The sequence below is a fragment of the Halorubrum aidingense JCM 13560 genome, assembly GCF_000336995.1.
Taxonomy (GTDB): Archaea; Halobacteriota; Halobacteria; order Halobacteriales; family Haloferacaceae; genus Halorubrum; species Halorubrum aidingense.
In genome coordinates, this window is sequence record NZ_AOJI01000017.1 from 275794 (window position 1) to 333464 (window position 57671).

General features: G+C 67.2%; 48 protein-coding genes and 1 tRNA gene (2 of these 49 only partly in view). 33 read left to right on the forward strand and 16 right to left on the reverse strand.

Going from position 1 to position 57671, the window contains the following annotated elements:
* The 5 genes from C461_RS04650 to C461_RS04670 all read left to right on the forward strand — a co-directional run.
* Positions 1–1563 carry the 3' portion of a hypothetical protein gene (locus C461_RS04650; RefSeq protein WP_007999076.1) on the forward strand. Its footprint begins 300 nt before the window's first position, so 1563 of the gene's 1863 nt are visible here — the last part of the coding sequence; the start codon falls outside the window, past its left edge; its stop codon occupies positions 1561–1563.
* The gene (locus C461_RS04655) at positions 1556–2347 is read left to right on the forward strand and encodes a hypothetical protein (RefSeq protein WP_007999078.1); all 792 of its coding nucleotides are present in this window, start codon (positions 1556–1558) and stop codon (positions 2345–2347) included. The genes C461_RS04650 and C461_RS04655 overlap by 8 nt, the downstream gene beginning before the upstream one ends.
* Positions 2344–3714: a hypothetical protein gene (locus tag C461_RS04660; protein ID WP_007999080.1), complete on the forward strand. Its 1371-nt coding sequence runs from the start codon at positions 2344–2346 to the stop codon at positions 3712–3714. Before C461_RS04655 ends, C461_RS04660 begins: the two co-directional genes overlap by 4 nt.
* 171 nt (positions 3715–3885) lie before the next feature.
* Entirely contained in the window at positions 3886–7221 is a 3336-nt protein-coding gene (locus C461_RS15405) for a hypothetical protein (protein WP_152418332.1), read from the forward strand.
* Entirely contained in the window at positions 7214–7546 is a 333-nt protein-coding gene (locus C461_RS04670) for a hypothetical protein (protein WP_007999086.1), read from the forward strand. Before C461_RS15405 ends, C461_RS04670 begins: the two co-directional genes overlap by 8 nt.
* 470 nt (positions 7547–8016) lie before the next feature.
* Here the strand turns inward: C461_RS04670 and C461_RS04675 are convergent, their stop codons facing one another.
* From C461_RS04675 to C461_RS04690, 5 genes are all read right to left on the reverse strand, one after another.
* Complete coding sequence (locus C461_RS04675; RefSeq protein WP_007999087.1) at positions 8017–9666, reverse strand: winged helix-turn-helix domain-containing protein; 1650 nt, start codon at positions 9664–9666, stop codon at positions 8017–8019.
* A 210-nt stretch (positions 9667–9876) separates the two neighbouring features.
* On the reverse strand, positions 9877–10017 hold the full coding sequence (locus tag C461_RS15795; protein WP_169316532.1) for a hypothetical protein: 141 nt from the start codon (positions 10015–10017) through the stop codon (positions 9877–9879).
* Positions 10018–10310: 293 nt separating this feature from the next.
* Positions 10311–10485: transfer RNA gene (locus tag C461_RS04680), tRNA-Trp, on the reverse strand.
* 100 nt (positions 10486–10585) lie between these two features.
* Positions 10586–10807 carry a DUF5795 family protein gene (locus C461_RS04685; RefSeq protein ID WP_049906308.1) on the reverse strand — a complete coding sequence of 74 codons (222 nt, stop codon included), beginning with the start codon at positions 10805–10807 and terminating at the stop codon, positions 10586–10588.
* Between the two features lie 71 nt (positions 10808–10878).
* Positions 10879–11910, reverse strand: coding sequence for a DUF5794 domain-containing protein (locus C461_RS04690; RefSeq protein WP_007999090.1), 1032 nt, complete (start codon positions 11908–11910; stop codon positions 10879–10881).
* A gap of 601 nt (positions 11911–12511) precedes the next feature.
* Here C461_RS04690 and guaB point away from each other — a divergent pair.
* The 3 genes from guaB to C461_RS04705 all read left to right on the forward strand — a co-directional run bounded on the left by guaB (position 12512) and on the right by C461_RS04705 (position 16791).
* On the forward strand, positions 12512–13999 hold the full coding sequence (gene guaB / locus C461_RS04695; RefSeq protein ID WP_007999092.1) for an IMP dehydrogenase: 1488 nt from the start codon (positions 12512–12514) through the stop codon (positions 13997–13999).
* 124 nt (positions 14000–14123) lie between these two features.
* Entirely contained in the window at positions 14124–14708 is a 585-nt protein-coding gene (locus C461_RS04700) for a HalX domain-containing protein (protein WP_007999095.1), read from the forward strand.
* A gap of 94 nt (positions 14709–14802) precedes the next feature.
* Entirely contained in the window at positions 14803–16791 is a 1989-nt protein-coding gene (locus C461_RS04705; RefSeq protein ID WP_007999098.1) for a DEAD/DEAH box helicase, read from the forward strand.
* A 100-nt stretch (positions 16792–16891) separates the two neighbouring features.
* Here the strand turns inward: C461_RS04705 and C461_RS04710 are convergent, their stop codons facing one another.
* Positions 16892–17959, reverse strand: coding sequence for a phytoene/squalene synthase family protein (locus C461_RS04710; protein ID WP_007999099.1), 1068 nt, complete (start codon positions 17957–17959; stop codon positions 16892–16894).
* Positions 17960–18116: 157 nt separating this feature from the next.
* Here C461_RS04710 and C461_RS04715 point away from each other — a divergent pair, with 157 nt between their 5' ends.
* On the forward strand, positions 18117–19307 hold the full coding sequence (locus C461_RS04715; protein WP_007999101.1) for an acyl-CoA dehydrogenase family protein: 1191 nt from the start codon (positions 18117–18119) through the stop codon (positions 19305–19307).
* Positions 19308–19363: 56 nt separating this feature from the next.
* Here C461_RS04715 and C461_RS04720 read toward each other — a convergent pair whose 3' ends face one another.
* Complete coding sequence (locus tag C461_RS04720) at positions 19364–21295, reverse strand: PH domain-containing protein (protein WP_007999103.1); 1932 nt, start codon at positions 21293–21295, stop codon at positions 19364–19366.
* Positions 21292–21786, reverse strand: a complete 495-nt coding sequence (locus C461_RS04725) for a PH domain-containing protein (RefSeq protein ID WP_049906309.1) — start codon at positions 21784–21786, stop codon at positions 21292–21294. Before C461_RS04725 ends, C461_RS04720 begins: the two co-directional genes overlap by 4 nt.
* A gap of 197 nt (positions 21787–21983) precedes the next feature.
* Between C461_RS04725 and C461_RS04730 the strand changes: the two genes are divergently transcribed.
* Positions 21984–23297, forward strand: a complete 1314-nt coding sequence (locus C461_RS04730) for a Glu/Leu/Phe/Val family dehydrogenase (RefSeq protein ID WP_007999107.1) — start codon at positions 21984–21986, stop codon at positions 23295–23297.
* Positions 23298–23346: 49 nt separating this feature from the next.
* Here the strand turns inward: C461_RS04730 and C461_RS04735 are convergent, their stop codons facing one another.
* A complete protein-coding gene (locus tag C461_RS04735; protein WP_007999109.1) occupies positions 23347–24051 on the reverse strand; it encodes a YqjF family protein in 705 nt (234 codons plus the stop codon).
* Between the two features lie 61 nt (positions 24052–24112).
* Positions 24113–25117, reverse strand: coding sequence for a cation diffusion facilitator family transporter (locus tag C461_RS04740; RefSeq protein ID WP_007999111.1), 1005 nt, complete (start codon positions 25115–25117; stop codon positions 24113–24115).
* 230 nt (positions 25118–25347) lie between these two features.
* On the opposite strand from C461_RS04740, the gene C461_RS04745 reads away from it, so the two are divergent.
* Positions 25348–26052: an HD domain-containing protein gene (locus tag C461_RS04745; RefSeq protein WP_007999113.1), complete on the forward strand. Its 705-nt coding sequence runs from the start codon at positions 25348–25350 to the stop codon at positions 26050–26052.
* Between the two features lie 67 nt (positions 26053–26119).
* On the opposite strand, the gene C461_RS04750 is transcribed toward C461_RS04745, so the two are convergent.
* On the reverse strand, positions 26120–26791 hold the full coding sequence (locus C461_RS04750; protein ID WP_007999115.1) for a TetR/AcrR family transcriptional regulator: 672 nt from the start codon (positions 26789–26791) through the stop codon (positions 26120–26122).
* 169 nt (positions 26792–26960) lie between these two features.
* Here C461_RS04750 and C461_RS04755 point away from each other — a divergent pair, with 169 nt between their 5' ends.
* Both C461_RS04755 and C461_RS04760 read left to right on the forward strand, forming a co-directional pair.
* Positions 26961–28655, forward strand: a complete 1695-nt coding sequence (locus C461_RS04755) for a COG1361 S-layer family protein (protein ID WP_049906311.1) — start codon at positions 26961–26963, stop codon at positions 28653–28655.
* A 93-nt stretch (positions 28656–28748) separates the two neighbouring features.
* A complete protein-coding gene (locus C461_RS04760; RefSeq protein WP_007999119.1) occupies positions 28749–31247 on the forward strand; it encodes an efflux RND transporter permease subunit in 2499 nt (832 codons plus the stop codon).
* Positions 31248–31289: 42 nt separating this feature from the next.
* Here the strand turns inward: C461_RS04760 and C461_RS04765 are convergent, their stop codons facing one another.
* Genes C461_RS04765 through C461_RS04775 form a run of 3 tightly spaced genes read right to left on the reverse strand, consistent with a single transcriptional unit; the run spans position 31290 to position 34116 of the window.
* Positions 31290–32303 (reverse strand): metal ABC transporter permease, encoded by a 1014-nt coding sequence (locus tag C461_RS04765; RefSeq protein WP_007999122.1) that lies wholly within the window; start codon positions 32301–32303, stop codon positions 31290–31292.
* A complete protein-coding gene (locus tag C461_RS04770) occupies positions 32300–33079 on the reverse strand; it encodes a metal ABC transporter ATP-binding protein (RefSeq protein ID WP_007999124.1) in 780 nt (259 codons plus the stop codon). The genes C461_RS04765 and C461_RS04770 overlap by 4 nt, the downstream gene beginning before the upstream one ends.
* Positions 33076–34116 (reverse strand): metal ABC transporter substrate-binding protein, encoded by a 1041-nt coding sequence (locus C461_RS04775; protein WP_007999127.1) that lies wholly within the window; start codon positions 34114–34116, stop codon positions 33076–33078. The genes C461_RS04770 and C461_RS04775 overlap by 4 nt, the downstream gene beginning before the upstream one ends.
* A gap of 148 nt (positions 34117–34264) precedes the next feature.
* Between C461_RS04775 and C461_RS04780 the strand changes: the two genes are divergently transcribed.
* From C461_RS04780 to C461_RS04830, 11 genes are all read left to right on the forward strand, one after another.
* Positions 34265–34753 carry an SHOCT domain-containing protein gene (locus tag C461_RS04780; protein WP_007999128.1) on the forward strand — a complete coding sequence of 163 codons (489 nt, stop codon included), beginning with the start codon at positions 34265–34267 and terminating at the stop codon, positions 34751–34753.
* A gap of 78 nt (positions 34754–34831) precedes the next feature.
* A complete protein-coding gene (locus tag C461_RS04785; protein WP_007999129.1) occupies positions 34832–35077 on the forward strand; it encodes a YhbY family RNA-binding protein in 246 nt (81 codons plus the stop codon).
* A complete protein-coding gene (locus C461_RS04790) occupies positions 35077–35970 on the forward strand; it encodes a mechanosensitive ion channel family protein (RefSeq protein WP_007999130.1) in 894 nt (297 codons plus the stop codon). Before C461_RS04785 ends, C461_RS04790 begins: the two co-directional genes overlap by 1 nt.
* An 81-nt stretch (positions 35971–36051) precedes the next feature.
* Positions 36052–37389: a Trk system potassium transporter TrkA gene (gene trkA / locus C461_RS04795; RefSeq protein ID WP_007999131.1), complete on the forward strand. Its 1338-nt coding sequence runs from the start codon at positions 36052–36054 to the stop codon at positions 37387–37389.
* A gap of 7 nt (positions 37390–37396) precedes the next feature.
* Positions 37397–38899, forward strand: a complete 1503-nt coding sequence (locus C461_RS04800) for a TrkH family potassium uptake protein (RefSeq protein ID WP_007999132.1) — start codon at positions 37397–37399, stop codon at positions 38897–38899.
* 79 nt (positions 38900–38978) lie between these two features.
* Complete coding sequence (locus C461_RS04805; RefSeq protein WP_007999133.1) at positions 38979–40547, forward strand: TrkH family potassium uptake protein; 1569 nt, start codon at positions 38979–38981, stop codon at positions 40545–40547.
* A 147-nt stretch (positions 40548–40694) separates the two neighbouring features.
* Complete coding sequence (locus C461_RS04810) at positions 40695–41132, forward strand: universal stress protein (protein ID WP_007999134.1); 438 nt, start codon at positions 40695–40697, stop codon at positions 41130–41132.
* Positions 41129–43501 carry an amino acid permease gene (locus tag C461_RS04815; RefSeq protein ID WP_007999135.1) on the forward strand — a complete coding sequence of 791 codons (2373 nt, stop codon included), beginning with the start codon at positions 41129–41131 and terminating at the stop codon, positions 43499–43501. Before C461_RS04810 ends, C461_RS04815 begins: the two co-directional genes overlap by 4 nt.
* A complete protein-coding gene (locus C461_RS04820; RefSeq protein WP_007999136.1) occupies positions 43498–45780 on the forward strand; it encodes an amino acid permease in 2283 nt (760 codons plus the stop codon). Before C461_RS04815 ends, C461_RS04820 begins: the two co-directional genes overlap by 4 nt.
* Positions 45781–45901: 121 nt before the next feature.
* Positions 45902–46585 carry a potassium channel family protein gene (locus tag C461_RS04825; RefSeq protein ID WP_007999138.1) on the forward strand — a complete coding sequence of 228 codons (684 nt, stop codon included), beginning with the start codon at positions 45902–45904 and terminating at the stop codon, positions 46583–46585.
* Between the two features lies 1 nt (position 46586).
* Positions 46587–48281: a potassium transporter TrkG gene (locus tag C461_RS04830; protein WP_007999140.1), complete on the forward strand. Its 1695-nt coding sequence runs from the start codon at positions 46587–46589 to the stop codon at positions 48279–48281.
* Positions 48282–48326: 45 nt separating this feature from the next.
* Here the strand turns inward: C461_RS04830 and C461_RS04835 are convergent, their stop codons facing one another.
* Positions 48327–48680, reverse strand: a complete 354-nt coding sequence (locus tag C461_RS04835; protein ID WP_007999142.1) for a hypothetical protein — start codon at positions 48678–48680, stop codon at positions 48327–48329.
* 125 nt (positions 48681–48805) lie between these two features.
* Here C461_RS04835 and C461_RS04840 point away from each other — a divergent pair, with 125 nt between their 5' ends.
* Positions 48806–50506, forward strand: a complete 1701-nt coding sequence (locus C461_RS04840; RefSeq protein WP_007999145.1) for an acyl-CoA mutase large subunit family protein — start codon at positions 48806–48808, stop codon at positions 50504–50506.
* Positions 50507–50604: 98 nt separating this feature from the next.
* On the opposite strand, the gene C461_RS04845 is transcribed toward C461_RS04840, so the two are convergent.
* Positions 50605–50841 (reverse strand): hypothetical protein, encoded by a 237-nt coding sequence (locus C461_RS04845; RefSeq protein ID WP_007999147.1) that lies wholly within the window; start codon positions 50839–50841, stop codon positions 50605–50607.
* A 135-nt stretch (positions 50842–50976) separates the two neighbouring features.
* On the opposite strand from C461_RS04845, the gene C461_RS04850 reads away from it, so the two are divergent.
* From C461_RS04850 to C461_RS04885, 8 genes are all read left to right on the forward strand, one after another.
* Entirely contained in the window at positions 50977–51744 is a 768-nt protein-coding gene (locus C461_RS04850) for a 4-phosphopantoate--beta-alanine ligase (RefSeq protein ID WP_007999149.1), read from the forward strand.
* 150 nt (positions 51745–51894) lie between these two features.
* Positions 51895–52344, forward strand: a complete 450-nt coding sequence (locus C461_RS04855) for an Lrp/AsnC family transcriptional regulator (protein WP_007999150.1) — start codon at positions 51895–51897, stop codon at positions 52342–52344.
* Positions 52345–52486: 142 nt separating this feature from the next.
* A complete protein-coding gene (locus tag C461_RS04860; protein WP_007999151.1) occupies positions 52487–53638 on the forward strand; it encodes a DUF63 family protein in 1152 nt (383 codons plus the stop codon).
* Positions 53639–54062: 424 nt separating this feature from the next.
* A complete protein-coding gene (gene coaBC, locus C461_RS04865; protein WP_007999153.1) occupies positions 54063–55232 on the forward strand; it encodes a bifunctional phosphopantothenoylcysteine decarboxylase/phosphopantothenate--cysteine ligase CoaBC in 1170 nt (389 codons plus the stop codon).
* A gap of 173 nt (positions 55233–55405) precedes the next feature.
* Positions 55406–56584, forward strand: coding sequence for a monovalent cation/H+ antiporter subunit E (locus tag C461_RS04870; RefSeq protein WP_080506255.1), 1179 nt, complete (start codon positions 55406–55408; stop codon positions 56582–56584).
* Positions 56581–56886 (forward strand): cation:proton antiporter, encoded by a 306-nt coding sequence (locus tag C461_RS04875; RefSeq protein WP_007999156.1) that lies wholly within the window; start codon positions 56581–56583, stop codon positions 56884–56886. The genes C461_RS04870 and C461_RS04875 overlap by 4 nt, the downstream gene beginning before the upstream one ends.
* Entirely contained in the window at positions 56886–57212 is a 327-nt protein-coding gene (gene mnhG, locus C461_RS04880) for a monovalent cation/H(+) antiporter subunit G (RefSeq protein ID WP_007999157.1), read from the forward strand. Before C461_RS04875 ends, mnhG begins: the two co-directional genes overlap by 1 nt.
* Positions 57209–57671, forward strand: partial view of a DUF4040 domain-containing protein gene (locus C461_RS04885; protein WP_007999158.1) — the 5' portion only. 104 nt of this gene lie beyond the right edge of the window; the window shows 463 of its 567 coding nt (coding positions 1–463); its start codon is at positions 57209–57211; its stop codon lies off the right edge, out of view. Before mnhG ends, C461_RS04885 begins: the two co-directional genes overlap by 4 nt.

Consider the following 57671-nt stretch of genomic DNA (forward strand, 5'->3'; position numbering starts at 1 on the left):
GGCGGACAGACGCTCAACACCGACGAGATCGAGATCTACTCGACGGTGTTCGGCGAGAGCACGGGCGAGTACGAGCTGGTGGTCACGTATTGGACGCCGGAGACCGAGCGGGTCAACGGGACGGCCGTGGAGTACGCGGCGAATCAGGAGGTGCAGCGGGCGGGTGTCACCGTCGAAGACGGATACGCGACCGCTCCCGTCGAACTGAACAGCCACTACGACACGAACGTTGAGGCGACCGCGTGGCTCGAGCGGAACGGTGAGCCGGTTGAGGGTGCCCGCTGGCGGTTCGACCACGCGTCGGCGCCGGCGAGCCAGCAGGTGCAGATAGAGACGCAGGCGGACGCGTGGTGGTACGCGTTCACGACGGCGATCCTCCCGGGCGTCGCCTCGATCATCGGCGGGCTCTCACTGGCGCGAGCGACGCTCAAACGGGTCGGTCGCGGCCCGGGATACTCGCTCGCGACGTGGGGTGTCGTGTCCGTGTTCGGCATCGTCATGGCGCTCGCGGGGCTCTACTACGAGGTTGCGACCGTCGTCGCGAACCTCGATATTCTGATGGGGCTTTCGTTGTTCCCGATCGCGTACGGCGGCGGCCTCCGAATGAGCCCGCCGACGGAACGGATCGCGTTCGAGCGCAAGGAGCTCACAGAAGCGATCTCTCTCCGTCGCGGAGAGACGGACAAAGAGAACCCGGACGCGGTCGCAGACGGCGGCGAGACGGCGGCGGAGGTAACGGACTCGGTGGAGCTGGGTCGCGACGGCTACTACGACGAACTCTACGAGCAGCTCGTCATCCTGACGACGGTCCGAGCTCCCGACGGTGGCCGACTCCTGCCGAAGACGGGGATCCGACCGTTCTTCGCCCGGCTGTTCGCGAAGGCGGCGCGTCTCGATCTCTCGCAGCTACGGACGCGCGTGCGGGTCGAAGGTAGCGCGTCGCAGAAGGTGTACGTCGACCCCGACGAGGATGAAGCGGTCGTCCACCGGCCGGCGCACCTACGGCGCCGGATGCCCGTCTGGCATCGTTTGCCCGACCCGGTCGACGGCGAGAGCCTGTCCCCGGTCACTCGGGGACTCTACGGGCTCCTCACGCTCGCGACGCTCGGGCTTCCGGTCATCGGCTACTACGCCGGCGGCATGGTCTCGAACACGCCGACGGTCGGGTTTGTGATCGGTCTCGTGCTGCTCGCGATCGAGGGCTACGAGGCGGTGGACGGCTCGATCGACTTCGAGCCGGCGCCGCGCCACGACGTGACTGCCGATGCCTCGCTGACGGTCATGCAGTCGGAGCACGCCGACGCGAAACTCCTCGAAGACTACGAGGAGGTCGCGTGGACCGAGCGCATCAAGACGGCGCTTGAGGCTCGTGATATCGACTCGCGACGCGACCGCTCGATGATCCAGTCGTTCCTCGAAAAGGAGATCGGCGTCGGCCTCGACGCGCTTGGACTCGACGACAACGCCGCGACCGACCTCGAGAGCGACGACCGCGACGAGACCGAGTTCGCGTTCGACGAGACCACGCCGGCGACGCGGCCGGCGGAGGGCGACGATGACTGAGCCGGTACCCGAGGGGGTAACGACGGAGTCGGAGAGCCAACCGCGAACGACGCGGCCAGCGCTCGACGTCCTCGATCGAGACCAAGACCGGTTGCTCTACGACGGTGACCTGCGCCGGGAGCCGCCGATCCAGCCGTTGGGTGACGGGTTCGACAACGCGTTTCTCGCACTCTCGTGGTATCAGGCGGCCGGCGTGCGGACGCTCGGTCACGTTGAGCGCGTGATCGAGCCGCCGGATATGATGCCGATGTCGGGGCTCCTCGAGAAACTGCTGACCGTCGACGACGATCGGCAGTCGGTGTACGTCCGACGCCGACTCGTTGAGCAACTTGACGACGCGTGCGACCTCGCGTATCGGCAGTTCCGCGAGCGGGCCGGAGAGCGCGTGGAGGATGCCGAGGGCGAGACGTGGAGCGATGTCGACCCTGATGAGGAGTCGAACCCGTTGATGCGGCCGGCGTTCCGGCAGCTCGACAGCGGGCAGGCGGCGGCGCTGATCGACCTGTGGAGCGGCTTCGAGGATCGAGAAGCGCTCGGACGGTGGGTTCGGAAACTCTCGGCCCCGACGAACGGCGAGAAGCCGGAGGGGCTACTCGACGAGATCGTCGGCTCACCGCCGCTCTTGGAGGCGCTACTCAACCAGCGCGATCAGGAGGCGAAGGTGACGCGGTATCGGTTTGCCGTGGCGGTCGTGATGCCGTCGTTCCTGACGGCAGCGCGGACGTTGAACGGTGGAGAGCGAACGGACAGCAGCGGTGCGACACACGGAGCGTGGAATTCATGAGCAAATCGTTTTCGAGCCGGGAGAAGAGTCGACGAAAGAAGCAGGAGGTGCTCCAGCGTCTCCACGAGGACTTCGAGCCGTGGGAGAAGTCGCGGCAGGCACGGTACCACGCCGGTTCGAAGTCGTGGAGCCGGCTGTCGAACGTCCATAACGACGGCGAGGTCATTTTCCGTCAGTTCGAGAACAACGACGGGAACGGACTGAAGCCGTTTCACAAGAAACTGAAAAGTCTCTCGCGGACGGCGCGGATCAGCGGTAAAGAGGAGGCACACCCGGTATACCGGTACCCGAGCGCGTACCTCGACGCAATCATCCATCTCGATGACGCGGAGAAGTGGGCGCTGGAGGAGCGGCGTCTCGATGACGATATCATCGCGGAGCAGCCGGCCCCGCGTCGGAAGGTGCTGGAGTGGCTGGCGCGCCCGGAGAACGAAGACGTACTCATGGCGATGGGCGACGGCGGGACCGACCTGTGGGCACACTCAGAGCCGGGTGAGGGGAAGACGTCGTTCGCGAACGTCATCGGCGGCGTTCGGATGCCGGAGATCAACAACGAGACGCTGCTCTGGATGCTCACGCTCGACGAGCTGGAGTGTCTTCCGTTGGCGCCGTTCATGACGATCGCGGTGCCGGAGGGTGTCGAGTACGAGGTTCACGCGAAGCCGCGAAACCCGACGCTCCCGACGGTCGAGATTGAGCTGACCGACGTCTTCCGCGACACGGTCGAGTACAGCGACCCGCGGGACCTCATGACGAAGATCGTCCCGGGCGGGCTCTACGCCGTGCTTCCGGATCCGCTGTTCCGTGGCTGCGAGCAGTTGACGCGAGCGACGTACACGCCGGCACGGTACGCCGAGGAGCCGGCGGAGGTGACGCCGCTTCGAGACGTGAATTTCGCGTTCCTCGAAACGCGGGCGAAGGACGACGAGTTCCTCCACCCGACGACGATGATCAACGACGAGTTCTCCGACCTGGTGCCGCTCAACCCAGAGGCTGACGAGAACGACACGAACCGGAAGGTGAAGGGCTGGCCGGTCGCACAGGGGAAAGCTCGGAAAAAGAACCTCTCGATGATCAACCTCTCGCACTCGATCGCCAGGTGCGACGAGGGGCCTCGAGAGAAGAACCGGTGGTTCGTGACGATGCCGAACACGCCGCCGCCGGCGAGCTCGCTGTCGGGCATCGGCAACGTCCCGATCAACATGTCGTACATCAACAAATTCGCAGACCGGAAAGGCCGGGCAGTGATCTGGCGCAACGACAACTTCGCGCCGATCCAGTGGCCGAATCCGTACCGTCGCTACCGGTTCCGCGGCGAGATCTCGGTGAGCTATCCGCGCCGAGAGGAGGCCCTCGATGCCCTATGACGTCACCCGATTCCGAGAGGAGCGACGTCGCCAGCGACTCACGCGATTATTTCCCAAATCGGCGAATATGGTGCCCGACGAGATCGGCCGTCTCCGGTCTTCTCGCTCCCGGCGAGATCGCGGCTACACGCGCGGGCGTGTATACAGAACCGAACGGGGGAGGCGATAACGATGACTGACGAGAACACAGGAACCCACAGCGAAGACGACGACGGAGATGAATCGCCAGCCGGCCTCAAACAGCGTGCAAAAGCGTACGTTTTCGCCGCCTACGCGTGGCTCCGAGCGCAACTCGCGCAGTCGGCCCAAGAGATAGCGCCGCAGTTGCGCGGCGCAGTCAACGGCGTGTCGATCCCGAAGCGCGCGTACAAGCCGCTCGGGCTCGCAGCCGTGCTCCTGATCGCGGCCGTGGCACTACCGGCGGCGCCGATCGGCGACGACCCGAGCTCGGACGTCGAGACCGAAGAGCCGGTCGTCGGCGAGACGTATGCGCCCCCGGAGGACGGAGAGTACCGGCGTGTCGTGGAGTCGGCTGTGTCAGCGAGTGCACCGAGTGAGACCGCCGACCCACCCGATCCGCCAAGCGAGGTTCGAACCTCAGCTGGCAGCCAGACGATGAACGTGGAGACGACAGTCATCGACGGCGAGCCCGCGATCGTGCTTGACGACGACCGAACGCACTCGGGACGTTGGGTGTCGATCGAGACTGCGTGGTTTGAGGACGCTGTCGGAGAGGTGCCGGACGCGGCGTATATCGAGCACGAGGAGAACGGCCAGTACGCGGCGCCGATCGAAGTGCGCGGCGGCCAGGCGGCGTTCTTCGTCCGCGAGTTCTCGACGAACACGGTCACGTTCGACGGCGAGGTGGCGCTGTCCGGCGCCGAGGCTGGCGACGGAACCGAATATCAGTACGAGCTCGGCTCGACCGAGGGCGTGGAAGACCCGTCCATCAATATAACGGGCGTCAAAAACACGGAGTCGAGTTCATACACCGCAACTGCCAACCGGTCGGTAACTCAGACGCTCACGGTCGGTGGTAACACTGAACCGCGAGAGTCGAATGTTGCGATCACCGGGATTGAGGAAACTGAGCAAAGAAATGTAGATAGTACGGGCTCTGACACGGTGAATATCGGAGGTAATATGGATACAGACGCCACGTTTTCCGTACCTGAGTATGCCTTTACTGGGAGCGGGAAGGACTCAAACGATGGCGGCGAGTCATCCGTTAGCGGGACCACTTCAAAGTCATACGAAGGCTATGAATCTGACACATTAGAGTGGGATGTAAGGGCATACGGAAATGAGGATGCTGATTTCGACCGAGAGCAATATACAGAAGCCAGTTATGACCTCTACATCGGCGAAACATCCGGGAGTACCTCGCTTATTGACAGCAAATCTGCTACAGGGAGCGGCGGGAGCACGGTAAGCGCAGATGGTTCCGGGACGGTGGACACCTCTGGGTGGAATTCATTATATGTCGAAGTAGAATGGTCGGCGACCGCCGATTCAAGAACTTTCGAAGATCCGGGCGACGCATATGGCGAGTTTAACGTTAATAGTGCTGAAAAGGCCGATCTCACGGTCACACAAGATACAAGCCAAACAGTTACCGACGGTGATACGGTTACGCTCTCGCCTGGATCCGCGTCGATCGACGCAAATACTGATTGGTCAACTGAATGGACCGAAACGACGGCGACGGAGGATCCGTCGCTCACGATCGACGGTGATTCTGTAGTCTCACATTCCGGTGTCTTAGCGGCCGGTGAGACGGTTTCTAAAAACACGACCGCGTTGAGCACGGGTGATAATACCGTCGAGGTATCCTCAACCAATTCCAAAGCAGATTGGAAGGTAAATTGGGTCGAGGTGACAGAATCATCCGATCCCGTCGTGGAAGTAAACGGCGAGACCGTCGGTCACTCTGGAATCCTCGCGGACGGTGAGGAAGTCGCACTCGACGCGAACGCCACATGGCTCCAGGAGGGAACGAACCGCGTTAACGTCTCAACGGACTCGCCGGCGAGCGGGCCAGTGTCGTTGGTTGGGCTCGATTACTCGCACGGCGCCGAGACAACGACCTCGGCGACGGTGCAAGAGACGACGTGGAGCCAGACGACGAACGTCTCGAACACCTGGCCGTCTGCACGCTCGAACGCGACGGCGACGCTCCCGATGAACGACCGCGTCGTCGACGTGCGGAACGTCGAGATCCGCGAGAACGGCACGACGTGGGAGCCGGTCGCCGAGAGCGACTACACACTCAACGGGACCGACCTGACGATCGAACTCGGCGACGTGGCCGAAGGCTCGACGACGGAGGTCCGAGCGACCGGCTCGAAGGTCCGCGTCGAGGACGGGGCGATCACCGTGCTCGAACCGACGACATCGTCGGATACGCTTGACACCCGTGTCCGTGTCGACGATGCCGGCCCCGACTTCGCGCTCTCAGTGGACGAGACGATATTCGGCGATCGGGTCCACTACGCGGAGAACGCGACGTGGGGCGAGACGACGGGAGAGGCGACGATCACCGCGGACGGCGGGCAGACGCTGACGCTGCCGGACGCGACCGCGGGAGCTGAGACGAGCGTGCAGACGTGGCCGATCGCGGTCGCGCCGACCGCGGGCGAGGTGACCGTCACCGGACGCGACGGCGACCGGAGCGAGCCGGGGATCGCGGTGACCGGCGACGGTAACTCGGAAGTCGAGTACACGTTCGTCGACGCGGCGGACAACACACCGTACGTCCTCTACTCGAAGACTAAGGAGATCGTCCGCGACTCGGGCATGGCGTCGTCGCCGATCACGCTCGTCGACGACAACTCCGAGGAGACGCTCGTCTTCCAGCTAGATGACGGAGTCGCATCGGGCTCGGGCTCCGGATCGAACGCGGGCGGCGGTCCCGGACTCATGCCGTCCGGTTCGGCCGGTGGCGGGTTCACGGCGCTGCAGGCGTTGATCCCGGACGCGAGCATGTTGCTGCTCGGGCTCGGCGGACTCGCAGCGGGACTCGTCGCAGTGCGCCGGAGCGGGCTCGTCGACGAGGGCACGCGCGGCGCGGCAGCCGTCGACACCGGCCAGGACGTAGCAACCACGGCGGGCCGACTTGTTGAGCGCGTGCTGGAGAACGAGATCGTGCTCGGGGTGGTGCTGCTCGCCGGCGGCGGGTGGCTGCTCACGTCGGGTATACTACCGGAGCAGACGACGCTGATCGTGTCGCTGTCGGCGGTACCGGTGGCGATGTTCCTCGTACTCCAGCAGTTCGATCGGTTCGATTTCCGGATCTGGGCCGGGTCGACCGCGCTCGTCGGCGTGCTCGGGCTGCAGACGCTCGCACCCGAGCTCGGTGAGGCGATCGCCGAGGAGGCCGGCGTGATCATCGTGGTCGGTGCGCTCCTGCTCGGCTGGCGAGCGGTGTCGGCGTGGCGCGCCGAGGCGAACACGCCGGACAATGTGACGCGGCTCGAAATCAACGCCGAGGAGGACGACGATGCCTGATCCGTTGATCATCGGGGTGCTCGGGGACTACTTTCGTGAGTCGGTGGTCATCGGGCTCCTCGGCGTCATCGTCGTACTCCGATTCCGGCGCTACCGAGCTGCTGGCGCGGCAGCAGTCGGTGCGCTTTCGTCGGCGGCGACCGTGGCCGTAGCGGTCGTCGTGACGCTATTCGGGCTCGTCGCGCTCGGCTACTGGGACCCGCCGGTCTCCGAGATCGTTGGCGACGTGCTCGGGGCCGGGCGGACCGTTTACGATACAGTCGGCGAGTGGCTGATCGAGAAGCTCGTCGGGTGGCTCGAGAGTGTGGCTGGAAACACGTCGTAAGGCTATCTGACAAGGTTCTTTCTCGGGGTCCCGTCCACGCCAATACCGCATTCATACCGTCAAGAGGGCGTCCTACGACCGTCTTGTAGGTTCCACGCGCGGAGTGGTGCGGTGCGGTAGGCCGGAGCCGTTCTGGCTCCGGCCGTTATTGTCTCCCCCCTTAGGGGCTACACCCGTAGGGATCCCTGCTAACCTACCCACGCACCGCAAACCCTCTAACGGCCGATCTCGCGACGCCCTGACTGCTAAAAAGCGCGATCCGCGACAAGGTGTTTAGAATCATTATGTTTTAAAATACAGCCGAAAGTAGCACAAAATTCAGTTGTCGGCCCGATCGACGCGCGATCGCCGCCCTCGACGAGTCGGATTAACCAACATCGGGGCTGTCGAGGCGAGAAGCGTTGGTTAAGATCGGTGAAAAAAGAGAGCCGAAGCTATCGACCGACGCGAGTCCGTGGCGCCGAGCGCCGTTACTCGACCCAGTCTCGCCGATCGGTCCGTACGCGGACCTCGTCGCCGTCCAGGTACTCGCGGTCGAGCGCGGTCGCGAGCTGGTGCGGCTTGAGCGCGAGGTCCTCGAAGTACGCCCACTGGGAGCGACCTCGATCTCCGACGCCGGCGTCGTCGTCCTGGCCGTCGCTCTCCTCCTGGTCGCCGACGGAGCTCGGATCGTCGCGCTGTTCGCGACGCTCGCGACGCTCCTCGGCGCGGTCCTTCATGTCGTAGACCTGGTCGTCCGGGTAGATGCGGCGCAGGATCTCTTCCGCCTCCTCAAGGACTGCAAGGCTCGGGAAGACCACGAGTACCGGGTTTCCGACCTTCTCCGCGATCCCAACCTCGACGAGCCGGGAGACGTGGTAGCGGATCGTCGAGCGAGCGAGTCCAGTCCGCTCCTCCAGGGTGTCGTACGACGCGCCGCTCTCGGTTGCGACGACGCGGAGGATATCATACACGGCCTGCGTGTTAGTCTTGAGAGCTTCTCTGTGTATCTCCGTCCCAACCGCCTCGTATCGCTCGCGGAGTTGCTCGCGACGCCCACCCGGGTGCGAGTACCGGTACTCCGGACTCGCCGGACCGGGCTGATAGTCGTCGGCGATCAGCTCCTCGCGACCGACGCCCGCCCACTCCAGGTGCGCGGAGACGATCGACCGGAGTACCGACATGACCTCGTCCCACTCCTCGACGTGCGGGAGGGCGCCGTCGCCGTCGACGCCGGCGAACGACGCCTCGAGTTTCGGGTGATGAGCGGGATCCTCCCGCGGAATCTCTGCCCACCCGGCAGCCTGGTAGCACTTGAGTTCGATGTCGTACGTCGTCCGCTCGAATCCGAGAAGGTGCCACCGATCGGCGTCGAGAAGAGCCTCAAGGTACCCCTCGCGCTGCCGGAGTTGGTGCGCCTCGATCTCCGACATCCCACCGTAGGCGATCAACTCGCGGGTCTGGTCGATCGTCTCGACGACCTGCCGCTTCCATCCGATGTCGAAGCGGTGGTGCGCCTCCGCTTTGGTGAGGCGTCGCGAGTCGGAGTCGCGATCTGAAAGAAGACGGCCGCGATCGACGTCCAGGACGAGTTCGAGCACGTCGAGCATGCGCCCCTCGACCTCGTCGGCGGTGTCGGCCCACGTGGTCGAGCACCGTACGAGCGAGCCCTCACCGTACTGTAGCGTGAGCGGACTCCCGTCCTTGTAGTTGAGATCGGCGAACTGCGGGATCACGCGAAGCGAACACGCCTGTCCGGTCTTGTAGAGATCGCCGTCATCGTCACGCTCGCGGAGCGTGAGGTCGTACTTGTAGTACGCTGAGTAGTCGTCCCCCGTTCCGGTTCCAGCCTTCCATCGTGACGAGGTGAGCTTCACGACCCACTCGCGGCCGGAGGTCGGTGCTTCGAGCCACGCGAGATTGTCGTGGTCGATCTCTGCGACTATGCCGGGCTCCTGGTCACGGTCGCCGACGACCTCGTACCACAGCTGGTGCACCGCGGAGTAGAGCGCAAGATCACGATCTGTGTCGTTGAACATGGCTTGTACGGCAGCGCCGTGGGCAGCGGGTTCGGGAGCGAAACGGTCCTCGAGGCGCGGGTCGGGGAGCGTCCCGATCGTAGCGTCCGGCGTCGAGGGCATGTCGATGCTCACGCCGAATCACGCTCCTCGAGGATAGCAAGAACATTCCACCAGGTGACGCCCCGACACGAGTGACAGACGTGTTCGAAGGAACCGCTCGATCGGTCACCGACAATCTCGGTGGTGCGCTTCTCCGAGGTCTTCCCGCAGCCCGTGCACCGAGCCGAGAGAAGTGGGCCAGCGTGACCGACGCCAGGGGCGGAGCGCGACTTACTCGCCATCGTTCTCCTCCTCGTCGGACTCCTCGCCGTCGCACTCGTCCGCGAGTTCGTCCGCGAGGTTGCCGTTTTTCTCGGCGAGTCGGAGCTGTTCCGCGACTGAGCTCGCGTGTCCGAGATCTTCGTCGCTCACGCGGACGCACCTCCGTCGACGTCGTCGGGCTTGTAGCGGCGTGGACCGTCCGAGGTACCTTTCGAGAAGGAGTCGGGGCGGTTCGGGCATCCGACAAGGTGGCCGTACTCTAGGTCACCGTTGATACTCCGTGTGCAACGTGCACCGCAGGTGTCACACCAGAACTCGCGTGATTTCGAGGCGGTGAAGGAGCCGGAATGACCGAGGCTCACGCCGGAACACCTCCGGTCACGGACCTGTTTTTCGTTAAATAGCTATTACTAAGAAGTGATACGTTAGACTGAAGACTGCTATGGGGCCGGAGGGATTTGAACCCCCGATCGACTGATATCTCCGGTGCGCCTCGGAACTCCAGAGGGTCGTCAACACGACCGATGATCAGTCGGCCGCTCGGTATATCAGTCTGGAGTGTCGTCCCGGGCGCGAGCCTCTGGAGTCAGTCGCCATGCCTGGCTTGGCCACAGCCCCGCGTGATCGTGCAATCCTTCGTTGCCGAAACGCGGATAAAGGGGTTTCGATCGCGAGCGTTCAGGGGACGAGACGGCGACGCGTCACACCGGCGCCGACCTCACCGGTCGTCGTCGCTCCAGTCGCACTCCTGGCATTTGTACCCGGTGACGAACTCCGTCACGCTCGGCATGTAGCCGACCTGAATGACGTCGCCGCCGCACTCCGGGCAGTCGCGGTCGGCGTCCGTGATCGACTCCGCTTCCAGGATCGATTCGCCCTCGACGAGCTCAGCCAGCGTCTCGGGGGTGACCATCCGTCCCTGCACGACGCGATTGGACATACCCGGCCTATGCGGTGGAGTACCTAAACCCCCGCGACCCGCTGTTCGTCGCCCCTCGCAGCCGGAGCGTCTTACAGCCAGGGGGCCCGCGAGTCGTCGTCGGAGAACGGGTCGGGGGCGTCGTCGTCGGTCGAGGACTCCGGTTCGCCACCGTTGGCTAACACGGCGACGTCGTCATCGACGATCTGCCCCGGTGCGGTCGGCGGCGTATCGAGCGGCGGATCGGTCGGATCGAGCGTCTCGTCGTCGGTCTCGCTCTCCTCGCTGTCGACGCCGTCATCGGCGTCGTCGGACGCGGCGTCCTCGGGCGCGTCGGAATCGTCGGGATCGTCGCCGGTCCCGTCGTCGCTCGAGTCGGCGTCCGGCCCCGCGTTCGGGTCGTACGCGAACAGCGTCGTCACGGCGAGCACCGCCAGCGCGATGGGCGCCTCGGTCTGCATCAGGTCGAACGGACCGAGCAGGATCGGGAGCGCGAGCACGCCGAGCGCGACCGCCGAGCCGAAGCGGAACCGGTCGATATCGACGCGGCCGCGGAGGTGCGGCGACAACAGGGCGACCGACAGCGCGAACGCGACGCCGACCCCGGCCGCGGCGGCGCCGTGAAGCACGTACTCCGGCGACGTCTCGATCTTGAAGCCGGCCGGTTGGAAGCTCGCGACGAGGCCGAGACCGATGATGACGCCGGGACTGGGCAGGTGCTCACCGATCTCCGAACTCGCGGTCTTGGCGGCGATCGTGAGGATCACGAGCCCGGCGAACCGCTCGAAGACGGGGAGGTTGAGGAACCCTCTGAAGGTGGGTGCGAACGCCGCCTCGATCGCGGCGAGCGGGATGATGACGGCCCCGATGAGCAACACCGAGATGACCATCTGCTTGCGGTTGCCGTCCATCTCCGCGAGGATCACCGCGGCGGTCGCCGACCCGCCGAAGATCAGGATCCCGGTTTCGACGACGCCGGTGGCGGTCGATAACACGCCAGCGACGACTAACGCGGGGAAGATACCGTCGACGAGCGGCAGCACCATCACGGTCGCGAGCAGCTTCGTGGCGCTGCCGACTTGCCGCTCCAACCGGAGGGCGATGGGGTGTCGTGAGACGCTCATTCAGGGGTGATAACCCTGACCGACGGGTACACGGTGGGAAGCGGGCGACCCGCGATAGCCGAGGGACCGGCGTACGGAGTCGGATCCGAGAGCGGCCCGACGAGTCCATGTAAAGCGTTTGCGCGTATTGCCGGCTGTAAAGCGGGCGCCGAGATCACAGATCGGCTGGCCGGCGATGCGCGCGTTCACGGGACTGTCGGAGTCCATACATCATATACGTGTTTCGGTTGCGTTAAAGGTTGTGTGAGATCTGTCCGCACGACTCGGTGGGTCTTTCGGCCGAGTTTTTATATGTGCCATCGAACCGTCGTTCATGTGGGCGAATACGGTGACGATACGTCAGCCCAATTCGAATGTGGTGGCCGATCAGTCGTCGGTCGATCCGCGTGCGGCCGATCCGTGAGCCGTCGATTCCCTCGGATGACGCCCGCCTCGTGTCTCTCTCCACCGGAATGACGAGCGGCGCGAGCGGTCGAGATCGACGCCGCACTGTCCGCCGGGATGATCCATAATTTTGCATAGTACGTGAATTTGGATGAGAACGACGTGCACGTCTGTGCTGACTCGCAACGTTTTTTATCGGTGACTGACGACGGTTTATATGGCGAGGAACTCCGGCCGATTTTCTGCAAAGCTCGACGTCCCGGAAGCGTTGACCTTCGACGACGTGCTGCTCCGACCCAAAGAGAGCCGGGTCGAGCCCGACGACGCCGACCTCTCGACGCGCGTCTCGAAGAACGTCGAACTCACCGTGCCCGTCCTCTCGGCGGCGATGGACACCGTCACCGAGAGCGACCTCGCGATCGCGATGGCCCGCGAGGGCGGGCTCGGCGTCCTCCACCGCAACATGACCGTCGAGGAGACGGCCGCCGAGGTCGAGCGCGTCAAGCGCGCCCACGAGCTCGTCATCCGTCGCGAGAACGTCGTGACCGTCTCCCCGGACGACACGGTACGGGAGGCCGACGCGCTGATGGAGCGAGAGGGCGTCTCAGGCGCCCCCGTAGTCGACGAGGACGACGCCGTCCTCGGGATCATCTCCGGGACCGATATCCGTCCGTACCTGGAGGTCGGTGAGGACGACGCCGTCCGCGAAGCGATGACCGACGAGGTCGTCACGGCGCCGGAAGACGTCGACGCCCGCGAGGCGCTCGAACTGATGTACGACCACAAGATCGAGCGCGTCCCGATCGTCGACGAGGGCAACGGACTGGTCGGACTCGTCACGATGGGCGGGATCCTCCAGCGGCGCGAACACGAGGAGGCGGCCCGCGACGAGGACGGCCGCCTGCTCGCCGGCGTCGCCGTCGGCCCGTTCGAGGAGGAGCGGGCCGTCGCGGCCGACGAGGCCGACGTCGACGTCATCTTCATCGACTGCGCCCACGCGCACAACCTCAACGTGCTCGACTCCGCGGAGGCGATCAAAAAGACCGTCGACGCCGACGTCGTCGTCGGGAACGTCGGGACGCGCGAGGCCGCCGAGGCCGCGGTCGACTTCGCGGACGGGCTGAAAGTCGGCATCGGCCCCGGATCGATCTGCACCACCCGCGTCGTGAGCGGTGCGGGGATGCCGCAGATGACCGCCGTGAGCGAGGTCGCCGACGTGGCCGCCGAACACGGCGTTCCGGTGATCGCCGACGGCGGGATCCGCTACTCCGGCGACGCGATCAAGGCGCTCGCGGCGGGCGCCGACGCCGTGATGCTCGGCTCCTACTTCGCCGGCACCGACGAGGCGCCGGGCCGCGTCATCACGATGCAGGGGAAAAAGTACAAGCAGTACCGAGGGATGGGCTCCGTCGGCGCGATGAAGTCCGGCGGCGGCGATCGGTACCTCAAAGAGGAGGACGAAGACGAGGAGTTCGTCCCCGAGGGCGTCGAGGCCGCGACTCCCTACAAAGGGAGTCTCGCCTCCGAGCTGCACCAGCTCACGGGCGGGATGTGCTCCGGGATGGGCTACGTCGGCGCCGAGACGGTCCCCGAACTCCACGAGCGCGCCGAGTTCGTCCGCGTCTCCAGCGCCGGGCAGACGGAGGGCCACCCGCACGACGTGATGATCACCGACGAGGCGCCGAACTACAGCCCGAACGAATAAAACCGGTCAACTGCGGCCGGAACGCGCCGCCCGGAACGCGGCGACGTGAACCCGAAGAGGTATTTTAATATAGTCCGCGAAGAGACGAAACGTGTGAGCGAACACGTCGTCGCTCCGGTCATCCATGAGTGAGCAATCGCCGCTGGTCCTCGTGGTCGAGGACGAACCCGACCTGGCCGACCTGTACGCCGCGTGGCTCGGCGACGAGTATCGCGTCCGGACCGCGTACGGCGGCCAGAAGGCCCTCGAAGAGCTCGACGAGGTCGACAACGAGGTCGACGCGATCCTCCTCGATCGGCGGATGCCCGGTCTCTCCGGCGACGAGGTGCTCGCGGCGGTACGCGAGCGCGGGATCGACTGCCGGGTCGCGATGGTCACGGCGGTCGAGCCGGACTTCGACATTCTGAAGATGGGCTTCGACGACTACCTCGTGAAACCCGTCACCAGCGACACCCTCCGCGAGACGGTCGAGGGGCTGCTTCGACGCGGTGAGTACGACACCGAGATGCAAGAGCTGTTCGCGCTGACTTCGAAGAAGGCGATGTTGGAAGCCGAAAAGAGCGCGACCGAGCTCGACGGCAACGACGAGTACCGGCGACTCACCGACCGGATCGCAGAGCTCCGCTCGAAAGCCGACGAGTCGCTAGAAGCGATGACCGAGGGCGACGACTTCGAGAAGCTGTTCCAGGAGTTCGACACCGACGAGTGACGCGGGGTGACCGGCGGTGCGCGCCGCGACGCGGTGTTGCTACCCGCCGATCCCGGCGACTTTTTAAATACGGTCCCGCCGAACCGTCGGTCGAATGCGTGTCTCCGATCTCCCGCTGGCGGCGGCGTACGTCGATCACTTCGCGGAGCGGGGGATCCGCGAGCTGTACCCGCCGCAGGCGGCCGCCGTCGACGCCGGCATCTGCGAGGGCGGGAACGTCGTCGCCGCGATCCCGACCGCGTCGGGGAAGACGTTCATCGCCGAGTTGGGGCTGCTGACGGCCGACGGTCCCGGACTGTACGTCTGTCCGCTCCGCGCGCTCGCTCGCGAGAAGTACGAGACGTTCGCGGCGCTCCCCGGCGTCGACGTGGGGATCTCAACCGGCGATTTCGACGCCACCGGGGAGTCGCTCGCCGGAAACGACGTGATCGTCGCCACCGCGGAGAAGGTCGATTCGGCGATCCGCAACGGCGCGTCGTGGGTCGACGAACTCGCCTGCGTCGTCGTCGACGAGGTCCACCTCCTCGGCGCGGAGCGGCGCGGGCCGACGCTGGAGGTCACGCTCGCGACGCTTCGGCGCCGAAACCCCGACGTGCAGGTCATCGCGCTCTCCGCGACCGTCGATAACCCGGAGGCGATAGCCGAGTGGCTAGACGCGGCGCTCGTCGAGTCCGATTGGCGACCCGTCGACCTCCGGACCGGCGTCGCCGTCGGTGACGAAGTCTCGTTCGACGACGGGACCGTGACGACGATCGACGTCCACGCGTCGGCCGGCGGGGACGACGCCGACGGTACAGACGGTGCCAGCGATACCGACTCCGACGGCCCCGACGCCACCGAGGTCACCGCCGCGCTCGTCGCCGACGCCATCGCCGACGGCGGCCAGTGTCTCGCGTTCGTCCGATCGCGGACCGAAGCCGTCGCACTGGCCGAGCGACTCGCGACGGACGAGCTGGCCGAGAAGATGGGAATCGAGGCGGCCTCGTCGGCGGCCGCCGACGAGGCCGCGGCGATCGATGGCACCCTCACCGGAAGCCAACTCGCGGACTGTCTCCGATCGGGCGTCGCGTTCCACCACGCGGGGCTCCGATCGGGCCACCGAGCGGTCGTCGAATCCTCATTCCGCGAGCGCGAGGTCGCCTGCATCTGTGCGACGCCGACGCTCGCCGCCGGTATCAACGTCCCCGCACGCCGAGTCGTCGTTCGCGATCAGAAGCGGTACGCCGGCTCGGCGATGGAGTGGCTCCCGACTCTCGAAGTTCACCAGATGTGCGGGCGAGCGGGGCGGCCGGGGCTCGATCCGCGCGGTGAGGCCGTGCTCGTCGGCGACGAAGACGTCCGCGCGGAACTCGTCGAGCGGTACGTCGAGGGCGAACCCGAGGCCGTCGAGTCGAAGCTGGCCGACCCGTCGGCGCTCCGCACGCACGTCCTCTCGGCGGTCGCGACCGGCTCAGCGGAGACCGAAGCCGAGATCCTCGGCGTCTTCGAGGGGACGTTTTACGCGCGGGCGGCGGGCGCCGGCGGGCTGGCCGACGCGGTCGCGGTCGCCGTCGACGACCTGGTCGCAGCCGGGATGATTCGCCGGGAGACCGGCGGCGTGGCGGACTACCGCCTCGTCGCGACGGCGATCGGCGAGACGACCACGAAGCAGTACGTCAGACCGGAGACCGGCGAGCGGATCGTCGCGGGGCTGCGGACCGCGGCCGAGATGGCCGACGCGACGACGCTCACCGCCTTCGAGGTGATCTGCGACACCCCGGACATGCAAGACACGTATCTCGGAAACGAGGAGCGCGCGGAGATCTATCGATTCGCGCGGGCGAACGCGGGGCGGCTGACGACGTCGATGGGGGACGCGGACGACTTCGAGGCGTGGCTGGAGTCCGTCAAGACCGCGCGGATCCTCGACGAGTGGATCGGCGGCGCCACCGTCGAGACGCTCGTTGACGCCTATCGGATCGGTCCGGGCGACCTCGACTCGCGGATCGAACGGGCGGAGTGGCTGTTGAGCGCGGCGGAGGCGCTCGCGGCGGCGATCGGCGTTGCGGTTCCGGCCGTTTCTCGGGCGCGGTCGCGGCTGTGAGCGGGATGCGGGGCGGAAGAGATGGTCGAGAAGGGGTAAGAAAAGAGAGCGAGGCGGGCGAGAGAGTGTGAGAGAGGGCGGAAGCGGGTGAGACCCGCGGTCAGTCGGCCGGTTCGACGGCGCGGTGGTACGGCGTCCGCGCGATCGTCTGCCGGAGATCGGCGAGCGAGTCGCGCCCGGCCTCTCCGGCGACGGCCATCACGGCGAACACCTCCTGTCGGGAGATCTTCACGCCGCTCTCGGTGAGCGCGTCTTCCGGGCGAGAGCTGAGTTCCCGGAGGGTACCCACCGCGAGCAGGTACGGAACGGTCCACGCCTCCATCGTGTTCCCGTTCGAGAGCGGCATCGTCTCGAGGTACGCCTGCGCGTCGTCGAGGAAGGACCGCGCGTACTCGGCGGTCCGTCCGACGACGCGAGCGGACGACTCGCGGTTCTCCGGATCGACGACGCGCTCCTGATCGACGCCCTCGTCCGCCAGCCACTCGGCCGGGAGGTAGACGTTGTTCTCCTCCGTGAAATCGTCGTACACGTCCTTCGAGACGTTCACGAGCTGGAGCAGGAGCCCGAACTCCTCCGCGGTGTCGCGGAGTCGGTTCGCCCGGTCTTCGGGCAGGTCACCGCGGGTAAGCAGGTTCGTAATGAGGTTGCCGACGGTGCCGGCCGCGTAGTAGCAGTACTGCTCTAACTCGTCGCGGTCGTCGATCCGGAGTCCGCCCTCGGTCGCGTGGCGGTCGACGAACATCGCCATCCCGTCGACCATCTCCAAGACCGGCGGGACGATCGCCGCCTGCGCCTCCGGATCGAGCTCCTCGAACGTCGCGGCGATCGTCGGCGCTTCGGCGACCACTTCCCAGTCGTCGTTGCGATCGGCCGGCTCGGGGAGCCACTCGTCCACGGCGTCGCGGAACGCGAGGATATCGGTATCGTCGTCGGGATCGATCGCGCGCCGGTACGTCCGCAACACGTCGCTTTGCGCCTGTGGAGGGATATGGCCGGCGTCCTCGACCGTGTCGGCGACTCGACAGAGGAGGTATCCAACACAGATCTGTGAGGCCATCGGCTCCTCTAACACGTCGACCGTCAGCGCGAAGGTCCGAGAAACGCCCTGAACCGCCTCGTGACACCACGGGAGGTCGGGCTCGACGGGACCGTATGTTCGTCCGCTCATTCGGTTACCCACACTTACGTCACAACGCATAAAAAGCCTCGTGGAACCGTTGCGGACGGTCGCGCTCGAACGCCGTCGCCGGAATCGCGAGACCCAACGACCGACCCGTGTACAACCGTGTGGAAACGGCTAAGTTTCCGTGCGGAAAGGAGCGGACATGGACTTTACGCTCTCGGCAGAGCAGCGTCAGATCCGCGACACGGTCGCGGAGTTCGTCGACGAGGAAGTCGTTCCCCGGGCCGCGGAGATCGACGAGACGGACGAGTTTCCGGCCGACCTCGTCGCTGAGATGGCCGATCTCGGTCTCATGGGGATGCCGTTCCCGGTCGAGTACGGCGGCGCCGGGCTCGATTACCACAGCTACGCGATCGGGCTCGCCGAGATTTCGCGCGGCTCCGGCGGGCTCGGCACCGTCGTCGCCGCCCACACCTCCCTCGCGGGCAACATGCTGTACGCCTTCGGCGACGACGACCAGAAAGAGCGGTTCCTGACCCCGCTGAACACCGGCGAGGACATCGGCGCGTTCGCGCTCTCTGAGGCGGAGGCCGGCTCGGATGTGCCCGCGATGTCGACCACCGCGAAGCGCGAGGCGGGAAGCGCCTCGGAACGGAGCGGCGTCGCCGCGGAGCGCGAGGGCGACGGCTACGTCGTCAACGGCGGGAAGCTGTGGATCTCGAACGGCTCCGTCGCCGACACCGTCACCCTGTTCGCGAAGACCGACCCCGAGGCGGGCCGCAAGGGGATATCCTCGTTCGTCGTCCGCCCCGAGGAGGACGACGGGTTCATCGTCGAAGGGACGGAGGACAAACTCGGCGACAAGGGATGTCCGACCGCCGAGCTCCGGTTCGACGACATGTGGATACCCGAGGACCGCCGGCTCGGCGAGGAGGGCGAGGGGTTCGTCCACGCGTTGAAAACGCTGAACGGCGGCCGGATCACGATCGCGGCGCGCTCGGTCGGCATCGCCCGGGCGGCGCTCGACGAGGCGAAAGCGTACGCGCAGGAGCGCGAGCAGTTCGACCGCGCCATCGCCGACTTCCAGGCGATCCAGCACAAGCTCGCGGACATGGACACGAAGGTCCGCGCCGCGGAGCTGCTGATGCACGAGGCGGCCGACCTGAAGATGCGCGACGAGGACTTCATCAAGGAGGCCGCACAGGCGAAGCTGTACGCCTCGGAGATCTCTCGAGAGGTCGCCAACGAGGGGATCCAGATCCACGGCGGCTACGGCTACACGAAGGACTTCCCCGCCGAGCGGTTCTACCGCGACGCGAAGCTCTCCGAGATCTACGAGGGGACCAGCGAAGTGCTTCGGAACACGATCGCCCAACGATTGCTCTCCGAGTGACGTCTTCCTCGACGTAAGCGCTGGGGAGGCCCGCGCCGGGGGCGCGAGGCCGGCTGCTATGTTTCGGTTCGGTCGTCGGTGTCGCTGTTTTCGTCGCGGCCGTTCTCGCCGATGCCGTTCTCGCCGGTGCCGTCACCGGCGTCGCCGTCACGGTCCGCCTCGTCGCCAGCGTCGTCGGCGTCGTCGGCGTCGCCGCCGCCATCGTCGGGCGTCCCGGAGCCGGGGTTCGCGACGTCGGCGTCCGACGGGAACCGGTCCACCGCGTACTCGCCGGTGTCGACGCGGTCCGCCGGCTCGGAGTAGTCGCGATCGCTGCCGGAGAAATCGGGTCGCACGACGCCGTCGCCGGAGGCGTCGGGTTCGGCGGCGTCCGCGGTGTTCCGGGTATCCGGGCCGGTCGACTCGAGGTCGTCCGTCGGGCGCTCCTCTCGCTCAGGGTCTCCGGCCGGCGCCGGCGTGTCGAGTTCGCTGTCGACCCACTCGAAGGCGTTTCGACTGTCTCGGTGCTCGGCGACGGCCGTCCGGAGCCGGTCTCGGAGGGTCGTCCGGAGCTCGATCGCCTCGTCGGTGGCGAAATCGACCGCGGCGGCGTCGGCGCCCACGAGCGAGCTCGTCCCGGCGGTATCGGCCACGATCGTCGCCACGCCCCATCGCCGCTGGAAGACGGTTCGGGTGTCGATGACGGTCTGGATCCGGTAGTACGGGACGACGGTGACCGTCCGGCTCCAGAACCCGTTCCGGGTGAGGAAGTGGTCCTCCCCGAGCCAGTACCCGCGGTGTTTCCACTTCAGGTGGGCGGCCGGCGGGACCGCGAGCAGCAGTCCGAACAGCCCGTACCACGGGAGTCCGACGGCGAAGAACCAGTCGACGGCGAACGCGAGCCCGACCAGCACGCCGATGACGAGCGCGTACCGGAAGGCGTAGCGCCACCGGACCCGTTTCGGCGGGCGGCTGAACGTCGGCGCTCCGAACGATTCCACCTCGTGGGCGAGCCGGTAGACGCGGTCCGTGGACGCGATCGGGACCGCGGCTTGGCTCCCCTGACCGCCGCCCTGCCCGGGCGCGTAGCCGGCGGTCTCGATCGAGAGGCTCGCGTAGCCGAGCGCCCGCTTCGCCGGGTTGTCGGATATCGAGAGCGTCTGGATCTTGTCGGTCGGGATCGACCCGCTGTACCGTCGGAAGAGGCCGCGTTCGTACCGGAGCTCGTCGCCGGCCCGCGAGAGCCGGAACCCGTAGTAGTTCGAGAACGCGATTCCGGCGCCGATGACCCACGACGCGAGGAACAGGGCGCCGACGGCGACGACGGCGGTCGCGGTGAGCGCGACCGCGGAGGCGCTCGGCAGGACGCTCGACAGGACCGGCACCGAGCCCGAACTCAAGAACGCGAGCAGGCCGATGAGTCGGCCGTCGAACGACAGCGCACCGACGAGCGCGAGTTCGCCCGAGGAGATCGCGAACAGCTCCTCTTCGGCCGGTCCCGTCGAGTCAGCGCCGGCGGTGGTCGCGGAACGGGCTCCCGAGCCGACGCCGCGCTCGGTGCCGGTTCCCGACGCCGCGCTCGACGCGGCCGACTTCCGCCGCTGCACCTCGCGTTGGATCCGCGTCGCCTCCTCGGGCGCGACGAATCGGATCGACCCCTCGGTGCTCGACCCGCCGGCGGTTTCCAGATCGACCGCCGCGACGCCCAGGGCCCGCTGGATGACGCTTCGGCTCACGTCGACGTTCTGGATCCGACGGTACGGGATCTCCCGCTCGCGCCGCGAGATGACGCCCGAGGAGATGTCGAGGGTGTCCTCGGTCAGTTCGTAGTCGAACCGGCGGTAGTACGCCACCTCGTAGCCGAACGCGACGAGCAGCACCGCGCCGGCGACGCCGACCGCGGCCGGGAGACCCCAGTCGTTGCTGTTCACGATGAAAAAGAGCAGGACGACGATGCCCGCGACCTTCTGAACCGCGCGGTACGGGATCGACTGGGGAGCGAGTTTCACACCGCGTCCTCCCCGTCGGCGCGGATCGACAGTCGCTTCAGCTCCTCGCGGAGGTCGCTCGCACCGTCTGGCGTGAGCCCCGGGATCCGGACGTCCGCGCCGCGAGAGCCGGCCGTGTAGACGACACAGGAGGCGAGTCCGGCGCCGCGCTCGACGGGGCCGCGCCGGGAGTCGACGTGTTGGATCCGGACCAGCGGGACGGTCGTCCGGACCTGCGTGACCACGCCGCGGTCGAGGTACAGCGCGTCCTCTCGGATCTCGTAGCTCCAGCGGCGGTACCGGAGCACGGCGTGTGCCACGCCGAGCGCCAAGAAGGCGGCCGCGGCGAGCACCGGCGCCCACCGGGGGAGGTACTCGAAGTAGAATCCGATGGCGAACGGCACGGACAGCACCGCCGCGACGAGGACCGCACGGAGGATCCACACGATCCGGACGCGGGGATGGAGCGACTGGGCCGTCGAAGCCGGCCCTCCGTCGCGCGTAGGTGTCATACGCCGCTGTTGTCGGCGCCGACGTATAAGTCCGGGCGAAACCGCAGCGCCCGACGACGACATCGCGAGGCCGAGTCGGTGCCCCAGATCGGGCGTTTCGACAGACGGTGAGACCCAGACCCCATCATGAGAGACATTCTCAGCCAATGGCGATAATTGCCGAAACCGATATCACCCAGGGTCAAGTCCGATCGATCATGACGGACGATCCGTTCGAGAACATGCTCGCACAGATGGACCGCGCGAAGGAGTACGCGGACGTGGACGACGGCGTCTTCGAACGGCTCAAACACCCGGAGCGCACGCTGAAGGTCACGCTGCCGGTGGAGTTGGACTCGGGTGAGGTCAAGGTGTTCGAGGGGTACCGCTGTCAGTTCGACAGCGCTCGCGGTCCGTTTAAAGGCGGCGTCCGGTATCACCCGAGCGTCACCCAGCGAGAGGTCGAGGCGCTCGCGGGCTGGATGACGTGGAAGACCGCGCTCGTCGACCTCCCGTACGGGGGCGCGAAGGGTGGCGTCATCTGCGAGCCGAAGGACCTGACACAGAACGACTTAGAGAGCCTCACGCGGCGGTACACCGAGGGGATCCGCCGGATGATCGGCCCCGAGACCGACGTTCCGGCCCCCGACATGAACACGAACTCGCAGACGATGGCGTGGATGATGGACACCTACTCGATGTACGAGGGCCACTCCGTCCCGCAGGTCGTCACCGGGAAGCCGCTGGAGATCGGGGGGACGCCCGGCCGGGTCGAGGCCACCGGCCGCGGCGTCTCCATCGTCACCGAGCGGCTCTTCGAGTACCTCGACCGCGACCTCTCGGGCGCGAGCGTCGCGATCCAGGGCTTCGGTAACGTGGGATCGAACGCGGCGAAACTCCTCGACGAGGCGGGCGCTCGAATCGTCGCAACCTCCGACGTGACCGGCGCCGCCTACGACCCCGAAGGCCTCGACGTCAGCGCGCTCGACGCGCACGTCACCGCCGGCGGGCTCATCGACGAGTACGTTGCCGGCGACCGCCGAGACGTCCCGATCGCGGACGGCGACGGCGACCGCGGCGATGGCTGGTGGGACGCCCCCGAGATGATCTCGAACGAGGAGCTGTTGACGCTCGACGTCGACGTGTTGATACCCGCCGCCGTCGAGGGCGTGATCACCGCCGACAACGTCCGCGAACTGCGCGCGTCCGCGATCGTCGAGGCCGCGAACGGGCCGACGACGGTCGCCGCCGACGAGGTGCTCACGGAGCGCGACGTGCAGGTCGTGCCCGACATCCTCGCGAACGCCGGCGGCGTCATCGTCTCGTACCTCGAGTGGGTCCAGAACGCACAGGAGTTCTCGTGGCCGCTGGAGACGGTGAACGCCGAGTTAGAGCGCCGTATCGGTCGCGCGTTCGACCAGACGATAGAGCAGTACGACGCCAAGGACCTCCCCGACCTCCGGACCGCCGCCTACACGCTCGCGCTGGAACGCACCGCGAGCGCGCACGAGTACCGCGGGCTGTTCCCGTAGGCGGAGTCAGCCAGCCGCTTCCGACCGTCACGCGGCTGCCCGCCGGGCCTCACGCCCGCCGGATGCGATCCGCGCTCACGGCGATCGGCTCTGCGTAGCGAACGATCGGCGCTTCCGTCCGACTCTCGAACCCGTTCGCCTCGAAGAGGGTGTTGACCCGCACGTCGGCGGCCCCCTCGCGCAGCCGCCACGGATCGTGGTCGATCTCGCCGCGGTAGAGCCGCGTCCCGTCGGCGTAAAAACGGTAGTTCTCGACGAGGAAGCTGTCGAGCGAGCCGGAGTCGGCGGTGAACGGCGGCCCGGTCGGCTCGTACGTCGCGTCGAACCGAGCGGACGAGACCCCGGGGTGAGTCCGCCGGCTCACGAACCGGACCGCGTCGTCACCGGCGGGGGCCTCGCCGCGCTCGTGTGTCACCTCCATCGTGGCGCGGTAGTACGGCAACGCGAACAATCGGCGCGCGACGGCGACGCCGACCCGATCGTCCGCGTCGAGGTTGTAGAAGTAGACGCCCGGACCGTCGGGCCCCTCCACGTAGGTGCGGAGGTTGAGTTCCGGGAACGAGAGCCCGAGCGGGACGCCCCGAGGCCGGATATCCGCCATCACGAAGGCGACCACGCTGAGGTACGCGTCGCCGTCGTGAGTGGCGACGGAGACGCCGTCCGGAAGCGTCTCGGCGACGACTGCGGGAGCGACCGGCCAATGGAGAAACAGCGCGTCGCGCCATGTCATCTCCAGCCAGCGATGTCCGAGCATAGCGAAGATAGGGGCGTGGCGGTCAAAACCCGTACGGCCGCGGTGATAGCGTTCCGGGCGTCTACCTGGCGTCTGACCGTTCGCCCGGCCCCCCGCTCTGCTCCGTCGCCTCTCCGTCTCTCGCTTCTTTTTTCTCTCTCGCTTCTTCTCCCCCGCTCGTCCGTTCGGCGGCCTCCTTCCACTCGCCGAGCCCCGACGGGTCGAGGTGGACGTGCACGTCGCCGACGTCGTCCAGCCCGCGGAGACTCTCTACGAGTTCCGTTTCGATGTCGTGGGCGTCCCGCAGCGTCATGCTCCCGTCGACCTCGACGTGGACCTCGACTTCGAGATCGGTCCCGTCGTAGTACACCGTGAGATCGTGGACGCCCTCGACGGCGGGGTGTCGTCGGAGCGCCTCCGTGACGCGGGCCCGGTCTCCGGCGGGCGGCGCCGCGCCGACGAGATACGTGACGTTCTCGCGACCGATCTCGACGCCTTGGTACATGACGAGGACGCTGACGAGCGCTCCGGCGACCGGATCGAGTATCGGGAAGCCGAGGAAGACGCCGAACACGCCCACCAGCGCCGCGATGGTGGTATAAATATCGTTGAGACAGTCCGCGGCGAGCGCCGTGAGCGCGGTCGATCCGAGGCTGGCGTTCACCCGATCGGTGTACCAGTAGAGGAGGTACATGTCGGCCATCGCGAACAGCAGCGCGGCGACGAGGATCGGGCTCGCCGCGACGTCGTGCGGGCCGATCAGACCGGCGACCGATTCGCGGAACAACAGGAGCCCCAAAAGCAGGATCGTCGCGCCGACGAACAGCGCCGTCAGCGGCTCGATCCGCTGGTGGCCGTGGGGGTGGCTCTCGTCGGCGTCGTCGTAACGGGACCCGCCCCACACGAGGACGACTGCGCTGGCGACGAGGTCGGCGACGGAGTGAGCCGCGTCGGCGACCAACGCGACGCTGCCGAACGTCAGCCCCGCCGCGCCCTCGACGACAATCTTCACCGCGTTGCCGAGGACGTTCACCGCTGCGACCCGCTGGAAGCGTCCCTTCTGACCGTCTCCCCACGGGTTCCACATACGTACGGGTCGTCGTGCTCCCTAGTTAAGAACCTCGTCGTTGTCGGCGGTCGATCGGGGCCCAGTTGCAAGGGGCGGTGTCACGAGCTGGAATGAGACGGTGTCGCGAGCTGGAAAGGGGACGGCATCGATACCGGGATTCCGGTTTCGGGCGGCGATAGGCTCCCCGTAACGACTAAGAACGAAACGCTCCTCGGTTACGGTAATGAATCATGAGTTTTTCGCCCGAGGTGGTTCCCGTGGGCGTCGAGATTAAGGAAACGGAGGTGAGCGACGAGGACTTCGAGGAGATGAAGGGGTTTGTGAGGGATTACCTCGCAGCCAGTGTCGAGAGCGAGGAGGACGGCGGGCGGATGCGCTGGTATCCCTGGCATTCCTCGACGTACCGGTTTAACCACATCCTCAACGTCGTCGATCTAGCGACCGAGATCGCCGAGGCCGAGGGCGCCGACGTCGACGTCGTCCGGGTGGCCGCGGTGTTCCACGACGTCGCCAAACTGGAGGCCGAACAGGACGTTCACGCCGAGGCCGGTGCGCGCGTCGCCCGCGAGTACCTCCAGAGCCGCGGCACGTACCCTGACTCGTTCATCGAAGAGGTGTGCGGGGCGGTCGTCGACCACTCGTATACCGGTGACCTCGACGACGTCCCCTTGGAGAGCCGCTGTCTGATCGAAGCCGACGTGCTCGACAAGGTGGGCGCGAACGGGGCCGTGTTGATGCTGCTGCGCATGGGGTACGAGTCGCGCACCCACATGGACGCCGCGAAGATGGTCGATCGGGTGCTCCAGCGCGCGCAAGACCACACCGATCGCGTGGTCTCCGACCGCGCTCAGAGCATCGCATACCAGCGGATCAAGCGCGTGAGGTGGCTGCGCGAGTGGCTCGAAGAGGAAGTCACGCGGATGGAAGTCGGCGAGCGCGACGCCGACCGCTGATCCGAGGGTCGGTCGTTCGACCGCCCCGCGCTCACCGGGCCCTCTTCGGAACGGATTCGATCGGACGCTACGCGGAGCCGCCGCTCTCGACCCGCGGAAGCGCCGTCTGTAGGTAGCGATCGATCCCCGCACGCGACGGAGCGACCCAGTCGCGGTCGGCCGTCGTCGCCCAGCGGAGCATCCCGCCGGTCGCGAACGTCTGGAGCGTCGCAGCGACTTCCTCGGCGTCGAGCGATTCCGTAGCCTCGCGGTCGGCCGTGGCGTCGAGCGATTCCGTAGCCTCGCGGTCGGTCGCCGCGTCGCGCACCGCCGCTTCGAGGAACGCGCCGAACACGCGGTCGCTACGATCGAAGTGGTCGCGGTAGGCGTCGTCGGTGGCGGCCTGCGCCCGGAGTTCGACGATCGCGGTCATGAATCGGCCGTCCGGCGCGTGCGCGTCGTCGACGGACTCGGGGTCTAGCGTCGCCGAAATGTACGCGTCGATCCGGTCGCGGGGCGACAGGTCGAAGGCGCCCGACGAGATGGAGGCCTCGAACCCGTCGAGGAGAAACTCGAGGAGGTCGACCAGTAGTTCGTCTTTACCGTCGTAATGGTGGTAGACGAGCGAGGGGCTCTTATCGAACTCCTCGCCGATCCGACTGATCGTGAGGTCCGCGTACCCGTGCGCACAGAGCGCGCGAAACGCCGCCCCGAGGATCGCCTCTCGGGTGTCGGCAGGCTCGGCGAACGGGTCGTCCATACACGACCTACCGGCGCCGAGTATATAGTGATCTTGATTGAACGTTCATTCAACACGCTTATGTCGAGAGCCTCCGACACGAACGTATGACTCGATGCGACCCGTTCGGTGGCCGATTGACGGCGCGTGGAGCCGACGCGTCCGGTAGCTTCCCTCTCGGAGGGGCGGTATGACTCGGGGGCGACCGATCCGCTCGATCGCGCTCGCAGTTGTGGTTGCCGTCGCGCTCGTGGCCGGCGCCGCGTTCGCCGGCGCCGCCGCGCCGATTTCGGACAGCTTACCGGCCGACGGTCAGGCGTCGGTGGCGGGGGCCCCGGGCGACGGCGGCCTCGTCGCACAGACTAACGGATCGGACACCCAAGTCCGCGGGTCGCCCGACCTCGACGTGTTCCTCTCGCAGTCGACGGTCCCGTCGGGAGAGGAGTCCACGATTACGGTCGACCTACTCAACACGGGCGAGATGGATCTGGGGAACCAACTCGACCCGCGCGTGACGACCGCACGGAGCCTCAGACTCGAGGCTGACGCCGCCGACACGCCCCTCGACGTGACGACCGACGAAGTGGCCGTCGGCGACGTTCCGACCGGGACCCCCACCTCCGTCCCGCTCACTATCGCCGTTCCCGACGACGTCGAGGACGGCGAGTACGATATCGAGGTAACGGCGCGATACCGATACACGCGGACGATCGTCTCCGACCAGAACAACCACTACGACTCCAGCGGGACCGATACCTTCGACGTCACCGTCGTCGTCGACGACGGGGCCCGGTTCGCGATCCTCGACACCGACACCGACGCGCAGGTCGGCGGCGACGGCGAGGTGACCGTCACGATGGAACACGTCGGCGACGAGATCGCCCGCGACGCGGTCGTCACCGGAACCACGACGGGAACCGGAGCGACCATCGGTGCCGACGGCAGCGGCGAGGCGTTCGTCGGCGACTGGGAGCCCGGCGAGAACCGGACCGTGACCTTCGACTCGACGGTCTCTCCCGAGTTCGCCGGCGGGGCGTACGCGCTGTCGACGTCCGTCGACTACCGAGACCGCGACGGCGTGGAGTCCACGTCCCCGTCCTCACGCGCGGGCGTGGTCCCCGTGTCCGAGCAGTCGTTCGCGCTGGACGACGTGACCGGGACCCTCGAAGTCGGGTACTCGGGGACCGTGAGCGGAACGCTCACCAACGAGGGACCGCTCGACGTCGACGACGCGGTGTTGATCGCCGATTCGGGGAGCAACCGGGTGAGCCTCGGTGAGAGCCGGTACGCGTTACCCGAGGTTCCGGCCGGCGAATCAGTCGAGTTCTCCTTTGACGCGGACGTGAGCGGGAACGCCGATCCCGGACCGCGACAGTTCAGTTTCACGACCGAGTACACGAGCGGTGACGCGACCGTCGCAGTCGACGACACGCGTCGCGTCGAGGTCGCCCCGCGGCGGCCCGAGTTTGACCTCGACGTCGCCAACGCCACCGTTCCGGCCGGTGAGACGCGACGGATCTCCGTCGAGATTACCAACCAGCGACCCGAGACGCTGTCGTCGATCAACGCGGGACTGTACGCCGACAGCCCGCTCTCGGCGGCCAACGACGAGGCGTTCGTCGACGAGCTGGCGCCCGGGGAGTCCGCGGAGATCTGGTTCGAGGTGAGCGCCGCCTCCGACGCGTCCGTGGAGACGCACCCGATCGAACTCGACTTCCGCTACGACGACGAGCGCGGTAACGACCGCATCTCCGACGTCGAGCAGGTCCCCGTCGAGGTGACCGAAGCGACCGACGACGGCGGGCTGCCGCTGGCCGCGATCGCTGTCGCCCTGCTCGTCGTCGTCGCCGGCGCGGGCGCCGTCGTGTGGTACCGGCGACAGTGATCGAATGAGCGACCAGTCGTCCGAACGACCGACGCGAGATCGCACCGCGCCGCGAGCGACGGCCGCCGAGCGCACCGACTACCGGGGGCGACCGTGACGGCGGTCGACCGATTGATCGAGCGGGTCGACGAACTCGTCACCGATCGACCGATGGCGGTGATCGTCGCCTTTCTCGTCGTCAGCCTCGTCGCCGCCGGCGGGCTCGCGGGAATCACCACGAGCGCCGGCGCCGACCAGTTCACTCAGGACATTCCGGCCCAGCAGGCGTTAGACGACATCGACGAGGAGTTCGAGTCGTCGATCGGCGGCTCCGCGACCTCCGCGCAGGTGATCGTCTCCGACGACAACGTGCTCTCCCGCGGGGCGCTGGTTCGGATCTTAGAGACGCAACACCGGTTGGAGTCGCGCTCGACGCTCCGGGTGAGCTCGACGTCGAGCCACGCCGACGCGATCGCCCGACAGATCGATCCGACCGCCGAGACGGCCGGCGAGCGGCGCGACGCCGTCGCGGAGGCGACGCCGAGCGAGCTGCGGGCGGCGATCGCCGCCGCCGACGAGTCGGGCGCGGTCGCCCCCCAGGTGTCGGTCGACTACAACCCGACCGCCCAGCAAGCGGGCGCGTCCATCGTCGGGATCACCTACGACGTGCCCGATGCGGCCACGACCGCGCGGGTGACGGAGCTCCAGACTCGCAGCGTCGAAGTCGTCGACACCGTGCCGGGCAACGACGCCGGCGAGAACGCGATCCTGTTCGGCGACGGCGTGTTGCAGTCGGAGATCACGGCGCTGCTGACCGACACGGCGATCATCGTGTTCCCGGCCGCGCTCATCTTGATCCTCGTGTTCCTCGTGTTCGCGTATCGCGACCCCATCGACATGGGGATCGGTCTCTCCGCGCTCCTGTTGTCGCTGCTCTGGACGTTCGGATTCATGGGATACGCCGGGATTCCGTTCTCTGACTCCCTCATCACCGTATTTCCGTTGCTGCTCGCGGTCGGGATCGACTTCGGGATCCACATCGTGAACCGCTACCGCGAGGAGCGGGGCGAGGGGCGCGGGATCACGGACGCGATGCGGACGACGACCGACCAGCTGCTCATCGCGTTCCTCCTCGTGACGATCACGACGGTGTTCGGGCTCGTCTCGAACGTGGCGAGCCCCTTCGAGCCGAACCGGGACTTCGGGATCGTCGCCGCCGCCGGGATCGTTTTCACGCTGGTGATCTTCGGGATCTACCTCCCGGCGGCGAAGGTGCTCGTCGACCGGTGGCGCGAGCGGCTCCCGATCCCGGAGTTCGGCACGAGTCCGCTGGGGATGGGCGGCTCCCGGCTGGGAACGCTGCTCCACGTCGGCGTCGACCTCTCGCGGATCGCCCCCGTGGTCGTCGTGGCGGTCGTGCTGATCGGCGGCGCCGCCGGCGGCGCGTACGGGACGGGCGTGAACACCGAGTTCTCCGAGGAGGCGTTCTTCCCCGACGAGGACCGGTTAGAGACGTACTCGAACCTGCCGGAGCCGTTCGCGCCGGCGGAGTACACGTTCTTAGACGTGCTCACGCTGTTCGAAGAGGAGTTCGAACAGGACTTCGTCGGCTCCGTGACGCTGTACGTCGATCAGTCCGTGCGGGACGACGACGCCTTAGAGCTGATCGACCGGACCACGCGGAACCCGCCGGACACCTTCGAAACCACGGACGAGCGCCGTGCTGCCTCCACTAGCGTCGTGACGGTTATCGACGACCACGCGGCGACCGACCCGGAGTTCCGCGAGGTCGTGGAGCGGAACGACCGGCTCGGGACTGGCGTGCCCGACCGCAACGTCGACGAGGTGTACGACGCCTTGCTCGATTCGTCCGCGGAGGGGCAGGCCCGCGGCTACATCGCGGAGGACCGGGGGAGCGCCCGGATCGACTACACGATACGGCCGGGCGTCGACAACTCCGAGGCGGTGGCCGACGTTCGGGCGCTCGCCGAGCGCACGCCGCTCGAAGCGGTTCCGACCGGCGACCTCGTGGTCAACGAGGCCGTCATCGATCGGCTCACCGACTCCGCGATTCGGAGCCTGCTCGTCGCGTTCGCCCTCACGGCGGTCTTTCTCGCGGTGTCGTACGCCTACCTAGAGGGGAAAGCGGTGTACGGGCTGCTCAACCTCGTCCCCGTCCTCGTGACCGTCGGGCTGCTCGTCGGGACGATGCGGCTGCTCGACATCCCGCTGACGCCGATCAACGCGCCCATCCTCTCCGTGTCGATCGGGCTCGGCGTCGACTACACGGTCCACTTCGTCCACCGGTTCGTCGACGAGTTCAAGGCGGGTCACTCGATCGACGAGGCGCTCGACATCACTATCGCCGGGACCGGCGGGGCGCTCACCGGGAGCATGCTCACCACGGTCACCGGCCTTGGTGTGCTGTGGCTCGCGGTGATCCCGTTGCTGCGCGACTTCGGCGTGTTGCTCGCGCTCGGCGTGCTGTACGCGTACCTGGCCTCGATACTACTCGTCCCGTCGCTCGTCGTCGTGTGGGACCGGTACGGCGACCGCGTCGGACTCGGCCTCGACGGCAACCTCCGCGGGTCCGCGAGCGACCGGACGCAGTAACGCAGTGTGGGTCGGGTGCCGACCGATCGCGATCGATCGAGCTCAGTCGTCGGACGGCTCCCCGACCGCTCTCTCACCGACCGCGGCGTCGCTCGGCGCGTCCTCGTCGACCGCCCGCGCCGACTGGACCTTTCCGGCGAGTACCATGAGGATGTACACCGCGACGGCGACGAGCACGATCGTTCCGCCGGCGGTCGCCTCGTAGTGGTACGACAGCGTGATCCCGACGAGCACGGCGAGTTCGGCGAGCAGGACCGACGCCAACAGCGCCTCCCGGAAGCCGCGAGCGACCTGCGCCGCGGCCGCGACGGGGACGACGAGCATCGCCGCGACGAGGATGACGCCCATGATCTGCATCGCGCCGACGACGACGAGCGCCGTCAGCGTCGTCATCAGACGGTTGTACCACGGGACGTTGATACCGGCCACGCGGGCGGCCGTCTCGTCGAAGGTCACGTACAGCAGCTGTTTGTACGTCACCGTCACGACGAGCGAGACGATCGCGAAGAGCACCACGAGGAGGACCGCGTTCTCCCGGGAGACCGTCGCGAGGTTCCCGAAGAGGTACTGGTTGATCCCGACCGCAAGCCCGCCGGTGTTGATGCTGATGAGGACCGCTCCGAGCGCGAAGCCGGTCGAGAGCACGATCGCCATCGAGACGTCGTTGTACGCGTCGGTGGTCTCGGATATCAGCTCGATCGCGAGCGCGGCGAGCACGGCGACGACGATCGCCGTGACGTACGGGGAGATGCCGGTGCCGAGAAGGGAGTTGACGAACAGCCCGACGGCGACGCCCGCGAACGCGGTGTGCGCGAGCGCGTCGCCGATGAGCGCGAGTTGCCGGTGAACGAGGAACGTCCCGATGAGCGGCGCCATCACCGCGATGAGCGCGCCGACGAGGAACGCGTGGTGCATGAACACGTAGTCCAACATGCCGATCCCGAGCGTCTCGCCGACCCACCCGAGCCCGTCGCTCCAGCGGCCGACCAGCCAGTCGAGCAGGTCGTAGGGGGCGCCGAGGAGCGGCACCGCCGCGGATCCGGCGGAGCCGTTCATGTGACGATCCCCCCCGCTTCCCGCCGAATGTTCGTCCCGTACGCGCGATCGAGCGCGTCGCTCTCGGCGAACGCGACCGGCGGCCCGTCGAAGTACACCTCCCGGTTGAGACAGACGACCCGCGCGGTCCGTTCGATGACGGCGCCGATGTCGTGTTCGACCAACAGCACCGTCAGCCCGTCGGCGACGAGGTCGTCGAGCAGGTCGAAGAACGCGTCGACCGACTCGGCGTCGACGCCGACCGTCGGTTCGTCGAGGACGAGCAGCTCCGCCTCGCCGGCGAGCGCCCGCGCGATGTAGGTCCGCTGGCGCTGACCGCCCGAGAGGGCGGTGATGCGTCGGTCCGCGAGGTGCTCGATCCCGACCGTCCGCAGCGCCTCCCGGGCGCGGTCGCGGTCGGCCTGCGTCACGCGTCCGAAGCCGGCGTGCGGGAACCGACCCATGAGGACGACTTCGGCGACCGTGATCGGCATCCGTTTCTCGTCTTTCGTCACGTCTTGGGCGACGTAGCCGACGCGTTCACGTTCCGCGAACTCGCGAGCGGGGTGTCCGAGCAGCTCGACGCTCCCCGAATCCGGCTCGTGGAGCCCCAACAGCAGCCGGAGCAGCGTGCTCTTTCCAGAGCCGTTCGGGCCGATGATCCCGACGTACTCGCCGCGGTCGACCCGCAGGTCCACGTCGTCGACGACCGGCGCCGCGGTGTACCCGAACGTCAGCCCTCGGGCGTCGATGAGGGGGCCGTCGTCGTTGTCGCCGGTTGCAGATTCTCCGTTCATGGCTCGAAGTTCCGGCCGTAGTCGACGAAGTCGACCTCGTCGGGGTCGGCGACCCCGAGCAGGATCCGGAAGGTGGGGAGGTTCACCTCGCGAGCGATGTCGAAGTACCCCCATCCCCGCTCGACCCACGACTCCGCGGTGCCGGCGTACGGCGTGACCGGGTAGTACGCCTCCACGTCGGTCTGTTCGAGGAGCTGTCTCGCCGAGCGGATGGGCTCGAACACGGCCGCGCCGATGTGGCGAATGTCGTTGTCGGCGATCGTCTCCTGTGCCCGGCGCATGTCTGCCGGCCTGACGTCGCCGTTCGCCGCGAGGTTCACGACCAGCGGTTCGATCGTCGCGCCGTATCGGGCGGCGACGTACGCGAAGGCGTTGTGCGCGGCGAGGAAGGCCACGTCGCGCTCGGCCGCGTCGAAGACGGCCTGCCACTCGGCGTCGAGCGCGTCGAGCTCCGCATCGAGATCAGCCGCGTTCCCCCGGATGACGTCCTCGCTGTCCGGGTCGACCGCGGCCAACCCGTCCGCGAGGTTCTGGACCGCACCCTTCGCGCGCTGGGGATCGAGCCAGAAGTGCGGGTCCTTCGCGCCCTCGACGGCTTCCTCCTCGGTCAGTGTGTCGGCGAGGGGGATGAGGTCGATGCCCTCTCGAACGTTGATGAGGCGCGTCTCGCTCGTCTCGGCCGCGACCGTGTCGATCGCCCGGTCGGCCCACGGCTGGAAGTCGGGACCGACGTGGACGAACGCGTCGGCGTCGGTGATCCGGCGCTGGATCGACGGGTCGGGCTCCCAGCCGTGGCCGTGGAGTCCGGTCGGCACGAGGTTCTCGACGGTGATGTCCGCCCCCTCGGCGAGCGTGTCGGCGAAGTCGTAGAAGGTGAAAAACGACGCCACCACGGTGTGCTCGGCGTCGTTCGCGCCGTCACCGCTGTCGGCCGCGTTCCCGGCGCAGCCGGCGAGTCCGGCCGCGAGTGCCCCGCCGCCGAGCGCGGCAAACCGGCGACGAGAGAGGCTTGACTGCCCGTTCTTGTCGGTGTGCATTGAGCGTTCGTTCGCGACACACACATAATACGCTTCCGGTCGAAGAATATTTTTAGACATATCTAAACTTCGTGTCGAGCGGGTTCAGGCGACGGCACGGGGTCGACGTTCCCGATACGATTTTGGTCCATTGAGTGGATACGGCGGTATGACGACCTCCACGCTCGGCGAGCGCTTCGCCGCGAACGCGGCGGGCATCGCCGCAACGACCGTGACCGGCACGTGGCTCGCAGCCCTGCTGCTCGGGTTCGACTGGTGGCTCGCGTTCATGCTCTTCGGGTACATCGTGATCGTGCCGGTGGTCGCGATGCTGTTCGACGAGGACGACGAAGACGGCGAGGAGACCGACGAGGACGGCGTCGAACGCGCTCGGTCGAACGCACGGGTCGAGCGCGACGACCAAGATGATGCGTCAGCCGCACTCGCCCGGCTCCGCACTCGGTACGCGAACGGTGACCTCACAGACGAGCAGTTCGAGCGAAAACTCGATCGGCTCTTGGAGACGGAGACGCTCGACGACGCGGCCGCATGGGCCGAACGGAACCGAGTCGATGGCGGCGTGGCGACCCGCACCGACGGTGAACCGGAACGCGAACGCGAACGCGAACAGGAACGCGAACAGGAACGCGACCGCTAGCCGAGCGCGGAACTGCGCAGTTCGCAGACCCGAGACACAAACCTCAAGCTTCAATGCCCGCGACCAACTCCAGTTCGTATGAGCGACCAACAGCTTCGTAAGGAGGCACACGACCTCGACGTGACCGTCTGGGTCGGGAAACACGGTATCGACGCGGTCGTCGACGAACTGGCCGACCAGCTGGACGACGCCAAGCTCGTGAAAGTGAAGTTCCTGCGAGCGGCCCGTGGCGGGACCACGACCGACGAGCTCGCGGCGGAGCTGGCCGACGCAGTCAACGCCGAACTGATCGAGACGCGCGGAAACACGGCGGTGCTCCACTGATGGCCGCGCCAGCGGGGACCGATGGAGTCGTCGCCGTGTCCGGCGCGTTGAACCCGTATCTCGGTCCGGTGACGGACGTCGTGATCGACGCGGCGACCTTCCTCGTCGTCGTCGTCGCCGCCTACCTGCTCCACAAGATCCTCATCGCGCCGCTCGTCACGCGGGTGTTCGACAGGCAGGGCCTTGACGACCACGCGCGCCGACCGCTGAACAAGATCGTGACGTTCCTCGTGTTGTTCGCGGGGATCACGATCGGATTCGGCGCGGCCGGGTACGGCGACTTCCTGCGCTCGCTGGCGACGATCGCCGCCGCCGCGACGCTCGCCGTCGGCTTCGCGCTCCAAGACGTGATCAAGAACTTCGTCGCCGGCGTGTTCATCTACACGGACAGGCCGTTCCGCATCGGCGACTGGATCGAGTGGCAGGGGAACTCGGGAATCGTCGAGGACATCTCCTTCCGCGTCACCCGCGTCCGGACGTTCGACAACGAGCTGTTGACGGTGCCGAACAGCGTGCTCACCGGCGACGTGGTGAAGAATCCGGTGGCGAAAAAGACGCTCCGGCTGAAGTTCGTCTTCGGTATCGACTACGAGGACGACATCGACAAAGCGACCGATATCATCGTCGAGGAGGCCGAGCGGAGCGACGCGATCCTCGACGATCCCGCCCCGTCGGTGCGGTTGACGGAGCTCGCGGACTCGTACGTCGGGCTCCAGTCGCGGATCTGGATCGACGACCCGTCGCGGTCGGACTTCGTGAAGGCCCGCGCCGACTACGTGAAGGCCGTTAAAGACCGGTTCGACGAGGAGGACATCACCATCCCCTTCCCGCAGCGGACCGTCTCCGGACGGAACGCGTGGGAGGAACCGGCGTCGTTCGCCGGCGCACAGTAGCGTCTCCGCGACCCGGATCGGGGCATTCGACCGCCGCGTTCGATAGTAACGAACTTGAGTATCCGGTGAGTCGGTGCGTCCATGCATGTGGTCATTATCGGGGCCGGCGAGGTCGGCACGAGCATCGCCGCGAGCCTCGCATCGGACCACGAGGTCGTCGTCGTGGATATCGATCCCGACCGGGCGGAACAGCTCAAATACGAACTCGACGTGCTCACGATCGCCGGCGACGGGACGACCTCCGAGATACAGTCGGCCGCGGACGCGGGGCGCGCCGACATGGTCATCGCCTGTACCGACAACGATCAGACGAACCTCGTCGCCTGCGGCACCGCGAAGACCCTCGGTGACGGGTTCACGATCGCCCGCGTGAAGAGCACGGAGTACCTCCGGACGTGGCAGGGCAACGAGGGCGCGTTCGGCGTCGACTTCATGGTGTGTACGGATCTCTTGACCGCGGAGAACATCGTCCGCGTCATCGGTCTCCCCGCAGCGATCGACGTCGACCCGTTCGCCAGCGGACTCGTCCAGATGGCCGAGTTCGAGATCGGCCCGGAGAGCCCCGTCGCCGGACAGACGGTCTCGGAAGCCGACCGATTCGAATCGCTCACCTTCGTCGGGCTGTTCCGCGACGGAGAGATGACGATCCCGCGCGGCGACACCGACATTGAGGCCGGCGATCGCGCGGTCGTCATCGGGAGCCCGGAGAGCGTGCAGGCGTTCGCGACGGACATTGCCCCGGAGACGACACCGGGCCAGGCCGATGAGATCGTCATCGTCGGCGGGAGTGAGATCGGTTACCAGACTGCCCGACTGTTAGAAGAGCGAAACCTCAAATCACGGCTGATCGAGCGCGACGCCGACCGCGCCCGATGGCTCGCCGAACAGCTCCCGAACACGGTCGTGATGGAACACGACGCGACTGATACGGAATTTCTCTCCCGCGAACACGTCGACGACGCCGACATCGTCGTCACCGCGCTCGGCTCCGATGAACAGAACCTCCTCGTCTCCGTGCTCGCGAAGCGGATCGGCGCCGATCGCGTGATCGCCGTCGTCGACAGCCCCGACTATGTCACCGTTTTCGAGGAGATCGGCATCGACATCGCGATCAATCCGCGGACGGTCACCGCCGAGGAGATCACGCGATTCACCTACGAGAGCGTCGCCGAGAACATCGCCGTCCTCGAGAACGACCAGGCGGAGGTCCTGGAACTCGAACTCACCGAGGGGTGTGCGCTCGTCGGACGTCCGATCTCCGACATCGTTTCCGAGATCGACGCCCGGTTCGTCATCGGCGCGATAACCCGCGATCACAAACTCGTCACCCCGCGCGGCGACACCGTCCTCGAACCGGGCGACCACATCATTCTGCTCGTTGACTCCGACTCTGTGGGCGAGATCACCGCTATGGCGTGACACGCTCGTGACGACCCGGATCCGAGTCGGCTGGCGGGCGAGCGTGGGACTCGCCGGCGACGTCCTCGCCGCCCTCCCGGTCCCGCTGGCGTTCCCGCTGCTGATCGCCCTCTACTACGGCGAGTCGCCGCTCCCGTTCCTCGCGGCGATCGCGGTCTCACTTGCGCTCGGGGCGGCGTTCCGGTCCGTACAGGACCCGTCGGTGAACCTCGGGCCCCGCGAGGCGTTCCTCGCGGTGGCGCTGATCTGGTTCCTCGTCGCCGCGGTCGGCGCCATCCCCTTCGTCGTCGCGGGCGTCGGGACGGTCGCACACCCGATCAACGCGATGTTCGAGTCGATGAGCGGACTGACGACGACGGGCGCGACCGTCCTCGTCGACTTCTCGATCCACTCGCGCTCCGTCATGATGTGGCGGCAGGTGATCCAGTGGCTCGGCGGGCTCGGGATCCTGATCTTAGCGACCGCGGTGTTATCGGAGGTCGGCGTCGGCGGGGCACAGCTCATGGAGACGGAGACCCAGACGCAGGACGTCAACAAGCTCACGCCGAAGATCACCCGGACGGCGCAGCTCATCTGGGGGATCTACTTCGGACTCACCGGTCTCGCAGTCGTCGTGTACTTCCTGCTCGGACTCGCGTTCGATCCCCAGATGGACCTGTACAACGCGGTGGCCCACGCGTTCACCTCGGTCGCGACGGCGGGCTTCTCCCCGGAGCCGCTGAGCGTCGGGGCGTTCCACCCGGTCATCCAGTGGGCGGTCGTCCCGTTCATGGTGATCGGATCGACGAGTTTCGTCCTCATTTACTTCGCCATCAACGGAGATCCGATGCGACTCCTGCGCAACGAGGAGTTCCACTTCTACCTCGGCGCGATGGGAACGCTCGCGGCGATCGTCGCCCTCGCGCTGTTTCTCGACCCCAGTATCACGTTCGGCGCCGAGGCGACGCTCCGGCACGCGGTGTTCAACGTCACGTCGATCGTGACGACGACGGGGTACGCCAGCACCGACTACGTGGCGTGGGCGCCGGCGGCGAAGCACATGCTGTTCATGGGGATGTTCATCGGCGGAATGGTCGGATCGACCACCTGCTCGATCAAGTCGCTCCGGTGGTTGGTCGCCCTGAAGTCGTTCCGACGCAACCTCTACACCGCGATCCACCCGGAAGCGGTACGGCCGGTCAGAATCACCGGGAAGTCGGTCGACGAGAGCGCGATCCGGGACATCTACGCGTACCTCCTGTTGAGCATCGTCATCTTCTTTCTGCTCACCGTCGTCATCGTCGTCGACGCCGAGCGCACCGGCCTCCGCGTGACGGAGTTCGAGGCGCTCGGGGCGGCGGCGACGACGTTCCTCAACATCGGTCCGGCCTTCGGCGAGGCGGGCCCGTACGGGACGTTCGCGTCGTTCTCGATGACGACGCGAGCCGTGATGATCGTCCTGATGTGGATCGGCCGAATCGAGATAATTCCGGTTCTCGTGCTGTTCACGAAAGCGTTCTGGACGTCGTGAGTCCGCTTCTGCCTCCCGTCGTCGCCCCTTCGACAGTTTAATACAGCGAACAGGCGACTCCCATATCGATCGAATACTCATGTCTTGGGGCGTCAACTGGAAAGCGAGCGTCGGGCTTCTGGGGGTCGGTATCAAATACCTCGCCGTCACGATGCTGGTTCCGCTGGTCGTCGCGGTCGCGTACGGCGAGGACATCTGGGTCTTTCTCGTCTCGATGGCGCTCGTCGCGGCGATCGGATTCGCCGTAGAGCGGACCGATCCGGACCCGGACCTCGGTCCGCGGGAGGCGCTGCTTTTCGTCTCGCTCGCGTGGCTCGCGGCCGCGGTCATCGGCACGATCCCGTACCTGCTCGCCGGCTACGGGACGGCGTCGACGGTCGGGCTCCAGACCGGGTCTTTCGGCGCGCTCGTGGGGTCGATCGTCAACGCGCTGTTCGAGTCGATGAGCGGGTTCACCACGACGGGCGCGACCGTCCTCGGTGAGATCAGCACCGACCGACACTCTCACGCGCTGATGATGTGGCGCCAGCTCACCCAGTGGCTCGGCGGGATGGGGATCATCGTCCTGATGATCGCTATCCTGCCCGAGGTCGCCGTCAACGGCGCCCAGCTGATGGAGTCCGAGGCGCCCGGCCCGGAGCTGCAGAAGCTCACCCCGAAGATAGCCGAGACGGCGCGTGCGCTCTGGCTGATCTACTTCGGGTTCACTGTGGTGTACATCGCGATCCTGTACGGGCTTCACCTCCTCGGGATGGCGCCGAACATGGACCTGTTCAACGCGGTGGCACACGGGTTCACCACGCTGCCGACGGGCGGCTTCTCACCGGAGGCGGACAGCATCGCGGCGTTCTCGGCGGCCGTTCAGTGGGTCGTCATCCCCTTCATGGTCATCGCCGGCATCAACTTCGCGCTGTTCTGGCACGTGCTGCGCGGCGAGGCCGAGATCATGTTGGAGAACGCGGAGTTCCGATTCTACGCGGGGTCTATCGCGGTCGTGACCGCCGTCCTCGCCGTGCTGTTGTTCCGCGGCGCGGCGCCGGCGATCGAACTGGGCGGTGCGACCCAAGGCGTCACCGAGAACTCGCTCCGGCAGGCCGCGTTCCAGATCGGATCGCTGCTGAATTCCACGGGGTACGCGACGGCGGACTTCGCGCAGTGGGACACCCACGCGCAGATACTCCTGTTGTTCGCGATGTTCATCGGCGGGTCGGCCGGCTCGACCGGCGGGGGGGTCAAGGTCGTCCGGTGGCTCATCGTTGGGAAGGCGATCCGCCGGGAGCTGTTCACCTCGGCGCACCCAGACGTCGTCCGGCCGGTCCGGCTGAGCGGGCGCGTCGTCGACGAAGACGCGATACGAGGCATTATGGCTTTCACCATGCTGTACGTCGTGTTGTTCGCGCTTTCGGCGGTGTTCCTCGGGCTCGACGCGGCGCGGATCGGGATCCAGCTGTCGGTGTTAGAGGCGATCAGCGCGTCGCTCGCGACGCTCGGGAACATCGGCCCGGGATTCGGGCGTCTCGGCCCCTTCGGGAGCTACCTGTTTTTCCCTGACACCTCGAAGCTGCTGATGGTCTTCCTGATGTGGGTCGGCCGGCTCGAAATCGTTCCCGTGCTCGCGGTGTTCATCTCGGCGATGGACAGCCGGTGAGGTCAGCGGAATCCGTCCCGCGGTTCACGCTCCCGAAACGTCGTGCGATAAAACGGAAGCAGGTCCGGTTATCGACCGTATCGAGCCATCAACTCGCCGGAACCTGCAGGGAACATCTTCTTAACTAGGGGCTCTATACGTCCCCCCATGACTCGTGGCAACGACACCGATCAGGGGCTTCTCTCTCACGTGCTCCTCCCGGTCGCTAACGAAGAGGACGCGCTGGCGACCGCGAGGGCGCTCGAACCGTACCATCCCGACCGAGTGACGGCGCTGCACGTCGTGGAAAAAGGTGAGGGCGTCCCCGACAAGACGCCCGTCGAACAGTCCGAATCGTTGGCAGCCGACTCGTACGCGGCCGTGCAGTCTGTGTTCCCCGATGCCGACGAACACACCGCGTACGCTCGCGACATCGTCGCGGCGATCTTCGACGCCGCCGACGAGGTAGACGCGAGCGCGATCGCGTACCAGTCACGAGGCGGGAATCGACTCGTGCAATTCCTCTCCGGGGATCTCTCTATCAAGCTCGTGACGAACGCGAGCGTTCCGGTCATCGCGCTTCCGCGCGAGGGATCGAGCGAATGAGCGACGAGGAACTCGCGAAGGACCTCGGCCCGCTCGCCGCGCTCACGATCGGGATCGGCACGATGATCGGCGCCGGCATCTTCGTGCTCCCCGGCACCGCCGTCGCTCGCGCGGGACCGCTCGCCGCGGCGACGTTCGTCCTCGGCGGGATCATCGCGCTGTTCACAGCGCTGTCCGCCTCCGAGTTAGGGACGGCGATGCCCAAGTCCGGCGGGGCGTACTTCTACGTCAACCGGGCGCTCGGACCCATGTTCGGCTCCATCGCGGGGTGGGCGAACTGGCTCGGACTCGCGTTCGCCTCCGCGTTCTACATGTACGGTTTCGGCGAGTACGTCAACGCGCTGGTCGGGCTCGGCGCCGTGGGGCTCGGCCCGGTGACGCTGGAGGCCGCACAGGTGATCGGACTCGCCGGTGCCCTGTTATTCATCGCCGTCAACTACTTCGGTGCCAAAGAGACGGGCGGGCTCCAGATCGTCATCGTCATGGCGCTTCTCGGGATCCTCGCCGTCTTCACGGTCGTCGGTCTGTTGAACGCTGACATGGAGTCGCTGCGGCCGATCGCGCCACCGGGAACGACGAGCCAGGTGCTCCCGGTGACGGGGATCATCTTCGTCTCGTATCTCGGATTCGTGCAGATCACGTCGGTCGCCGAGGAGATCAAAGACCCCGGACGGAACCTCCCGCTCGCGGTCCTCGGCTCGGTCGTCATCGTTACCGTGGTGTACGCGCTGTTCCTCGTCGTGCTGCTCGCGGCGGTCCCGAACGAGCTCGTCGCGAACAACGAGACCGCGGTCGTCGACGCCGCTAGACTACTGTTCGGCAACTACTCCGTGTTCGGCTACTCGCTGGGCGCGGTCGGCGCCGGAATGTTGCTCATCGGCGGACTGCTCGCGACCGCCTCCTCGGCGAACGCGTCGATCCTCTCGTCGTCCCGGATCAACTTCGCGATGGGCCGCGAGAAGATCGTCACCCCGAAGCTCAACGAGATCCACGACCGGTTCGGAACGCCGTATAAATCGATCGCGCTCACCGGCGGGCTCATTCTCGTATTCCTCGTCGCCGGCGGCGTGGAGTCGCTGTCGACGATGGGGTCGGTGCTTCACCTCATCGTTTACGGCCTGCTCAACCTCGCGCTCATCGTGATGCGCGAGTCGGAGGTCGAGGGGTACGATCCCGACTTCGAGGTCCCCTTCTACCCGATCGTGCCGATCATCGGTGCGGTGTCGTCGTTCGCGCTGATCGCCTACATCGAGCCGACGATAATCCTGCTGTCGGGAGGACTCGTCGCCTTCGCGACGCTTTGGTACCTCCTGTACGCCCGCGAGAAGGTCGAGGCGCGCGGCGTGTTGGGGACGTGGATCCTCGACCGCTCCGACGAACTACCCAAGTCCGCCGTGTCGGCGGCCACGTCGGTCCAGCCGAGCGGCGACGACTACCGCGTGATGGTGCCGCTCGCGAACCCCGCGACCGAGGAGCACTTGATCACGCTCGCGTCGGCTATCGCCAAGCAACGGAACGGGACGGTCGTCGCGGTAAACATCGCGAACGTCCCCGATCAGACCTCGCTTGAGGCCGCCCGCGACCGCGGCGCTCACGAGGCGGCGCACAACTTGTTGGACAAGGCCCGCGACGACGCCGAGACGTTCGGCGTCGACGTGGAGACGCACGTCGTGCTCTCACACCGCGTGTTCGAGGAGGTGTTCGACGCGGCCCGGACCTACGGCGCCGATATCACCGTGATGGGGTGGGGAGAAGACTCTCACGGGTCGCCGGGGCGCGCGGAGACGGCGGTCGACGAGCTCGCGCACTCGCTTCCCTCCGACTTCCTCGTCTTCCGCGACCGCGGGTTCGACCCGTCGCGGATCCTCGTGCCGACCGCCGGGGGGCCGGCTTCGGACCTGTCCGCGGCGGTCGCTCGAATGCTGCAAGTCGAGTTCGACGGCGAGGTCACGCTGTTGCACGTCGCCGACGACGAGGCCGCCGGCCGGACGTTCCTCACGGAGTGGGCCGCCGAGCACGACCTCTCCGACGCGACGATGCGGATCGAAAGCGGCGACGTGGAAGCCGCGATCGACCGGGCCGCCCGAGACGCGACGATGCTCATCATCGGCGCCACCGAGAAGGGGCTTCTCTCCCGGCTGGTCCGCGGATCGCTCGTGTTGCAGGTACTCGAGGACGTGGAGTGTTCCGTGTTGCTCGCAGAGAAGCGCGATGAGCGAGGGCTCCGTGACCGGCTGTTCGGGAGCGGTGCGCGAGCGAACGTGGAGGATAAGAACATTTCACGTACTGCCGAGGAGGACGACGCGAGCGTCGCATCTGATCAGTTGCGGGGTGACGCCGGGGTCACGCACGCTGAGGTGGGCGAATGAGCGACGAGGAGCTCGCGAAGGACCTCGGGCTCGTGTCGGCGATGACGATCGGTATCGGCACGATGATCGGCGCCGGCATCTTCGTCCTCCCGGGCGTCGCCGTCAACGCCGACGGCGGCGCCGGCCCCATCGTCGTCGTGTCGTTCCTCGTCGGCGGCGTGATCGCGATGGTGAACGCGCTCTCCGTCTCCGAACTCGGCACCGCGATGCCGAAGGCCGGCGGCGGCTACTACTACATCAACAAGTCGCTGGGCCCGATGTTCGGGTCGATCGCCGGGATGGGTGACTGGATGGGGCTCGCGTTCGCCTCCGCGTTCTACTCCATCGGGTTCGGCCAGTATCTCGCAGTGTTCGTCGATCTCCCCACGATCCCGGGGCTCAATGCGATACAGGTCGGAGCGCTCGTCGCCGGATCGATCTTCATCGGCGTGAACTACGTCGGCGCGAAGGAGACCGGCGGGGTCCAGACGGTGATCGTTACCCTCCTGCTTTCGATCCTAGCGATCTTCTCCGTCGCCGGCTTCTTCTCGTTCGACTACGCGACGCTCGCCGGCAACGAGGGCGGGCTGGCTCCGGGCGGCTACGGGGCGATCCTCCCCGGGACCGCGCTCGTGTTCGTCTCCTTCCTCGGGTACGCGAAGATCGCCACGGTCGCCGAGGAGCTGAAGAACCCCGGTCGGAACCTCCCGATAGCCATCATCGGGAGCGTCGGGATCGTCACGGTGATCTACGCGATCCTCGTGACGACGATGCTCGGCGTCGTCCCGTGGCCGGAGCTCAGTCAGGACGCCCCCGTCGCGCAGGCGGCGCGGGTCGCGTTCCCCGAGTCGATCGGCCCCATCACCGGCGTCGCGGGCGGTGCGGCCGCGGTGATGACCGTCGGCGCGCTGCTGGCGACGGCGTCGTCGGCGAACGCGTCGATCCTCGCGTCGGCCCGGATCAACTTCGCGATGGGACGCGACAAGATCGTCACGAACTGGCTCAACGAGATCCACCCGAACTACGCGACCCCGTACCGGTCGATCCTCGTGACGGGCGGGCTCATCGTGGTCTTCATCGCGCTGTTGGGCCAAGACATCGAGATCCTCTCGAAGGCCGCCAGCGTGCTCCACCTCATCGTGTACGCGCTGATGAACGTGGGGCTCATCGTCTTCCGCGAGGCGGATACCCCTGAGTACGACCCCGACTTCACCGTCCCGCTGTACCCGATTACGCCGATACTCGGCGCGGTCCTGTCGCTCGGGCTCGTCGCGTTCATGGACGGGATCGAGATCGCGCTGTCGGCCGCGTTCGTCGTCGCGGCCGTGGCGTGGTACTTCCTGTACGCCCGGGACAAGACCGACCAGCAGGGCGTGCTCTCGGAGTACATCCGGAGCCGGGAGGACGACCTCCCGGACCAAGTCGTCGACGCCACGGACGCGGTCGCCCCGACCGGGACGGGGACCGAGGGGCCGACGATCATGGTCGCGGTGTCGAACCCGCGGACCGAGAGCGCCCTCATCACGCTCGCGGGCGCCCTCGCGGAACACGAGGGCGGTCGCGTGCTGGCGACGCACATCGTGACCGTCCCCGACCAGACGTCTCTGGAGACGGCCGCCGAGAACCGGACCGGTCTCGACAAATCCTCCGAGGAGCTGCTCGCGGCCGCGGCCGAAGACGCCGCGGCGTTCGACGCGCCCATCGAGACCAAGACGATCCTCTCGCACCGCGGCATCGAGGAGGTGTTCGACGCCGCGCAGACGAACGACGCCGACACCGTCGTGATGGGATACGGCGGAACGCGGTTCGCGGGCGGCCGCGTCGAGGGTTCGCTGGACGAGTTGACCCACGACCTGCCGTGTGACTTCCTCGTGTTGGACGGCCAGGATCTGGAGCTGTCGGACGTGCTCGTGCCGACCGCCGGCGGTCCCTCCTCGGACCTCTCCGCCGAGGTCGCTAGGGCGCTCCGTGACACCCTCGGCACGGACGTGTCGCTGCTGCACGTCGTCGACCCGGACGAGCGCGAGGAAGGGGAAGCGTTCCTCGCCGAGTGGGCGGGGGGCCACGGGCTATCGGACGCGGATCTGCGGATCGAAACGGGAGACGTAGAGGAGGCGATCCGACTGCTCGGCGCCGATCACAGCCTCGTGATCGTCGGTGCGACCGAACGGGGGCTGCTCTCGCGGATCGTCCGCGGCTCGCTCGCGTTCGACACGATCGAGCACCTCGACACGCCGGTACTGCTCGCGGAGCGCCCCTCTTCGCGCTCGCTGTTGGAGCGGCTGTTCGGCGGCCGCTGAGTCGGAGCGGTTGCGGTCGCTAACGGCGCGCGCCCGCGGGGCCGGCCGCTGACACACCAGGCCCCTCGAACGGCGCCTGAGAACGGTAGATTTTCCACACTCGGTTCTGAACGACGGAGTGATGTATCTCATCGTCGTCGGGGCGGGCGATATCGGCACGCCGCTCATCGATCTCGCGACCGCCGGCGGCAACGAGGTGGCCGTCATCGAGCGTGACGAGGAACGCGCCGACCGAGCGGCGAGACAGTACGACTGTCTCGTCATCAACGACGACGCGACCTCGAAGGAGACGCTGCGCGACGCGGGCGCCGAGCGCGCCGACGCCCTCATCTCGACGACGGACCGCGACGCCGCGAACATCATGGTCTGTCTGCTCGCCCAAGAGCTGTCGATTCCGAACATCGTCTCGGTCGTGCACAACCCCGAGCACATGAGCGTGTTCGAGCAGATCGGCGTCAACACGATGCAGAACCCGCAGAGCCTGATCGCCGAGTACCTCTACCGGGCCGTGAGCCGCCCGTCCGTCGTCGACTTCATGCACATCGGCGAGGAGGCGGAGGTGTTCGAGATCACGGTCGGCGCCAACGCCGAGATCGCTGGCAAGACGATCCAAGAGGCGGACGCGGAGGGCCTCCTCGGCGATGACACGCTCATCGTTGCGATCGAACGAAGCGGCGAGGAGCGACCGATAACGCCTCGCGGAAACACCCGGATAGCGGCCGACGACCTGCTCACGATCTACTCCGGAGACGGGGTGACTCCGGAGATAACAGACGTGTTCGGCCACACCGAGGACGACGGTTGAGATGACCGATCGACGCGACGGGGTGCTTCCGACGGACTTGACGGTCATCGCACGCGACATCGGTTCGCTGTTGTTGATCGAAGCGGGGATGATGGCCGTCACGGCCGTCATCGCGCTCGGATTCCGGGAAGTTCACGCCGCGCTCGGGTTTCTCATCGCGGGCGGCGTAACCGCCGCGATCGGAGGACTGGCGACGCGGCGGTTCGCCGACGCACCGGAGCCGCAGATGAAACACGGGATGGTCATCGCCGCCGGGGGCTGGCTCATGGTCGCCGCGTTCGGAGCGCTCCCGCTGTTGGCGACGGCGTGGATGACCCCGCCCGCGGTCATGGACACGTTCGTTCCCGTCGCCGCCGACACGGGCGGCTGGGAGCCGATCGGCGTCGGCGGGACCACAACGCTCTCCAGTCTCGCGTACTTCCGGAATCCGCTGCACGCCCTTTTCGAGAGCATGAGCGGCTGGACCGGAAGCGGGCTCACGATGGCGATCCACGAGCCGTCGCTGCCGCGCTCGGTCCAGTGGTGGCGCTCGTTCATCCAGTGGGTCGGCGGCGTCGGCGTCATCGTGCTGACCGTTTCGATCCTCGCGCGCCCCGGCAGCGGGAGCTACGCGCTCTATCGGAGCGAGGCCCGCGAACAGAAGATCCACCCGAGTATCGTCTCCACGGTTCGGACGGTCTGGAAACTCGTCGTCGGCTACACCCTGCTGGCGTTCCTCGCGCTGTTCGTCGCGATCCGGGCCAGCGAGAGCGAGTACGCGAGGTCGCTCTCCGCGTCTGAGTCGGCGTGGCAGGCGCTCAACCACGCCATGACCGGACTGACGACCGGCGGGTTCTCGGTCACGGACAACTCGATAGCGACCTACGAGTCCCCGCTCGTCGAGGCCGTGCTCCTGCCGATCATGGTCCTCGGCGCGATCGCGTTTCCGGTCCACTACGTCGTGCTTCGAGATCGGAGTGCGCGCGAACTGCTGTCGGACCTCCAGACGCGGTGGCTGTTCGCCCTGCTCGCCGCCGGTGTCGTCACGCTCTCGGCACAGAACCTCGCGTCGATTCCGGCGACGTCGGGCGCGTTCGCGACGCAGTCGTTTCTGCCGTTCCCGGTGCCGCTACTCGACGGTGCACAGCTCGACGCCATCCGGGACTCGACGTTTCAGTGGATCAGTGCGATGACCGCCACCGGGTTTCAGTCGGCCCCGATAGATCGCTGGGTCGCCGGCGGCAAGGTGCTGCTCGTCGGGGCGATGGTGCTCGGCGGCGCCGCCGGGTCGACCGTCGGCGGTATCAAGATCATCCGCGGGTACACCGTCGCGCGCGGGATCGCCTGGCAGTTCTCCCGCGTGTTCCTCCCGACGAACGCGGTCGTCACCGCGCAGATCGGCGACCGAACGCTGGATCGCGCGGCGATGGAGCGTGAATTCAGCGAGGCCGCCATCGTCACCCTGCTGTGGCTCGTCGCGCTCGCCGTCGGCAGCCTGGTGCTCGTCAACGTCGCCGGGCCGGAGTTCGGCTACGCCGACGCGCTGTTCGAAATCGCCAGCGCACAGGGTAACGTGGGGCTGTCGTCGGGCATCACCGGCCCCTCGATGCCACCGATGGCCGAGGGGATGTTCGTCCTCAGCATGTGGATCGGTCGGCTGGAGATCATCCCGGTGCTGGTGTTCGTCCGCGCCGGGCTGTACGGGCTGGACCCCTAACCGAGTGAGATCGCCGTAGCCGGCGACCGGCTCGCGGCCCGTTCGCTACTTTTCGTCCCGGACCGTCCCCATGAACGTCCAGTGTACCTTGTGGTTCCCGTCGGGTTGCGGCTCCTCCGTGACGTGGTAGAGGTAGGGGCCGTGCGGACAGTCGTCGCAGCCGTCCGCACAGCGGAACTGCTTTACCACCGCTGTGTACTCCTCGTGCTCGGTGACGCGGAGGATGTCGTCACCGGCCTCCGGGTCGACCGGAAGCGCCGCCTCACCGTGGAAGTGGAGCAGCTCTTGGGCGTGAACGATCGCCTTGCGGAGCTCCTCCGGCGTGCAGTCGGTCAGTGCGTCGACGAGTTTCGGGGGTAATCCTTCGGGCGGCGTCGGACGCTCCGAGATATCGGCCATAGTCGGGAGTTTCTTCCGAGCCCCCATAACGGATCCGCGGAGAAACCGGAGCGCACGGGCGTTGCTGGTCCGACAGCCCCGATATATAATGAACGTTTATACGGAACCGACGGGTAGACGGAGGTATGTACGACGACGAGGAGCTCTCCGAGATCCGCGAGGCCCACGCGGAGTGGGAGGCGGAGACGCTCGATCCGACCCTCGACCGGCACGGCGAACGCCGCGACCGGTTCGCGACGGTGTCGAACCACGAGGTCGATCGGTTATACACCCCCGCGGACGTCGCCGACCTCGATTACGGCGAGGACCTCGGCTTCCCGGGCGAGGAGCCGTACACGCGCGGCGTCTACCCGACGATGTACCGGGGACGGACGTGGACGATGCGACAGTTCGCCGGGTTCGGCACCGCCGAAGAGACGAACGAGCGGTTTCACTACCTGATCGACGAGGGGCAGACCGGCCTCTCGACCGCCTTCGACATGCCGTCGCTGATGGGGCTCGACTCCGACGACCCGATGTCGCTCGGCGAGGTCGGCAAGGAGGGCGTCGCCGTCGACACGCTCCGGGACATGGAGGTCCTGTTCGACGGGATCGACGTTGGCGAGGTCTCCACGTCCTTCACGATCAACCCGAGCGCCCCCGTGATCTACGCGATGTACGTCGCCATCGCCGACCAGCAGGGCGTCCCCCGCGAAGAGCTCCGCGGGACCCTCCAGAACGACATGCTCAAGGAGTTCATCGCGCAGAAGGAGTGGGTCATCCCCCCGGCGCCCTCCCTCGACCTCGTGACGGACACGATCGAGTTCGCGGTCGGAGAGACCCCCAAGTTCAAACCCATCTCGGTGTCGGGGTACCACATCCGCGAGGCGGGCTCGACGGCGGTCCAAGAGCTCGCCTTCACGCTCGCCGACGGCTTCGCGTACGTCGAGGCGTGTCTCAACCGCGGGCTTGACGTCGACGAGTTCGCGCCGCAGCTCTCCTTCTTTTTCAACTCGCACAACTCCATCTTCGAGGAGGTCGCGAAGTTCCGCGCGGCCCGTCGAATCTACGCCCGGATCATGGCCGAGTGGTACGACGCCGAGGCCGACGCGTCGAAACAGCTCAAGTTCCACACCCAGACGGCGGGCCAATCGCTGACGGCCCAACAGCCCCTGAATAACGTCGTCCGAGTCACCCTCCAGGCGCTGGCGGGCGTGCTCGGGGGGACACAGAGCCTCCACACCAACTCCTTCGACGAGGCGCTGGCGCTCCCCTCCGAGCAGGCGGTCCGGGTCGCACTGCGGACACAGCAGATCATCGCCGAGGAGTCGGGCGCGGCCGACATCGCCGATCCGCTCGGCGGCTCCTTCGCCGTGGAGGCGCTCACCGACGAGGTCGAGGCCGAGGCGACGGCGTACATCGAGGAGATCAAAGCGCTCGGCGACGGCTCCGTCCGCGACGGCGTCCTCCGAGGGATCGAGGAGGGGTACTTCCACCGCGAGATCCAGCAGGCGTCCTACGAGTATCAGGAACGCGTCGATTCGGGCGAGGAGACCGTCGTCGGCGTCAACGCCTACGCGATCGACGACGACACGCGTCCGGACCTGCTCCACGTCGACGAGACGACCCGAGAGCGCCAGCTCGACCGACTCGACGCGGTGAAAGCCGATCGCGACGACGACGCGGTCGAGGCCGCGTTAGACGACCTTCAGGCCGCGATCGACGCCGACGAGAACGTGATGCCCGCGATCGTGACGGCGGTGAAGGCGTACGCCACGATGGGCGAGATCATGGCGGTGTTCGAGGCGGAGCACGGCACGTACCGCGAGCGGATCGGAGTCGCCTAACGGAGACGCGAGCGGGGGCCGGCCTCGGCCGACCGCGGGTCTTCAAAAAGTGTTGATCAGTCAGGGCACCTCGCGACCCGTTGACCGGTCGGGCCGCCTCAGAGCGCTTCGATCGGCCGGGCGGATTCGGCACACCACGCGTTGCCCCGCCGACCGGCCCGCCGGAGTTCGAGCTCGACGACGGACCCCGCGTCGAGCGACGACAGTTCGGCTTCCACGTCCTCGTCGTCGTACTCGACGACGTACAGCGTTCCGTTTCTCGGGTGTTCTCGGAGCGTGATCGCCCCGTGGTCGTTGCACGCGTCGACGACCGTGTACTTGCCAGTACGATTCATCACGATCGGTTGTCCAAACGCCAACGAGTTAGTTATTCGACGCTTAACGCCGGTAAGCCGACGGATCGACGCCGCCATGCCGCCCGACGGCGCACGAACGGCGTCCTTTTAATCGGCGCGCGGCCAACGTCCGGTATGACGGAGACGGAGATCCCCGAAGACCACCCGCGGTACGCGTCGCTCGTGACGCGCCACCGAATCGAAGCGGGCGTCGAGATGGGGATCACTTCGAAGCAGGGGCTCATCGCGCAGGGGCGCGGCGAGGCGTTCGACTACCTCCTCGGCGAGCGGACGCTCCCGAGCGCGGACGCCGCCGAGCGCGCCGCCGCGGCGACGCTGCTCGCGGCCGACCGTCCAGTGCTGTCGGTGAACGGCAACGTCGCGGCCCTCGCGCCCGGGGAGACGGTCGCTCTCGCGGAGGCGGTCGACGCCGACATCGAGGTGAACCTGTTCAATCACACCGACGAGCGGGTCCGCCGGATCGCCGCTCACCTGCGCGATCACGGGGCCGACGACGTGAAGGGGCTGGCGGCGGACGGCGAGATCCCCGGACTCGACCACGCCCGCGGCACCGTCGACGCCGACGGGATCGAGGCGGCCGACGTCGTCGTGGTGCCGCTCGAAGACGGCGACCGGGCTGAGGCGCTCGACGCGATGGGGAAAACGGAGATCGTCATCGATCTGAACCCCGGGAGCCGATCGCCGCGAACCGCCGATATCCCGATCATCGACAACCTCGTGCGGGCGGTGCCGAACGTGACCGCTCACGCACGGGACCTCGCTGACGCCTCCGCGGCGGAGTTGCAGGCGGTCGCTGACGGCTTCGATCCCGACGCGACGCTCGCGGCGGCCGAAGCGGCCATCCGCGAGGGATCGTTCGCGACCCCGGACGACGAGAACTGACCGGCGTTCCGTGGGCAGTCTGCTGCCATGCTGCCGCCGAATCCCGTTCCGAATCCCACGCCGAATTTCGTCGATTAGGCGCCGCTAGGGCCGGATTGCGGCTGCGCAGTCCGTCGGAAGTGAAAAGGGGGTTGATACCCAACAGCACGCATGGAACTCGACGAGACGGATCGCGCGATCCTCCGGATCCTCCAAGAGGACGCTCGAACGCCTTTCTCAGAGGTCGCGCGGCGGATCGATATGTCCAGCGCGACCGTTCACGACCGGGTCGGGCGAATGGAGGACGCCGGCGTCATCAAGGGCTACCACGCCGAGATCGACCCCAAGGCGGTCGGATACGGGGTCAGCGCGTTCGTCGGGCTGCGCGTCGAGCAGGGTCGCGAAGAGGACGCGCTCGACCGGCTCCGCGACATCGACGGCGTGAGAGAGATCCACCTGACGACCGGCGAGTGGGACGTGATCCTCCGGGTCGTCGCCGAGGACACGGAGCGCCTCCGCGAACTGATGTTCGACCGTATCGCCGAGATGGACGGGTTCTCGCGGTCGCAGACGATGATCATCCTCGGCACCGACTACGAGATCGACGGCCCGCCGATCTGAGGAAGTCGGTGCCGAGCGCGACGGCGACAGCGGTGACAGCGGTGACAGCGGTGACAGCGACAACAGCGGCGACAGCAACGCCGTCAACCGTCGCCCGCCGGGGACCGGAACGCTCAACTCGGGAACAGCCCGAACGAAGCACATGAGTACTGGATTCGGCGATCGGGATCTGTCGCCCGAGCGCGCGTGGGCGGCGGTGGTAAGCGCCATCACGGTGTTGCTCGCGCTCGGCTCGATCGTGTTCCCGCGGGTCGTGTACGATCGCTTCATCTGGCAGTACTTCTGGGGGCCGGTCGTGGCCGACGGACAGGGCGCGCAGTGCGCCGTCCGAGACGGCGGCGGAACGGAGCTGTTGACCAGCTCGGCGGCGTGTTCGGCCGCCGTCGACGGCGGCGCGGTCGTCGCGTTCCCGGGGTACACGACCGTCTCGACCGTGAGCTACGTCGTGATCCTGTTGGGGATGCTGATCGGCGTCGTCTTCCTGCTGCAGCGGCTCGACATCGGCAACGAGCTGCGCTTTTTCTACGCGCTGTTCCCGTTCATGCTGCTCGGCGGAGCGCTCCGGACCGTCGAGGACTCGGGGATCGCCGCACTGCGGGCCGGCGTGGAGCCGCTGATCCCGTTCCCGGCGAGCGCGCTGTTGATCAGCCCGTTCATCTACTTCACCGTCTTCGGGTTCACGCTGCTGTGCGTGCTTGCAGCGTACGCGCTCGCGAATCGCGGCGTGGTCGACGACTACGCGCGGCCGCTGTTCGCGTTCGGCGCCGTCGGGCTCGCGGCGGCGGTCGGCTACCTCTCGGTGCTCGCCGCGACGACCGAGTACGTCGACTTCTACCCGATCGTCCTCGTGTTGACGCTGGGGATCGCGACGGCGGTAACCGCGATCACCTGGAAGCTCGCGACCGGCTACGAGCCGACGATCCGGCAGGGAACCGGCGTCGGCGGAATCCTCATCATCTGGGGGCACGCCGTCGACGGCGTCGCCAACGTCATCGGGCTCGACTGGATGCCCGCGCTGACGGGCACGCCGAACCTCGTCCCGAAGCACGTCGTCAACGCGCTGATCGTCGACTGGACCGGGCGGCTGCTCCCGCAGTCGATCGTCTCCGTCACCGGCGACGCGTGGCCGTTCCTGCTCGTGAAGCTGGCGGCGGCGACGTTCGTCGTCTGGGTGTTCAACGGCGAGATGTTCGAGGAATCGCCGCGATACACGCTGATGCTGCTCATCACCGTACTCGCCGTGGGGCTCGGTCCCGGGACGCGGGACATGCTGCGCGCGACGTTCGGTATTTAAGTAGCCGATCAGGGATTTAAATAGTCGTTCGTCGGCCGGGCGGTTGTTTTAACCGAGGATCGTTCTGAGACTACCGGTGACTACCGTCACATCCCCAGCCGTTCCGTTATAAGTGGACAAATACGGATCGACAGCGACCACCGCCAAACCCTCAGTCGTGATGGCTCGCGCGCGTTACTACGCTTGCGACCGCAACCGCCCCGCACCTCACGCCTCCCCAGCCTCGTCGGTCGCCCGTCGCTTCGCTCGGGACGACCGACTCCCTCGCGCTCGGTTCGCGCCGCGTTGCGGCGTTCACCGGAGCGCGCCACCGCTCCGCTCGCTCATTTATAAACAGGCGCCGCAGGGATGCACCGAGCGATCGCCGTCGACGCCGTTCCGCAACGACACCTTATAAGCCGCCGGGGGCGGAACCGTCTCGGTAATGCTACAGGGGGTCAACGTCGCGCTCGGCGTGTCGGGGAGCATCGCGGCGGTGAAGGTCGTCGAACTCGCCCACGAACTGCGCCGTCACGGGGCGAGCGTCCGCGCCGTCATGTCCCCGGCGGCGACGAATATCGTCCACCCGTGGGCGGTTGACTTCGCCACCGACGAACCCGTCGTCACGGAGATCACCGGCGCCGTCGAACACGTCGAACTCTGCGGTCGGGAGGGGTGGGCCGACGTGCTCCTGCTCGCGCCGGCGACCGCCAACACCGCCGGCAAGATCGCCGCGGCGGTCGACGACACGCCCGTCACGACCTGCGCGACGACCGCGCTCGGCGCCGACGTGCCCGTCGTGATGGCGCCCGCGATGCACGAGCCGATGTACGACCACCCCGGCGTGCTCGACGCGCTCGACCGGTTGGAGTCGTGGGGCGTGACGTTCGCCGACCCGCGGATCGAAGAGGGGAAAGCGAAGATCGCCGCCGAAGACGACATCGTCACCGAAGTGGCCCGAGCGACGACGCCGCAACCGCTCGCCGGGTCGCACGTCGTCGTCACCGCGGGCGCGACGAAAGAGCGGATCGACCCGATCCGCATCCTCACGAACCGGGCGTCGGGCAAGACCGGTCGAGCGGTCGCTCGGGCGCTCTACGTCCGCGGCGCGCGCGTCACCCTCGTTCAAGACGGCCCGGCGGTCCCGTACGCCGAGGTCGTGCCCGTCGAGACGGCCGACGAGATGATCCGGGCCTGTCGACAGACTGCACCCACGGCCGACGCGCTGATCTCGGCGGCCGCCATCTCCGATTTCACCGCCGACGCCGTCGACGAGAAGATCCGGTCCGGCTCGCCGCTCTCCGTGGACCTCCGCCCGACGCCGAAGCTGATCGACTCCGTCCGCGAGGCGTACCCGGACCTCCCGATCGTCGGGTTCAAAGCCGAGACCTCCGGCGACGACGACGCCATGATCGCGGAGGCCGAGCGCATCCGGGACCGGGTCGGCCTCGCGTTCGTCGTCGCCAACGACGCGAGCGTGATGGGCGCCGACGAGACCCGCGTGCTCCTCGTCGGCGAGGCGGGCACCGACCCCGAGGAGGCGGTCGGCTCGAAGGACGTCGTCGCGGGACGCATCGCGGACCGACTGGCGACGGCGCTCGGCCGGACCGAGTGAATCGGGCGAATCGAGCGAGGCGACCGGTTGCGGATTCGAAGACGCGGGGCGGACTCACCACACCCGATATCGAGACGGATACAAACTGTTTTGAGGCGGTAGAGAAAGGATCCGGGTAGAGATACCCATGTGCACAGAGACGGCTACACGCGGTTCCGTCGGAGGTGTGGTGGGTGGCTGACACCGGCGACGACGCCGGCGGTGACGCCGCCAGCGGAGGCGACGCGACCGACGACCCTTCCCCGAAATCGGTGGTCGTTCCGGTCGAGCCCACGCCGACGCTCCGATCGACGGTCGCGCACGTAGTCGAGTCCGCGGCCGAGGGCGACTTCTCTGCGATCCACTTCGTGGAGATCGCCTCGTGGCGGAACGGCGACCCGCTGTCCGACGACAGGGCGGCCGAAGCGAAACGCGTCCTCGAACGGGTGGTCGCGTGGGCCGAGGCCGACCTCGACGACGTCGACGGCGACGGCGGCGAGGGCGTGACGATTTTCTCGGAGCTGATCGGCGCCGACGAGTACCTGTTCGGCCCGAGCGACTACGTCGAGGTGCTCGCGGCGTACGCCGAGTCCGTCGGCGCGGACGCGGTCCTGCTCGATCCGGAGTACACGCCGGTCGGCAACACGACGCTGCTGCAGCCGCTGGAGTTCGCGCTGTCGAACACGCCGCTCTCGGTCGAAACCGCGCCCGTGAGCCGGCCGAGTCGGGGCGAGCGGCTCCGGAGCGAAGCCACCGGCATCCGGTTCGCCGCGATGTTCGGGCTCTCGCTCGCGTTCTACTTCGTTCTGGGTGACCCGTTCTACTGGTTCGACTGGGTGACGGGTCTCGCCACCGCGACCATCGTGTCGATCACGCTCTCGCGGATCAGCCTCGACGCCGACCCCGCGATCCCGCGGACGCCCATGCGAGTGATTCGGGGCGCGATCTACGTGCCCGTGCTGCTGTACGAGATCATCAAGGCCAACCTCGTCGTCGCCCGGGTCATCCTGGACCCCCGGCTCCCGATCGAGCCGACGATGAACCGCGTCCGCGTGATCGTGGGCAGCGGCCTCCCGTTGATGACTCTCGCGAACTCGATCACGCTGACGCCCGGGACGCTCACGGTCCGCGCCCGCGACAGCGACCTCTACGTTCACTCGCTCGTCCCGTGGGCCCGCGACGGGCTCTTCGACGGCTCCTTGGAGCGGTGGACGCGGTTCGTGTACTACGGGCGCTCGTCCGCCCGCCTGCCAACGCCCCGCGAGCGCGACGACTGCGCGATCCTGCAGGGCGAGGCGGCGACGGAGGAGCTGCCGATCGCCGCGACCGACGGGGGACAGACCGGGAGCGAATCGGAGGTGACTGACGAGTGAGCGTCGTCGACACCGCGCTCGTCGCCGGCTACACCGTGGGCGAGTTCCTGCTGTTCGCGGCCGCCGGGTTCGTCGTCCTCGCGATCGGGATGTTGTACCGGGCGGTGAAGGGGCCGACCATGCAGGACCGGGTGCTCGCGGTGAACGTCCTCGGGACGAACACCGTCGTCATCCTCGCGCTCCTCGCGGCCGCGCTCTCGGAGCCGACGTTCCTCGACATCGCGCTGGTGTACGCGCTGTTGAACTTCCTGATGGCGATCGCCATCTCGAAGTTCACGGTCGAGCGGGGTGGCGTCTTATGATGGACGCGATCGCAACGGCCCGGGTCGGGCTTATCGCCGTGTTCGCCCTGCTCGGGCTGTTCTTCTCGTTCGTCTCGATGGTGGGCGTGATCCGGCTCCCGGACGTGTACTCGCGGGCACACACCGCCTCGCAGGCCGACACGCTCGGCGCCGGCTTCGGTCTCGCGGCCGTCGCGCTGACCGTCGGCTGGGAGGGCGCGGGGTTCAAAAGCGTCCTCCTGTTGTTTTTCATCTTCGTGACGAACCCGACGGCGGCGCACGCGATCGCCCGCGCTGCCTTCGAGGAAGGTATCGTCCCGTGGACCGAGGGGGATGATCGCCGATGACGGGCCTCGAACCGGTCGTCGCACAAGTGACGGCCATCGAAGCGAGCCTGCTCGTGTTCGTCGTGCTCACGGCGCTCGTCACGGCGCTCGCTCGGGACGTGCTCGCGGCGGTCATCGTGTTCGGGGCGTACAGCCTCGGAATGGCGGCGCTGTACACGTTCTACCGGGCGCCGGACGTGGCGCTGACGGAGGCCGCGATCTCCGCCGGCGTGACGACCGTGCTGCTGCTGTTGACGCTCGCGAAGACGACGCGGATAGACCACGAGACCGTCTTCGAGGAGGTGAACCTCCCCGCCGCCGGTGCGGCCGGGTTCCTGTTCGCGGGACTGGCGCTCACGATGGGCGACGTGCCCGCGGTCGGCTCCCGCGAGGCCCCCGTCTGGTCGAACCCGGACGTGACCCAGTGGTACCTCACCGAGACGTACGCCCAGACGGGCGTCGAGAACACGGTGATGGCCG

What these genes read in the sequence shown, in the direction of transcription:
- C461_RS04655 (WP_007999078.1), top strand. Translation starts at nt 1,556, where the DNA reads ATGACTGAGCCGGTACCCGAGGGGGTAACGACGGAGTCGGAGAGCCAA.
- C461_RS04660 (WP_007999080.1), top strand. Translation starts at nt 2,344, where the DNA reads ATGAGCAAATCGTTTTCGAGCCGGGAGAAGAGTCGACGAAAGAAGCAG.
- C461_RS15405 (WP_152418332.1), top strand. Translation starts at nt 3,886, where the DNA reads ATGACTGACGAGAACACAGGAACCCACAGCGAAGACGACGACGGAGAT.
- C461_RS04670 (WP_007999086.1), top strand. Translation starts at nt 7,214, where the DNA reads ATGCCTGATCCGTTGATCATCGGGGTGCTCGGGGACTACTTTCGTGAG.
- C461_RS04675 (WP_007999087.1), bottom strand. Translation starts at nt 9,666, where the DNA reads ATGCCCTCGACGCCGGACGCTACGATCGGGACGCTCCCCGACCCGCGC.
- C461_RS04685 (WP_049906308.1), bottom strand. Translation starts at nt 10,807, where the DNA reads ATGTCCAATCGCGTCGTGCAGGGACGGATGGTCACCCCCGAGACGCTG.
- C461_RS04690 (WP_007999090.1), bottom strand. Translation starts at nt 11,910, where the DNA reads ATGAGCGTCTCACGACACCCCATCGCCCTCCGGTTGGAGCGGCAAGTC.
- guaB (WP_007999092.1), top strand. Translation starts at nt 12,512, where the DNA reads ATGGCGAGGAACTCCGGCCGATTTTCTGCAAAGCTCGACGTCCCGGAA.
- C461_RS04700 (WP_007999095.1), top strand. Translation starts at nt 14,124, where the DNA reads ATGAGTGAGCAATCGCCGCTGGTCCTCGTGGTCGAGGACGAACCCGAC.
- C461_RS04705 (WP_007999098.1), top strand. Translation starts at nt 14,803, where the DNA reads ATGCGTGTCTCCGATCTCCCGCTGGCGGCGGCGTACGTCGATCACTTC.
- C461_RS04710 (WP_007999099.1), bottom strand. Translation starts at nt 17,959, where the DNA reads ATGAGCGGACGAACATACGGTCCCGTCGAGCCCGACCTCCCGTGGTGT.
- C461_RS04715 (WP_007999101.1), top strand. Translation starts at nt 18,117, where the DNA reads ATGGACTTTACGCTCTCGGCAGAGCAGCGTCAGATCCGCGACACGGTC.
- C461_RS04725 (WP_049906309.1), bottom strand. Translation starts at nt 21,786, where the DNA reads ATGACACCTACGCGCGACGGAGGGCCGGCTTCGACGGCCCAGTCGCTC.
- C461_RS04730 (WP_007999107.1), top strand. Translation starts at nt 21,984, where the DNA reads ATGACGGACGATCCGTTCGAGAACATGCTCGCACAGATGGACCGCGCG.
- C461_RS04735 (WP_007999109.1), bottom strand. Translation starts at nt 24,051, where the DNA reads ATGCTCGGACATCGCTGGCTGGAGATGACATGGCGCGACGCGCTGTTT.
- C461_RS04740 (WP_007999111.1), bottom strand. Translation starts at nt 25,117, where the DNA reads ATGTGGAACCCGTGGGGAGACGGTCAGAAGGGACGCTTCCAGCGGGTC.
- C461_RS04750 (WP_007999115.1), bottom strand. Translation starts at nt 26,791, where the DNA reads ATGGACGACCCGTTCGCCGAGCCTGCCGACACCCGAGAGGCGATCCTC.
- C461_RS04755 (WP_049906311.1), top strand. Translation starts at nt 26,961, where the DNA reads ATGACTCGGGGGCGACCGATCCGCTCGATCGCGCTCGCAGTTGTGGTT.
- C461_RS04765 (WP_007999122.1), bottom strand. Translation starts at nt 32,303, where the DNA reads ATGAACGGCTCCGCCGGATCCGCGGCGGTGCCGCTCCTCGGCGCCCCC.
- C461_RS04770 (WP_007999124.1), bottom strand. Translation starts at nt 33,079, where the DNA reads ATGAACGGAGAATCTGCAACCGGCGACAACGACGACGGCCCCCTCATC.
- C461_RS04775 (WP_007999127.1), bottom strand. Translation starts at nt 34,116, where the DNA reads ATGCACACCGACAAGAACGGGCAGTCAAGCCTCTCTCGTCGCCGGTTT.
- C461_RS04780 (WP_007999128.1), top strand. Translation starts at nt 34,265, where the DNA reads ATGACGACCTCCACGCTCGGCGAGCGCTTCGCCGCGAACGCGGCGGGC.
- C461_RS04785 (WP_007999129.1), top strand. Translation starts at nt 34,832, where the DNA reads ATGAGCGACCAACAGCTTCGTAAGGAGGCACACGACCTCGACGTGACC.
- C461_RS04790 (WP_007999130.1), top strand. Translation starts at nt 35,077, where the DNA reads ATGGCCGCGCCAGCGGGGACCGATGGAGTCGTCGCCGTGTCCGGCGCG.
- trkA (WP_007999131.1), top strand. Translation starts at nt 36,052, where the DNA reads ATGCATGTGGTCATTATCGGGGCCGGCGAGGTCGGCACGAGCATCGCC.
- C461_RS04805 (WP_007999133.1), top strand. Translation starts at nt 38,979, where the DNA reads ATGTCTTGGGGCGTCAACTGGAAAGCGAGCGTCGGGCTTCTGGGGGTC.
- C461_RS04810 (WP_007999134.1), top strand. Translation starts at nt 40,695, where the DNA reads ATGACTCGTGGCAACGACACCGATCAGGGGCTTCTCTCTCACGTGCTC.
- C461_RS04815 (WP_007999135.1), top strand. Translation starts at nt 41,129, where the DNA reads ATGAGCGACGAGGAACTCGCGAAGGACCTCGGCCCGCTCGCCGCGCTC.
- C461_RS04820 (WP_007999136.1), top strand. Translation starts at nt 43,498, where the DNA reads ATGAGCGACGAGGAGCTCGCGAAGGACCTCGGGCTCGTGTCGGCGATG.
- C461_RS04825 (WP_007999138.1), top strand. Translation starts at nt 45,902, where the DNA reads ATGTATCTCATCGTCGTCGGGGCGGGCGATATCGGCACGCCGCTCATC.
- C461_RS04830 (WP_007999140.1), top strand. Translation starts at nt 46,587, where the DNA reads ATGACCGATCGACGCGACGGGGTGCTTCCGACGGACTTGACGGTCATC.
- C461_RS04835 (WP_007999142.1), bottom strand. Translation starts at nt 48,680, where the DNA reads ATGGCCGATATCTCGGAGCGTCCGACGCCGCCCGAAGGATTACCCCCG.
- C461_RS04840 (WP_007999145.1), top strand. Translation starts at nt 48,806, where the DNA reads ATGTACGACGACGAGGAGCTCTCCGAGATCCGCGAGGCCCACGCGGAG.
- C461_RS04845 (WP_007999147.1), bottom strand. Translation starts at nt 50,841, where the DNA reads ATGAATCGTACTGGCAAGTACACGGTCGTCGACGCGTGCAACGACCAC.
- C461_RS04850 (WP_007999149.1), top strand. Translation starts at nt 50,977, where the DNA reads ATGACGGAGACGGAGATCCCCGAAGACCACCCGCGGTACGCGTCGCTC.
- C461_RS04855 (WP_007999150.1), top strand. Translation starts at nt 51,895, where the DNA reads ATGGAACTCGACGAGACGGATCGCGCGATCCTCCGGATCCTCCAAGAG.
- C461_RS04860 (WP_007999151.1), top strand. Translation starts at nt 52,487, where the DNA reads ATGAGTACTGGATTCGGCGATCGGGATCTGTCGCCCGAGCGCGCGTGG.
- coaBC (WP_007999153.1), top strand. Translation starts at nt 54,063, where the DNA reads ATGCTACAGGGGGTCAACGTCGCGCTCGGCGTGTCGGGGAGCATCGCG.
- mnhG (WP_007999157.1), top strand. Translation starts at nt 56,886, where the DNA reads ATGGACGCGATCGCAACGGCCCGGGTCGGGCTTATCGCCGTGTTCGCC.